Origin of the sequence: Duganella callida, from assembly GCF_004614165.1 — a bacterium.
GTDB classification, from domain to species: domain Bacteria; phylum Pseudomonadota; class Gammaproteobacteria; order Burkholderiales; family Burkholderiaceae_D; genus Rugamonas; species Rugamonas callida.
Genome location: NZ_SPVG01000279.1, coordinates 1 through 44,727, shown reverse-complemented (window position 1 = coordinate 44,727; position 44,727 = coordinate 1). Strand labels below are relative to the sequence as shown.

Annotated in this window: 42 protein-coding genes and 1 tRNA gene; 16 read left to right on the top strand and 27 right to left on the bottom strand. The window is 64.1% G+C overall.

Going from position 1 to position 44,727, the window contains the following annotated elements; translation table 11 throughout:
• Window positions 1-274: 274 nt before the first annotated feature.
• From E4L98_RS29670 to waaA, 4 genes are read left to right on the top strand one after another with little or no spacing between them, the layout of a single operon-like run.
• Window positions 275-1,369 (top strand): glycosyltransferase family 4 protein, encoded by a 1,095-nt coding sequence (locus E4L98_RS29670; RefSeq protein ID WP_135205141.1) that lies wholly within the window; start codon window positions 275-277, stop codon window positions 1,367-1,369.
• Window positions 1,370-1,403: 34 nt separating this feature from the next.
• A complete protein-coding gene (locus E4L98_RS29665) occupies window positions 1,404-2,786 on the top strand; it encodes a phosphomannomutase/phosphoglucomutase (protein ID WP_135205140.1) in 1,383 nt (460 codons plus the stop codon).
• A 3-nt stretch (window positions 2,787-2,789) separates the two neighbouring features.
• On the top strand, window positions 2,790-3,794 hold the full coding sequence (gene waaC, locus E4L98_RS29660) for a lipopolysaccharide heptosyltransferase I (RefSeq protein ID WP_135205139.1): 1,005 nt from the start codon (window positions 2,790-2,792) through the stop codon (window positions 3,792-3,794).
• 2 nt (window positions 3,795-3,796) lie between these two features.
• Window positions 3,797-5,092, top strand: a complete 1,296-nt coding sequence (gene waaA, locus E4L98_RS29655) for a lipid IV(A) 3-deoxy-D-manno-octulosonic acid transferase (RefSeq protein WP_135205138.1) — start codon at window positions 3,797-3,799, stop codon at window positions 5,090-5,092.
• Here waaA and E4L98_RS29650 read toward each other — a convergent pair.
• Window positions 5,089-5,283, bottom strand: a complete 195-nt coding sequence (locus tag E4L98_RS29650; RefSeq protein WP_135205137.1) for a hypothetical protein — start codon at window positions 5,281-5,283, stop codon at window positions 5,089-5,091. The genes waaA and E4L98_RS29650 overlap by 4 nt on opposite strands.
• 119 nt (window positions 5,284-5,402) lie before the next feature.
• On the opposite strand from E4L98_RS29650, the gene E4L98_RS29645 reads away from it, so the two are divergent.
• Window positions 5,403-6,065: an NF038120 family PEP-CTERM protein gene (locus tag E4L98_RS29645; RefSeq protein WP_135205136.1), complete on the top strand. Its 663-nt coding sequence runs from the start codon at window positions 5,403-5,405 to the stop codon at window positions 6,063-6,065.
• Here the strand turns inward: E4L98_RS29645 and E4L98_RS29640 are convergent.
• From E4L98_RS29640 to E4L98_RS29610, 7 genes are all read right to left on the bottom strand, one after another.
• Complete coding sequence (locus E4L98_RS29640) at window positions 6,054-7,010, bottom strand: M48 family metallopeptidase (RefSeq protein WP_371857313.1); 957 nt, start codon at window positions 7,008-7,010, stop codon at window positions 6,054-6,056. The genes E4L98_RS29645 and E4L98_RS29640 overlap by 12 nt on opposite strands.
• A 5-nt stretch (window positions 7,011-7,015) precedes the next feature.
• Window positions 7,016-7,708: a lysophospholipid acyltransferase family protein gene (locus E4L98_RS29635; RefSeq protein WP_371857312.1), complete on the bottom strand. Its 693-nt coding sequence runs from the start codon at window positions 7,706-7,708 to the stop codon at window positions 7,016-7,018.
• A 67-nt stretch (window positions 7,709-7,775) separates the two neighbouring features.
• Window positions 7,776-8,351 carry a D-glycero-beta-D-manno-heptose 1,7-bisphosphate 7-phosphatase gene (gmhB, locus tag E4L98_RS29630; RefSeq protein WP_135205133.1) on the bottom strand — a complete coding sequence of 192 codons (576 nt, stop codon included), beginning with the start codon at window positions 8,349-8,351 and terminating at the stop codon, window positions 7,776-7,778.
• Window positions 8,352-10,460 carry a glycine--tRNA ligase subunit beta gene (gene glyS / locus E4L98_RS29625; RefSeq protein ID WP_135205132.1) on the bottom strand — a complete coding sequence of 703 codons (2,109 nt, stop codon included), beginning with the start codon at window positions 10,458-10,460 and terminating at the stop codon, window positions 8,352-8,354.
• A 14-nt stretch (window positions 10,461-10,474) separates the two neighbouring features.
• Window positions 10,475-11,401 (bottom strand): glycine--tRNA ligase subunit alpha, encoded by a 927-nt coding sequence (gene glyQ / locus E4L98_RS29620; RefSeq protein WP_135205131.1) that lies wholly within the window; start codon window positions 11,399-11,401, stop codon window positions 10,475-10,477.
• Between the two features lie 87 nt (window positions 11,402-11,488).
• Window positions 11,489-13,060 (bottom strand): apolipoprotein N-acyltransferase, encoded by a 1,572-nt coding sequence (gene lnt / locus E4L98_RS29615; RefSeq protein WP_135205130.1) that lies wholly within the window; start codon window positions 13,058-13,060, stop codon window positions 11,489-11,491.
• Window positions 13,060-13,944, bottom strand: coding sequence for a CorC family transporter (locus E4L98_RS29610; RefSeq protein WP_135205129.1), 885 nt, complete (start codon window positions 13,942-13,944; stop codon window positions 13,060-13,062). Before E4L98_RS29610 ends, lnt begins: the two co-directional genes overlap by 1 nt.
• Window positions 13,945-14,174: 230 nt before the next feature.
• On the opposite strand from E4L98_RS29610, the gene E4L98_RS29605 reads away from it, so the two are divergent.
• Window positions 14,175-14,489: a YrhB domain-containing protein gene (locus tag E4L98_RS29605; protein WP_167761489.1), complete on the top strand. Its 315-nt coding sequence runs from the start codon at window positions 14,175-14,177 to the stop codon at window positions 14,487-14,489.
• On the opposite strand, the gene ybeY is transcribed toward E4L98_RS29605, so the two are convergent.
• The gene (ybeY, locus tag E4L98_RS29600) at window positions 14,477-14,944 is read right to left on the bottom strand and encodes an rRNA maturation RNase YbeY (protein WP_135205127.1); all 468 of its coding nucleotides are present in this window, start codon (window positions 14,942-14,944) and stop codon (window positions 14,477-14,479) included. The genes E4L98_RS29605 and ybeY overlap by 13 nt on opposite strands.
• Complete coding sequence (locus tag E4L98_RS29595; protein ID WP_135205126.1) at window positions 14,928-16,019, bottom strand: PhoH family protein; 1,092 nt, start codon at window positions 16,017-16,019, stop codon at window positions 14,928-14,930. Before E4L98_RS29595 ends, ybeY begins: the two co-directional genes overlap by 17 nt.
• 379 nt (window positions 16,020-16,398) lie before the next feature.
• Between E4L98_RS29595 and E4L98_RS29590 the strand changes: the two genes are divergently transcribed.
• Window positions 16,399-16,731, top strand: a complete 333-nt coding sequence (locus tag E4L98_RS29590) for a hypothetical protein (RefSeq protein WP_135205125.1) — start codon at window positions 16,399-16,401, stop codon at window positions 16,729-16,731.
• Between the two features lie 67 nt (window positions 16,732-16,798).
• On the opposite strand, the gene E4L98_RS29585 is transcribed toward E4L98_RS29590, so the two are convergent.
• Together E4L98_RS29585 and E4L98_RS29580 are read right to left on the bottom strand one after the other, a co-directional pair.
• On the bottom strand, window positions 16,799-17,644 hold the full coding sequence (locus tag E4L98_RS29585) for an HDOD domain-containing protein (RefSeq protein WP_135205124.1): 846 nt from the start codon (window positions 17,642-17,644) through the stop codon (window positions 16,799-16,801).
• Complete coding sequence (locus tag E4L98_RS29580; RefSeq protein ID WP_135205123.1) at window positions 17,637-17,984, bottom strand: hypothetical protein; 348 nt, start codon at window positions 17,982-17,984, stop codon at window positions 17,637-17,639. Before E4L98_RS29580 ends, E4L98_RS29585 begins: the two co-directional genes overlap by 8 nt.
• 121 nt (window positions 17,985-18,105) lie before the next feature.
• On the opposite strand from E4L98_RS29580, the gene E4L98_RS29575 reads away from it, so the two are divergent.
• Entirely contained in the window at window positions 18,106-19,686 is a 1,581-nt protein-coding gene (locus tag E4L98_RS29575; RefSeq protein WP_135205122.1) for a sensor histidine kinase, read from the top strand.
• Between the two features lie 33 nt (window positions 19,687-19,719).
• Window positions 19,720-20,115 carry a DUF3224 domain-containing protein gene (locus E4L98_RS29570; protein ID WP_135205121.1) on the top strand — a complete coding sequence of 132 codons (396 nt, stop codon included), beginning with the start codon at window positions 19,720-19,722 and terminating at the stop codon, window positions 20,113-20,115.
• Window positions 20,116-20,161: 46 nt separating this feature from the next.
• On the opposite strand, the gene E4L98_RS29565 is transcribed toward E4L98_RS29570, so the two are convergent.
• Window positions 20,162-20,512 carry a PEP-CTERM sorting domain-containing protein gene (locus tag E4L98_RS29565; RefSeq protein ID WP_135205143.1) on the bottom strand — a complete coding sequence of 117 codons (351 nt, stop codon included), beginning with the start codon at window positions 20,510-20,512 and terminating at the stop codon, window positions 20,162-20,164.
• Window positions 20,513-20,762: 250 nt separating this feature from the next.
• Here E4L98_RS29565 and E4L98_RS29560 point away from each other — a divergent pair, with 250 nt between their 5' ends.
• The 6 genes from E4L98_RS29560 (at window position 20,763) to E4L98_RS29535 (ending at window position 27,002) form a co-directional block, all read left to right on the top strand.
• Entirely contained in the window at window positions 20,763-21,620 is an 858-nt protein-coding gene (locus tag E4L98_RS29560) for a ChaN family lipoprotein (protein WP_135205120.1), read from the top strand.
• A complete protein-coding gene (locus tag E4L98_RS29555) occupies window positions 21,617-21,943 on the top strand; it encodes a thioredoxin family protein (protein WP_135205119.1) in 327 nt (108 codons plus the stop codon). Before E4L98_RS29560 ends, E4L98_RS29555 begins: the two co-directional genes overlap by 4 nt.
• A gap of 73 nt (window positions 21,944-22,016) precedes the next feature.
• On the top strand, window positions 22,017-23,291 hold the full coding sequence (locus E4L98_RS29550) for an MFS transporter (protein ID WP_135205118.1): 1,275 nt from the start codon (window positions 22,017-22,019) through the stop codon (window positions 23,289-23,291).
• Window positions 23,292-23,430: 139 nt separating this feature from the next.
• Entirely contained in the window at window positions 23,431-24,834 is a 1,404-nt protein-coding gene (locus E4L98_RS29545) for an MFS transporter (protein ID WP_135205117.1), read from the top strand.
• Window positions 24,834-25,946, top strand: a complete 1,113-nt coding sequence (locus tag E4L98_RS29540) for an aldose epimerase family protein (RefSeq protein WP_135205116.1) — start codon at window positions 24,834-24,836, stop codon at window positions 25,944-25,946. The genes E4L98_RS29545 and E4L98_RS29540 overlap by 1 nt, the downstream gene beginning before the upstream one ends.
• Before the next feature lie 66 nt (window positions 25,947-26,012).
• A complete protein-coding gene (locus tag E4L98_RS29535) occupies window positions 26,013-27,002 on the top strand; it encodes a LacI family DNA-binding transcriptional regulator (protein WP_135205115.1) in 990 nt (329 codons plus the stop codon).
• Window positions 27,003-27,094: 92 nt separating this feature from the next.
• On the opposite strand, the gene E4L98_RS29530 is transcribed toward E4L98_RS29535, so the two are convergent.
• The 5 genes from E4L98_RS29530 to E4L98_RS29510 are packed head-to-tail and all read right to left on the bottom strand — an operon-like array spanning window position 27,095 to window position 31,576.
• Window positions 27,095-28,000 carry a dihydrodipicolinate synthase family protein gene (locus E4L98_RS29530; RefSeq protein WP_135205114.1) on the bottom strand — a complete coding sequence of 302 codons (906 nt, stop codon included), beginning with the start codon at window positions 27,998-28,000 and terminating at the stop codon, window positions 27,095-27,097.
• Between the two features lie 22 nt (window positions 28,001-28,022).
• Window positions 28,023-29,285, bottom strand: a complete 1,263-nt coding sequence (locus E4L98_RS29525) for an NAD(P)/FAD-dependent oxidoreductase (RefSeq protein WP_135205113.1) — start codon at window positions 29,283-29,285, stop codon at window positions 28,023-28,025.
• Window positions 29,282-29,548: a 2Fe-2S iron-sulfur cluster-binding protein gene (locus E4L98_RS29520; RefSeq protein WP_135205112.1), complete on the bottom strand. Its 267-nt coding sequence runs from the start codon at window positions 29,546-29,548 to the stop codon at window positions 29,282-29,284. The genes E4L98_RS29525 and E4L98_RS29520 overlap by 4 nt, the downstream gene beginning before the upstream one ends.
• Complete coding sequence (locus E4L98_RS29515) at window positions 29,541-30,647, bottom strand: NAD(P)/FAD-dependent oxidoreductase (protein ID WP_135205111.1); 1,107 nt, start codon at window positions 30,645-30,647, stop codon at window positions 29,541-29,543. Before E4L98_RS29515 ends, E4L98_RS29520 begins: the two co-directional genes overlap by 8 nt.
• On the bottom strand, window positions 30,644-31,576 hold the full coding sequence (locus E4L98_RS29510; RefSeq protein ID WP_135205110.1) for a 4-hydroxyproline epimerase: 933 nt from the start codon (window positions 31,574-31,576) through the stop codon (window positions 30,644-30,646). Before E4L98_RS29510 ends, E4L98_RS29515 begins: the two co-directional genes overlap by 4 nt.
• 123 nt (window positions 31,577-31,699) lie before the next feature.
• On the opposite strand from E4L98_RS29510, the gene E4L98_RS29505 reads away from it, so the two are divergent.
• Complete coding sequence (locus E4L98_RS29505) at window positions 31,700-32,458, top strand: AraC family transcriptional regulator (RefSeq protein WP_229257635.1); 759 nt, start codon at window positions 31,700-31,702, stop codon at window positions 32,456-32,458.
• A gap of 11 nt (window positions 32,459-32,469) precedes the next feature.
• Here the strand turns inward: E4L98_RS29505 and E4L98_RS29500 are convergent, their stop codons facing one another.
• The 9 genes from E4L98_RS29500 to E4L98_RS29460 all read right to left on the bottom strand — a co-directional run bounded on the left by E4L98_RS29500 (window position 32,470) and on the right by E4L98_RS29460 (window position 44,590).
• Window positions 32,470-33,900, bottom strand: a complete 1,431-nt coding sequence (locus E4L98_RS29500; RefSeq protein ID WP_229257634.1) for a GGDEF domain-containing protein — start codon at window positions 33,898-33,900, stop codon at window positions 32,470-32,472.
• A gap of 194 nt (window positions 33,901-34,094) precedes the next feature.
• Window positions 34,095-36,425, bottom strand: a complete 2,331-nt coding sequence (locus E4L98_RS29495; protein ID WP_135205107.1) for a beta-galactosidase — start codon at window positions 36,423-36,425, stop codon at window positions 34,095-34,097.
• Between the two features lie 4 nt (window positions 36,426-36,429).
• Complete coding sequence (locus E4L98_RS29490; protein ID WP_135205106.1) at window positions 36,430-37,710, bottom strand: DUF2264 domain-containing protein; 1,281 nt, start codon at window positions 37,708-37,710, stop codon at window positions 36,430-36,432.
• A 13-nt stretch (window positions 37,711-37,723) separates the two neighbouring features.
• Window positions 37,724-38,854: a glycoside hydrolase family 88/105 protein gene (locus E4L98_RS29485; protein WP_229257633.1), complete on the bottom strand. Its 1,131-nt coding sequence runs from the start codon at window positions 38,852-38,854 to the stop codon at window positions 37,724-37,726.
• Window positions 38,855-38,857: 3 nt separating this feature from the next.
• Complete coding sequence (locus E4L98_RS29480) at window positions 38,858-41,731, bottom strand: TonB-dependent receptor (RefSeq protein ID WP_135205105.1); 2,874 nt, start codon at window positions 41,729-41,731, stop codon at window positions 38,858-38,860.
• A 434-nt stretch (window positions 41,732-42,165) separates the two neighbouring features.
• Window positions 42,166-42,789, bottom strand: a complete 624-nt coding sequence (locus tag E4L98_RS29475) for a hypothetical protein (RefSeq protein ID WP_135205104.1) — start codon at window positions 42,787-42,789, stop codon at window positions 42,166-42,168.
• Entirely contained in the window at window positions 42,786-43,838 is a 1,053-nt protein-coding gene (locus E4L98_RS29470) for a DUF2515 family protein (protein ID WP_135205103.1), read from the bottom strand. Before E4L98_RS29470 ends, E4L98_RS29475 begins: the two co-directional genes overlap by 4 nt.
• Before the next feature lie 9 nt (window positions 43,839-43,847).
• The gene (locus E4L98_RS29465; RefSeq protein ID WP_135205102.1) at window positions 43,848-44,393 is read right to left on the bottom strand and encodes a PAAR domain-containing protein; all 546 of its coding nucleotides are present in this window, start codon (window positions 44,391-44,393) and stop codon (window positions 43,848-43,850) included.
• Between the two features lie 120 nt (window positions 44,394-44,513).
• Window positions 44,514-44,590, bottom strand: a tRNA-Met gene (locus tag E4L98_RS29460).
• Window positions 44,591-44,727: the final 137 nt, after the last annotated feature.

Sequence of the window (44,727 nt, the reverse complement as noted above, 5' to 3'; positions counted from 1 at the left end):
TGTCGTCCGAGCGCCTGATGGCGCGCTTCTGCCACCTGCCCGACTGGAAAACCGCGCTGCACCTCTGCATGCGCTGAGATTCGGCGAAACTCGGGGACAGACCACGTTTTCGCAATATTGCAAAAACGTGGTCTGTCCCCGAAGTGTATCGATTGGTAAGCTTGCTCAGCCAGCCGGGGCGCGGCTGATATCATGCCGCCGATCCTGTACAATCCGCAGTTGGCGTCATGATAATGCTTCGTGTTGCGATACAACGCAGACTTCTAAAAAGAATATGTTTTCCTTCCTACTGAGCTTTATCGCTTCCGCACTGTTGACGCTGTTGGTGATCAAAGAAGCGAGATTGCACGGTCCGGCCCTGGACACCGATTTCCATGGCGTGCAAAAAGTCCACGTCCATGATGTCGCCCGCATCGGCGGGCTGCCGATTTTTGTGGCGGTCGCGCTCAGTTCGGCCATTTCCATCTGGCGCGTGCCTGTGCTGAGCCAGTTGCTGCTGTCGCTGCTGGCCTGCGCCTCGGTGGCCTTCGTCGGCGGCATCGTCGAAGACTACACCGGCCGCGTCTCCGCGCTGCGCCGGCTGCTGCTGACCATGACCGCCGCCACCCTCGGCTATTTCCTGCTCGACGCCCGCATCGACCGGCTCGACTGGATGTTCTCGGTCTGGCCGCTGCCCTACGTCTGGCTGACCCTGCCGCTGACCGTGCTGGCTGTGGCCGGCATCGCCAATGCGGTCAATATCATCGACGGCTTCAACGGCCTGGCCAGCGTGGTGGTGATTTGCATGCTGCTGTCGCTCGGTTATGTCGCGCTGCAGGTCAACGACATGTTCGTGCTGATCGCGGCGCTGATGGTGGCTGGCGCCACCGCCGGTTTCCTGATCTGGAACTATCCGGTCGGCCTGATTTTCCTCGGCGATGGCGGCGCGTATTTCATCGGCTTCATGCTCGGCGAACTGGCCCTGCTGCTGGTGATGCGCAATCCGCAGGTGTCGACCTGGTATGCCGCGTTGCTGCTGATTTATCCGGCGTTCGAGACGCTGTTCTCGGTCTACCGTCGCATGTTCGTGCGCGGCAAGTCGCCGGCCATGCCGGACGGTATCCACCTGCACAGCCTGATTTTCCGCCGCGTGGTGCAGTGGGCGGTCGGTCGCAAGGAGGCGCGCGCGCTGATCCGCCGCAATTCGCTGACCTCGCCGTATCTGTGGCTGTTCTCGCTGATGGCGGTGATCCCGGCCACGGTGTTCTGGCGCCATACCTGGGTGTTGATGCTGTCCTGCCTGCTGTTCATCGGCAGCTACATCTGGATTTACGTGCGCATCGTGCGTTTCAAGGCGCCGCGCTGGATGATCCGCCATAAAAAACATTGATACAATTGCCATTTCCACCTTCCACGCTCACATCATGGTCAATCTCTCCAAAACGATTTTCAAAGCTTACGATATCCGCGGCATCATCGATAAAACCCTGGACGCCGGCGTGGCACAGCAGATCGGCGCCGCGTTCGGCCGCGCCGCGCTGGCCAAGGGCGAAAAGAAAGTGGTGATCGGCCGTGACGGCCGCCTGTCCGGCCCGGCGCTGGCCAAGGCGCTGGCCGCGGGCCTGCAGTCGGCCCGCGTGGACGTGATCGACCTGGGCGTGGTGGCCACGCCGATGGTGTACTTCGGCACCAATGTGCTGGGCGCCGCGTCGGGCATCATGGTCACCGGCAGCCACAATCCGCCGGACTACAACGGCTTCAAGATGGTGCTGGCCGGCGAAGCGATCTACGGCGACGCCATCACCGGTCTGTACGACAGCATCCTGGCGCACGACGGCCAGCCATCGGCCACGCCGGGCGCTTACAGCACCTACGATATCCGCGCCGAGTACCTGCAGCGCATCATCGGCGACGTGAAGATCGCGCGTCCGATCAAGATCGCCGTCGATTGCGGCAACGGCGTGGCGGGCGCATTCGCCGGCGACCTGTATCGCGGCATGGGCTGCGAAGTGATCGAGCTGTTCTGCGAAGTGGACGGTAATTTCCCCAACCACCACCCGGATCCGGCGCACCCGGAAAACCTGCAGGACCTGATCCGCTGCCTGCAGGAGACCGACGCCGAAATCGGCCTGGCCTTCGACGGCGACGGCGACCGCCTGGGCATCGTCACCAAGGATGGCCAGATCATCTTCCCGGACCGCCAGATGATGCTGTTCGCGGCCGACGTCCTGTCGCGCAATCCCGGCGCCGAGATCCTGTACGACGTGAAGTGCACCCGTCACCTGGCGCCGTACATCGAGAAGGCCGGCGGCAAGGCGCTGATGTACAAGACCGGCCATTCGCTGGTCAAGGCCAAGCTGAAGGAAACCGGTTCGCCGCTGGGCGGCGAGATGAGTGGCCATATCTTCTTCAAGGACCGCTGGTACGGCTTCGACGACGGCCTGTACGCCGGCGCGCGCATGCTGGAAATCCTGACCAAGGAAAAGGATCCGTCGGCGCTGCTGAACGCCCTGCCGCAGTCGGACAGCACCCCGGAGCTGCACCTGCACCTGAAGGAAGGCGAGAACTTCGCGCTGATGGACAAGCTGCGCGCCGACGCCAGGTTCCCCGGCAATGAGCGCATCATCGATATCGACGGTCTGCGCGTCGAATATGCGGACGGCTTTGGCCTGGCGCGTTCGTCGAACACCACGCCGGTGATCGTGATGCGCTTCGAGGCCGAAACGCCGGCCGCGCTGGAACGCATCCAGGGCCAGTTCCGCGATGTGATCCTGGCCGCCAAGCCGGACGCCGAACTGCCTTTCTAAGCCATGGCGACGCAGGCGCGCGGCGGCAAGCCGTTGAACATTTTGCTGGTGCGCGTATCGTCGCTGGGCGACGTGCTGCATAACATGCCGATGGTGGCCGACATTGCCCGCCACTTCCCGGACGCGAACATCGACTGGGTGGTGGAGGAGGGCTTCGTCAGCCTGGTGCGCATGAATGCGCGCGTGCGCAATGTGATTCCGTTCGCGCTGCGTCGCTGGCGCAAGAGCCTCGGCAAGGTGGAGACGCGGGCCGAGATCAAGTCGTTCTTCCGTACCCTGCGCCAGCAGGAGTACGACTACGTGTTCGACACCCAGGGGCTGCTCAAGACCGGCATCATCATGGGCGCCGCGCGTGTGGTCAAGGGCGGCCGCAAGGTCGGCCTGGCCAACGGCAGCGAAGGTTCGGGATACGAGGGCATCTCGCGCATCTTCCATCACCTGAGCATCCCGACCGAGCCGCGCACGCACGCGGTGGCGCGCGGCCGCATCGTCGCCGGCGCGGCGCTGGGCTACGCGGTCGATACGCCGGCCGACTTCGGCTTGCCGTCGGTGCCGGACGATACGCCGCGTCCCGAGTGGATGCCGGAATCGTATGTCGTCTTCTTCCACGGCACGGCGCGCGACGCCAAGAAGTGGGCGCCTGAAAACTGGATCGCGCTGGGGCGCGAACTGGCGCCGATGACCATCCTGCTGCCATGGGGTTCGCCGAAAGAAAAGGCGGAAGCCGAGCAGTTGGCCGCCGGCCTGCCGAATGCGCGCGTGCTGCCGAAACTGTCGATGGCCGACGCCATCATGGTGGCGCGGCGCGCGACGCTGGTGGTCGGCGTGGACACGGGCCTGGTGCACATCGCCGCCGCCTTCGTGCGGCCGACGGTGGAAATCTACGCCGATTCGCCGCGCTGGAAGACCGAGGGCAACTGGTCGCCGCGCATCATCAACCTGGGCGACCAGGGCACGCCGCCATCGGTGGCGGAAGTGCTGGCTGCGTGTCGCAGTCTGTTGGGCTGATCATGCGGCTGCTCTATTCCCTGGTGTGGTGGCTGGCCTTGCCGCTGGTGCTGACCCGTTTGTGGCTGCGCGGCCGCAAGGAGCCTGGCTATCGCCAGCACTGGGGCGAGCGTCTGGGTTTCTACGGGCGCGCCAACGCGATCGCTGCCGGCGGGCCGGTGCTGTGGGTGCATGCCGTCTCGGTGGGCGAGACGCGCGCCGCCGAGCCGCTGGTCGACGCATTACTGGCCGAGTATCCGTACAGCCGCATCGTGCTGACTCACATGACGCCCACCGGCCGTGCGACGGGCAAGGCGCTGTTTGCCAAGCATGGCGAGCGGCTGGTGCAATCCTATCTGCCGTACGACACGGGCAGCATGGTGTCGCGTTTCATTCGTCACTTCCGTCCGCAGGTCTGCATCCTGATGGAAACCGAAGTCTGGCCCAATCTGATCGCCGTCTGCGGCGCCAAGGGCGTGCCGGTGGTGCTGGCCAATGCGCGTCTGTCGGAGCGTTCGCTGCGCAAGGCGCAGCGTCTGGGTTCCCTGATGCGCAATGCCGCGCGCGGCATCTCGCTGGTCGCCGCGCAGACCGAAGCCGATGCGCAGCGCGTGCGTTCGCTGGGCGTGCCCAAAGTGGAAGTCACCGGCAGCATCAAATTCGACGTGGTGGTGCCCGATGCGGCGCTGGCCATCGGCGCTGCGCTGCGCGCCGCCATCGGCGAGCGCCCGGTGCTGCTGTGCGCCTCCACCCGCGAAGGCGAGGAGGAACTGATCCTGCAAGCGTATATGGGTGCCCGCGCCGCGCTGCCGGCGGACACGCTGCTGCTGATCGTGCCGCGCCATCCGCAGCGCTTCGACGAAGTGAAAAACATGATCGCCGCGCGCGGCCTGACGGTGGAGCGCCGCAGCAATCTGGCACTGGACGGCGGCGCCATGCCGCACAGCGTGGACGTGCTGCTGGGCGACTCGATGGGCGAAATGTTCGCCTACTACGCGGCCTGCGACGTCGCCTTTGTCGGCGGCAGCCTGCTGCCACTGGGCGGTCAGAACCTGATCGAACCGGCCGCGCTGGGCAAGCCGGTGCTGATCGGCGAACATACCTTCAATTTCGCGCTGGTCACCGAAGATGCGCTGGCCGCCGGCGGCGCCGAACGCATCGCCGACGCCCCCACCCTGATGCGTGCCGCCGCCCGCCTGCTGAGCGACGCCGACGCTCGCGCCGCCATGGGCGACAACGCGCTCAGTTTCGCCAACCAGCACCGCGGCGCCACCCGCCGCACGCTGGCGTTGCTGCCGGGGCTGATGCGCGGCGTCTAACCGCCGCCCACCCCTTCGATAACCACGCCCGTGCCGCCGCAGTTGGGGCAGGGCTGGCCGCCGCCGTCATCGTCTTCATCCATCAGTGTTCCGGTGCCGTGACAGACCGGGCACACATCTTCGCCCGTGCCGGGCGTGCCGGCCGGTGCATCGTCGCCGGGGTTTAACGGCGCGTCGTGTGTAGTATTCATATCGGTTCCCGTAATCTAAATTTGCCCCCATTTTGTCACCCTGTTCATTACTTGGCCTTTCATTACCTTCTGTTAAGTTTGTGCCCGTTGTAAACTTTTTCTTTAACACAAGGTTAGTCATGAAAAAACTGCAGATGTGTGTCAACGCGGCGTTATTCGCCACGGGTGTTTATATGGTTGGCGCCGCCCACGCCGATACGGTGACGTTTGAAGATGTGCCTATCTATTCCAACGAGAAGGATTTTTCGTCCGGTGCATTTAATTTCTCGTCTCCCGAATTCATAGGCTACGTCGCCGATGGAGCCTACTGTGACCCGGCGTGCCCGTACAATGGTACAAATGTGTTTGTCGCGGGGAATTCGCCTGCTGCGTTGACTATGACCTACGCCGGCGGCGGCGCATTTGATTTCAAGAAATTTGATGGGGGTGGTGGCTTTAACTTTAATCTGTCATCGGATCCAGAATTTGCCGCTTTTATTCCGACGAAGATTGACGTGGTGGGCCGACGTGCTGATGGACAGACCGTCTATCAGTCATTTCTCATCGATCGTTCCTCAAACGCTGATGGCCGTTTGAATCTGACCAGTTTCAGCGCCGGTGGTTCCTTCACCAACCTGGTGTCAATTACTTTCAGTGCCAGCGGCAGTTCGGATGAAGCGTTTAATTCCTTCACATTGGACAATATCATCGCCGTCCCGGTTCCCGAACCATCGGAATATGCGATGTTGTTGGCCGGCGTGGCTTTCATCGCGGGCTTGCGGCGGCGTCGTTCAGGGAAATAATACAGGTAGCTCCTGCGAGCGGCGGCGCAGCAGATTTTTCGCTTCCTCATACTCGGGATAGATGCGGCCGACGTTGGCCCAGAACTGTGGGCTGTGGTTCATCTCCAGGATGTGCGCCAGTTCGTGGGCGACCACGTAGTCGATCAGCGGCAGCGAGAAATAAATCAGCTTCCAGTTCAGGCGGATCTTGCGGTCGGCCGTGCACGAGCCCCAGCGCGTGCCGGCCGAGGTCAGGCCGAAGGCGCTGTAGCGTACCCCCAGCCGCGCCGCGTACAGGTCCAGACGCTGTTCGAATAGCGCGCGCGCCTCGACCTGATACCAGGATTTCACCCGTTCCTTCAGCGCCTCCTCGCTGGCGCCGGGCAGCAGGGTGATCGCCAGTTCGCGCGTGGCCGGATTGTAGAGCGATCGGTTGCGGCCACCCACCAGCAGGCGCAGGGTGATCTCGCCGCCCAGATAGGGCAGCTGGGTGCCGTCCACCCATTCCACCGGCGGCTTTTGCAGGCGCACCGCGCGTCGTTCGCGGCGCTCTTTCAGCTTGGTCAGGATCCACTGCTGCTTGGTGCGGATGGCGTCGTCGATTTCGGCGATGGTCACGCGCTTGGGCGCGGTCACGCGCAGGCCGTCGTCGTCGATCATGAAGCCGATCGATTTGCGCGTCGAGCGGCGCAGGTCGTATTCGACGATGAAATCGCCCAGCATCAGCTGGCGCTTGGGCGGCTGGTCCGGGGGCGGCGCCACCAGCGGGCGGTTCTTGACCGGGACGGGCGTCACCTGCGGGGCGACGTAGGGAGAAACAGGAGGCGGTTGCTGCGATGAGGATGGGGAGGCCGGAACCGACCACACCGGCGTGGTGTACACGTTCCTGGGTGGCGATTGCCCCTCCCGTCCAAACAGGTCCAGCTGGCTGGTATCAGCGGTCGCCGGTTTGACCGCCGTCACCAGGTCGTCTAGCCAGCGCTGTAGGCGTGGGGCGAAATGACGCGCATTTCTGATTCTATCCAAGTTTCCACCTGTTGCATCAAGCCGTCGGGCGTCTGGCCCTCCGGCGAAATTGGCTTGCCTATCGATACTGTAACAAGGCCGGGCCGTTTGATGAAAGAGTTTTTTGGCCAGCACTCGCCCGAATTGTGGGCAATCGGCACCACCAGCGCGCCGGTGGCGATCGCCAGCCGCGTGCCGCCGCTCTTGTACTTGCCGGCCTGGCCGACCGGAATGCGCGTCCCCTCCGGGAACATGATGATCCACAGCCCTTGCGCCAGGCGGCGCTTGCCGTGGCGGACCACGTCCTTGAAGGCGTTGCTGCCGCGCTTGCGGTCGATCGGGATCATGCGCAGCAGCGCCATCGCCCAGCCGAAGAAGGGAATATACAAAATCTCCTTCTTGAACACGAACACCAATGGACGCGGCATGGACGGCAGCAGGGTGATGGTCTCCCACGCCGACTGGTGCTTGGACAGCAGGATGGCCGGTGCGTCCGGCAGGTTTTCGCGGCCGCGGATTTCATAGCGTATGCCGCAGATCACCTTGAGGCACCAGATGATGAACACGTTCCAGCGCGAGGTGATGTAGAAGCGCTGCCGGTAGGGCAAAGGCGCCGCCAGAAAGCACACGCAGGACCAGATGATGGTCGCCACCACCATGACGATGGTGAAAATCAGGGAACGGACAAACAATACTGGGTGACCCAATGCGGACTCCAAAATGGGGTTAGCTTACGATATGCAGCGCAGGCGGGGTACTGGTCTTCAGCAGGTGCGTGACCATCGCCGACAGGTCGGGGAAGATCATGGTGCCCGGCGGCAGACCGCCGGTGGCCTGGGTCTTTTCGCCTTTCCCGGTCAAGACCAGGTAAGGCACGCAACCGCTGACGTAACCGGCCTGCAGGTCGCGCAGCGAATCGCCGACCACCGGCACGCCTTTCAGGTTGATTTTATAGCGCTGCGAGATTTCTGTGAACATGCCCGGCTTGGGCTTGCGGCAGTCGCAGTTGTCGGCCGCCGCGTGCGGGCAGAAGAACACCGCGTCGATGGTGGCGCCCACCTGCTGCGCCATGTCGTGCATCTTCTTGTGGATGGCGTTCAAAATGGTCATGTCGAAGAACTCGCGGGCGATGCCCGACTGGTTCGACGCCACCACCACCCGGTAGCCCGCCTGGTTCAGGCGGGCGATCGCTTCCAGCGAACCGGGGACCGGGATCCACTCCGCCGGCGACTTGATGAAGTCCGGCGAATCATGATTAATGACGCCGTCGCGATCGAGGATGATCAGTTTCGGCGCACCCATTTACACCGCCAGTTTCGAAATGTCGGCCACGCGGTTCATCATCCCGTGCAGGGAGGACAGCAAGGCCAGACGGTTGTTGCGCAGCGCGACATCGTCCGCCATCACCATCACGTCGTTGAAGAAGGCATCGACTTCCTCCTTCAGCTGGGCCAGGGTCTTCAGCGTGCCGGCGAAGTCGCCCCGATTGAAGGCGGCGTCGATTTCCGGCAGCACGCGCACCACGGCGGCGTTCAGGTTCTTCTCGGCGGTGTCCTGCAGCAGCGCGAAGTTGACGCCATGTTCGCCGACGGCGGCCAGGGCTTCCTCGTTCTTCTTCAGGATGTTGGTGATGCGCTTGTTGGCGGCGGCCAGCGAGGCCGATTCCGGCAGCGCGGCGAAGGCTTGCACCGCTTCCAGGCGCTGCACGATGTCGTCCAGGCGGTCCGGGTTCTGCGCCACCACGGCTTCGATCTCGTTGACCGAGAAGCCGCGCTCGCGCAGGATGCCGCGCAGGCGGTCCAGCATGAATGCGCCGACGTCGGCGGTCGGGTCCTTGAAGCCGGCGACGGCGCCGAACTGTTTGGCCGCATCGGAGAGGAGACCGGAGATCGACAGCGACAGGCGCTTTTCGATCAGCATGCGCAGCACGCCCAGGGCGTGGCGGCGCAGCGCGAACGGGTCCTTGTCGCCGGTCGGCTGCAGGCCGATGGCCCAGATGCCGACCAGGGTTTCCAGTTTGTCGGCCAGCGCCACGGCGGTGCCGGTGACGGTGGACGGCAGGGCGTCGCCGGCGAAGCGCGGCTGGTAATGCTCGGAAGCGGCCAGCGCCACGTCTTCCGGTTCGCCGTCGTTGCGGGCGTAGTAGGTGCCCATGATGCCTTGCAGCTCGGGGAATTCGCCCACCATGTCGGTCAGCAGGTCGGCCTTCGACAGCTTGGCGGCGCGTTCGGTCAAAGCCACGTCGGCGCCCAGCTTGGCGGCGATGGCGCCGGCCAGCGCGGTCACGCGCTCGCTGCGTTCGGCCTGGGTGCCCAGCTTGTTGTGGTAGACCACGTTCTTGAGCAGCGGCAGGCGCGATTCCAGGGTCTTCTTCTTGTCCTGCTCGAAGAAGAATTTGGCGTCCGACAGGCGCGGACGCACCACGCGCTCATTGCCGTCGATGATGGCGGCCGGGGTGTCGGTGGCGATGTTGGAGACAATCAGGAAGCGCGAGCGCAGCTTGCCGTTGGTGTCGGTCAGCGCGAAGTATTTCTGGTTGGTCTGCATGGTCAGGATCAGGCATTCCTGCGGCACGGCCAGGAATTCGTCCTCGAACTTGCATTCGTAGACCACCGGCCACTCGACCAGCGCGGCCACTTCGTCCAGCAGCGCTTCCGGCATCAGCACCTGGTCGGCGCCGGCCTTGGCCAGCAGTTCGGCGCGGATCTGTTCCTTGCGCTGTTCGACCGAGGCCAGTACCTTGCCCTGTTCCTTCAAGGTGGCGGCGTAGGCGTCGGCGTGGGCGATGGTGACCGCGCGCTGGCCCGGCGCGGTCAGGAAACGGTGGCCTTCGGTGACGTTGGACGCCTCTAAGCCTAGAATTGCCAGCGGCACCACGCTGTCACCATGCAGTGCGATCAAAGCGTGGGCCGGGCGCACGAATTGCACGGTTTCGCCGTTCGGACGCTGATAGCTCATGACTTTGGGGATTGGCAACTTTTCGATCGAGTCTTCCAGCGCGGATTGCAAGCCGACGATCAGGTGGCTGCCGGCGGCCATAGATGTGTAGAAGAAGCTTTCTGCTTTACCGTCTTGTGCGCGCTCCATGTCGGCCACGCTGATGTGCGAAAGGCTCATGGCGGCAAGCTTCTTGAGCAGTGGCGCAGACGGAGCTCCGGCGGCGTCTAGCGCGACACTAACAGGCAGAATTTTTTCGCGAATCATTTTGTCCGGCGAGACGGCGCGCACCTTGGTAATCGAGACCGCCAGGCGGCGCGGGGTGGCGTAGGCGGTGGCGACGCTGTCGGCTTCCAGGAAGTCGCGCGATTTCAGGCCGTTGACGATGCCGTCCGCGAAAGCCTTGCCCAGTTTGGCCAGGGCCTTGGGCGGCAGTTCTTCGGTCAGCAGTTCGATGAGCAGAGTTTGAGTCATATCGTTTATATCGTTTATTTTGCAACTGCGTCAGCAACGGCGGCGGTCTTGGGGACCATGGGGAAGCCCAGGCGCTCACGCGAATCGTAGTAAGCCTGCGCGACCAGGCGCGACAGGGCGCGCACACGGCCGATATAGGCGGCGCGCTCGGTCACGGAGATGGCGCCGCGCGCGTCCAGCAGGTTGAAGCTGTGCGAAGCCTTCATGATCTGTTCATAAGCCGGCAGCGTCAGCTGCGCTTCGATCAGGCGCTTGGCTTCGGATTCGTGGTTGTTAAACTGCGAGAACAGCAGCTCGGTGTTGGAGTGCTCGAAGTTGTAGGCCGACTGTTCGACTTCGTTCTGGTGGAACACGTCGCCGTATTTCAGCACCTTGGTCTCGCCATTCTCTTCCCAGGTGGTCCACACCAGGTCATACATGTTCTCGACGCCCTGCAGGTACATGGCCAGACGCTCGACGCCATAGGTGATCTCGCCCAGCACCGGCTTGCAATCGAGGCCGCCGACCTGCTGGAAGTAGGTGAACTGGGTCACCTCCATGCCGTTCAGCCAGACTTCCCAACCCAGGCCCCAGGCGCCCAGGGTCGGCGATTCCCAGTCGTCTTCGACGAAACGCACATCGTTCTGCTTCAGGTCCAGGCCCAGCGCCTCCAGCGAACCCAGATACAGGTCGAGGATGTTTTCCGGCGCCGGTTTCATCACCACCTGGTACTGGTAGTAGTGCTGGCCGCGGTTCGGGTTCTCGCCATAGCGGCCGTCTTTCGGGCGGCGCGAAGGCTGGACGTAGGCGGCGCGCCATGGCTCGGGACCGATCGCGCGCAGGAAGGTGCCGGTGTGGAAGGTGCCGGCGCCCACTTCCATGTCGTATGGCTGGAGCAGGGCGCAGCCTTGCTTGTCCCAGTAGGTTTGCAAGGTCAGGATGATTTGTTGGAATGTCAGCATCTTGTGTCGTCGGTGGCGCGCCCGGGCGCGCGGTTGCAGTTTCGCTAAAAAGGTGATTTTAGCGGTTTTTGTCGGGACCCTGAAGGATTAAGCGGCCTGGCCGCGCTTTTTTGCGTGCCGGCCGCCGAACCAGGCGCCGCCCAGCGCCAATGCCAGCAGCGCCAGGAACAGCTTATTCCCCCACAGGATGTACGGCGTGCTGCCGGCCGTACCCTGGACGCTGGCGGCCAGCGTGCCCAGGGTGTTGGCCGGCAGCTGCTGCACCACCTTGCCTTCGCCGTTGATGATGGCGGTGGCCCCGGTGTTGGTCGCCCGCAGCATGGGACGGCCGGTTTCCAGGCTGCGCATCTGCGAGATCTGCAAATGCTGCGGAATGGCGATGGTGTCGCCGAACCAGGCCAGGTTGGAGGTGTTGAGCAGCAGCGTGGCGGGCTTCTGGCCCTGCGCCGGGTGATTCAGCTGACCGGCGATCTCCTCGCCGAACAAGTCCTCGTAGCAGATGTTGGGCAGTACGCGCTGGTCCTTGATGGCGAACGCCGGCTGGATCTCCTGGCCGCTGGTCATGTCGCCCAGCGGGATCGACATCAGGTTGACGAACCAGCGGAAGCCGTATGGAATGAACTCGCCGTACGGCACCAGGTGGTGCTTGTTGTAGCGGTAGTAGCTGGAGCCCAGTTTCGACGGGATGCCGATCACGCTGTTGAAATAGGCGGTCTGGCTGTCGGCCGTGAAGATGCCCAGGATCAGGTTGCTGCCGGTCTTGTTGAGGAACTGCGCGATGCCCGACAGGTAATCGGGCGGCAGCTGCTGCGGCAGCATGATGATGGCGGTTTCCGGCGTGGCGATCAGGTCGGCCGGCGCGGCGGTGATGGCGTCCTGGTACTGCTTCATGGTGGACAGCACCTTGGCGCCGTTGAATTTCTCGTCCTGCGGGATATTCCCCTGCAGCAGGCGCACCGAGATCGGCTTGCCCTCGGGGTAGGTCCATTGCAGGAAGCTCAGTCCCACGCCGGCGACGCAGATGGCGATGATCAAACCGCCCGCGCGCAGGCGGCTGCGGTGCAGCAGCAACAGCAGGGCGCCGGCCATCACGGCCGCCAGCCAGCCCAGGCCGTACATGCCGATCACGGGGGCGTAGCCGGACAGCGGGCTGTGGTTGTGGGCATAGCCCGACGACAGCCACGGGAAGCCGGTGAACAGCCAGCCGCGTATCCATTCGAACAGCGCCCACATGGCGGGCAGCAGCAGCAGGTTGGAGGCCGGCAGCGACAAGGCCCAACGCTGGCGCAGGCGGAACGCCAGGCCCATGGCGATGCCGCCGTAGATGCCCATGGCGGCGCCCAGCAGCACCACGGCCAGCGCGGCCAGCGGCGCCGGCATGGCGCCGTAGGTGTGCATGGAGACGTACAGCCAGTGCACGCCGGCGATGGTCCAGCCGGCGCCGAAGGCCCAGCCGGCGGCGGCGGCGGCCTTGTGGCCGGGGCTGCGCAGTACCTGGTAGAACAGCACGGCCAGGCCGAGGATTTCCAGCGGCCACCAGCCGAACGGCGCGAACGCGAACACGCACAGCGCGCCCGCGATGCCGGTGATGGTCATCCGGCTGCGGGTCGAGCGTGGCGGCGAGGGCGGGGCGTTGGGATCTTTGCGGCGAAAGCGCATTATGCGTCGTCGTCGTGGGCGGGCGCGGGCGGCAATTTCTCGACCGTCAGCACGTGGATCTGGCGCGCGTCGGCGCGCAGCACTTCGAAGCGCAGGTTGTCGAACTCGAAGGTGTCGCCCTTGTGCGGCATGCGGCCCAGGTGCTTGGCCACCAGGCCGCCGATGGTGTCGACGTCGTCGTCCGGCAGCGAGGTGTCCAGCTCTTCGTTGAACTGCTCGATCTCGGTCAGCGCCTTGACGCGCCAGCGCGGGCCGTGCTGGCCTTCGCGGATCGACAGGATGTTGTCTTCCTCTTCGTCGAAATCGTACTCGTCCTCGATGTCGCCGACGATCTGTTCCAGCACGTCCTCGATGGTGATCAGGCCGGCCACGCCGCTGTACTCGTCGACCACGATGGCCATGTGATTGTGGTTGGCGCGGAAGTCGCGCAGCAGCACATTCAAGCGCTTGGATTCGGGGATGAAGATGGCCGGGCGCAGCATGTCGCGCACGTCGAACGATTCCTCGGCGTAGTAACGCAGCAGGTCCTTGGCCAGCAGGATGCCGACCACCTTGTCGCGTTCGCCCTCGATGGCGGGGAAGCGCGAGTGGGCGGTGTGCAGCACCAGCGGCAGCCATTCCTCGATGGGCTTGGAAATATCGATCACGTCCATTTGCGAGCGCGGGATCATGATGTCGCGCGCCGACAGGTCGGACACCTGGAACACGCCCTCGATCATCGACAGGGCGTCGGCGTCGATCAGGTTGCGTTCGTGGGCGTCGTGCAGAACTTCGAGCAGCTCCGAGCGGTTCTCGGGCTCAGGGGAGATCAGGGCGGTCAGCCGTTCAAACAGCGACCTGTGGGGTTTAGCGTCAGTCTTGACGCTACTAGAGTGCTCTTGCATAGGAGGCGTGAGCCATTGTTTCGAAGGGGTATAGGATACACCAAAAGCTCAAGATAGCAGATTTTTGTCAAAAAAACAGCAACTCTGCACGGGTGCGCTGCTTGCCAGTGCGCCATGCGATACTATCAGTGTGACGCAAGCCTTGTTGGCGGCTGGCGACGGTAGTCGCGTCATCGTGTACGGTGCCAGGAAGGGAAGCGTGGCTCATGTTTTCAACGCGGGACAAAGTAATGGACACGATTAGCCGTGATGCAGCAGTGCAGATCGCAACAGCAAAGGTCCATGAACTTGCGGACGCTGCGGGCGACGATTTTGCGCTGACCCATGAAGTGCGTGAGATTGAGCAAGGCTGGGTGTTTTTCTTCAACTCAGCGGATTTTGTACGCACTGGCGACTATCTGACTGCGTTGGCAGGCAACGGTCCGCTGATGGTGCTCCGGAATGGCACTGTCATCATGCTCCCCAGCGTCGAGCCGTGGGAAGAGGTGATCGCAAAAATGCCATCTCGCCAGCAGGCGCAGGCACGACAAAATCATTCGGCGTAAGGATCGGCGTAACCTAGCTCCGCCAGGATTTCCGTTTCCAGACCCTCCATCTCGGCCGCTTCCGCGTCGTCCATGTGGTCGTAACCCTGGGCGTGCAGCACGCCGTGCACGATCAGGTGGGCGGTGTGCTCTTCCACGGTTTTTTTCTGCTCGGCCGCTTCCTTTTCCAGCACGTCGGTGCACAGGATGATGTCGGCCTGGGTGGGCGCGTCGTCCGGCAATGCTTCCTCGCCCTCGTTGTAGGCAAAGGTCAGCACATTGGTGGCGTAATCCTTGCCGCGGTATTCGCGGTTGAGTTCGCGGCCTTCTTCGGCGTCGACGAAGCGGATGGTCAGCTCGGCCGGCGCGAACAGCGCGGCCTGCACCCAGCGGCGGATTTTCGGACGGGTGATGCTTTCCTGCAGGCGCGGGTCGGCATACTGCACCGACAGCGTCAGTTTATTTTTTGCGGACATTTTTGAGGGCCGTGGCTTTGAGGAGGGGAGCGATTTCCGCTTCATGGTTGTGGGCGGTTTCGTAAGCGTCGACGATGCGCGCCACCAGCGGGTGGCGCACCACGTCCTCGCTGTTGAAATGGCTGAAGGCGATGCCGCGCACGTCCTTCAGCACCTGGATCGCGTCCACCAGGCCGCTCTTCTGGCTCTTGTGCAGGTCGACCTGGGTGACGTCGCCGGTGACCACCGCCTTGCTGCCAAAGCCGATACGGGTCAGGAACATCTTCATCTGCTCGACCGTGGTGTTTTGCGCCTCATCCAGAATCACGAAGGCGTGGTTGAGCGTGCGGCCGCGCATGTAGGCCAGCGGGGCGATCTCGATCACCTGCTTTTCGAACATCTTCTGCGTACGGTCAAAGCCGAGCAGGTCGTACAGCGCGTCGTACAGCGGGCGCAGGTAGGGATCGACCTTCTGCGACAGATCGCCGGGCAGGAAGCCCAGGCGCTCGCCGGCCTCCACCGCCGGACGGGTCAGGATGATGCGCTTGACGGCGTCGCGTTCGAGCGCATCGACCGCGCAAGCCACCGCCAGATAGGTCTTGCCGGTGCCGGCCGGGCCGACGCCGAAGCTGATGTCGTGCTCGAGGATATTGCGCAGATAGCGGATCTGGTGCGGCGTGCGGCCGCGCAGATCGCTGCGGCGGGTCTTCAGCACCGGGCTGTCGATCTCGATCACCGGCGCCGGCTCGACCTTGCGCGGCTTGGCGCCGCGGGCGGGCGGAGCGACATCGGCGGGCACGACCACGTCGCCGGGCAGGTGGTGGCTGGCGCGCTGCTCGACCAGGGCCAACTGCACCTCTTCGATCGGCACGACTTTGTTGGCCAGCGCGTAGAAATGCTCAAGGATCTCGACCGCGCGCTCGGCGTTGTGGCCGCTGACGATGAACTTCTCGCCGCGGCGGAAAATGGTGACGTCCAGCGCGGCGGAAATCTGGCGCAGGTTTTCGTCGAGGGGGCCGCACAGGTGCGCCAGGCGCGCGTTATCGAGCGGCTCCGGGACGAAGTAGTGGGGCTGGACTGGCGTTTTGGTTTTCAATCGATGCTTTGCGTGAAGAGGCCGCCAGTGGCGGCATAGACCCTAGTTTACCGTATTTGGGGGACAGACCACGATTTTGCAACATGCGACGCAGGTTGCAAAATCGTGGTCTGTCCCCAACTGTTTCCTGCAAGTTCTTGCGTGCGACACATTCCGACCCCATGTGATGAAATAGCATTGTTGCTAAGGTTTCTAGCCACTGATTGATGTCGAACAATCTTAGCTCGCTGCGTGCTGGCGGAAACGGAAGGCTTTGAGCATAGAATCAAGCTTGCATGAAAGGCAATCCGCGACCGGCAAACTTTCGTTGAATTTCTCTAAGTTTTGCTTAAGTCCAAACCAGCACTATGTGTTCACCCCAACCAAAGAGGAACTCATCATGGCACACGCTCTCTCTTCTCAGGAAAGCTACAACCCCAACCACCTGCTGGATGTCTTGCTGGGCAAGATGCAATTGAAAAACGATGCTGCGCTGTCCCGCCTGCTCGAAGTGGCGCCACCGGTGATCAGCAAGATCCGTCACCACCGCCTGCCGGTCGGCGCTTCGCTGCTGATCCGTATGCATGAAGTCACCGGCATGAGCATCCGCGATCTGCGCGATCTGATGGGCGACCGCCGTACCAAGTACCGTTTGTCCGACGCCCAGGGCCGACCAAAGCCGGAAGACCGTCCAGTCGAGAAAAAGGCCGAGCCTGGAATCGCGGCTCACTGATGCGCCCCGAGCGCCCGCTCCTGCCGCGCCGGTACTGAGTCCGGTCGGCAGGCAGCCACGCCAGGTGTCAGCTCAGCAGCACCATCGAGATTTCTTCGTATTGCAGTTCGGTTTCGCGGAACAGTTGCAGATACACTTCTTCATCGAGGCCCAGCGCGGTCCAGGCCACGGTGGATACCGGAGGGACCAGGTCGTCCTTCACTTGCGCCAGATCGAGCGCATGCACGATGGCGTCCGCCACGTGGATAATCGCGGCTAAAAAGCCGGCGCCCGGCGCTTCCGGGTCGTGGTGGCCGCCGATGGCCAGCCGCATGGTGTCGGAAAAATTCCAATGCTCCGCCAGCGCCAGTCCGGCGTCGACGTGGTCGACGCCCAGCACCGCACGCTCCGCCTCCAGCAGATAACAGTCGTGCTGCTCGCGCCAGGCGATGGTTTCCGAATACTGGTTCGGGAAGCAGGCCACCAGCACCAGCCGGCCGATGTCGTGCAGCAGCCCGGCCGTGAACGCATAATCCTGATTGAAGCGCATTTGCCGCGCCAGCACCTTGGCGCAGGCGGCGGTGGCGATCGAGTGGCGCCAGAACGCCTTGTGGTCGAAGCCGGGGCAGTGGCCTTCGGCGAAGCAGCCGGTCACGGCCGCCGCCGTGATCAGGTTGCGCGTGGTCTGGAAGCCGAGGAAGGTGATGGCCTGCTGGATGGTGGTGACCTTGACCTGCAGCCCGTACAGCGAGGAATTGGCCAGCCGCAGCGTCTTGGCGGTCAGCGCCTGGTCGTGCGACACTTTCTTGGCCAGCACCGAGATGTCGAGGTCTTCCTGGTCGATGCTGTTCAGCAGTTCCATCACCACCGCCGGCAGCGACGGCAGGTCGTCGAGGTTGCGCACGACGTCGTCGTAGCTCAGCACGTTACTCATCTTGCGCGGACTCCTGCATGCCCAGGCGGTAGTCGGTGACAAAGCGGCGCAGCGTCGCCGTGGCCCAGTCGCTGCCGCTGTCGGGATCGTTCTTGCGGAACAGCTGGGCGATGCGCGCCGCGTGGTGCTGCTGGCTGGCGGCCACCATCTCCGGCGTCACTTCGTCGCGCAGGATGGGCAGCACGGCGATGCCGTGGCGCGGCATCAACGCCAGCATGGCGGCGGTCAGCACCGTGCCCTGCGGCAGCAGCACGTGGCCCTGCACGTCGAGCAGCTCGTCGGACAGCACCATGCCCGGCTGCACCTCGGCCAGCGCCAGTTGTTGATAATTGCCTGTCATGCCTGCCCCTCCCGATTGCTTCCCAACTATATTTTCCGATCTTACCATTGTCTTGCCAAGATGCAGTCCTTCCCGTACATTGGGACGTTGCCGTCAAATCCATGTCGTCGGGAGATCGTTGATGTTTGGTATTCAAGGCCGTTTGACGCTGCTGTTTGTGGTCATCGTCACGCTGGTATTGGGCATTTCCGGGACGTACGCCCAGTACAGCCTCGGCCACGAACTCGAAGTCAGCAGCCAGCGCCTGCGCCAGGGCGTGCTGACGCGTCTGCAGACCAGTCTGCCGTCGGCGTTGTGGGATTTGGACAAGGCCAAGGTCGACAACATCGTCGCCGCCGAGATGATGCCGCCCGAGCTGGTATCGATCCGCGTCTACGATACCTCGGTGGGGCTGTTTTCCGGCAAGCTGCGCAATGACAACGGCACCATCAGCTCGATCGAGAACGACGCCGCCGTGGGCGGCACGCCGGTGGTGGCCGACCTGGCCTACCGCGATTCCGGCGCCGCCGGCGCGGCGCTGAAGCCGGTGATCGTCGGCCGCGTGGTGGTCAATTTCAGCCGCGCCCAGATCGACGCCACCCTGGCCGCCGAGGTGCGCCGCAAGGTTACCGAGGTGCTGCTGCTGGACCTGATCCTGGTGGCGGCGTTGGCGCTGTCGCTGCGCATCGTGTTCGACCCGCTCAAGCAGCTGCGCGACGGTCTGTTCGACCTGGCCACGCGCGGCAGCGACGAGGTGGAGGAACTGCCCGACAACCGCCACGACGAGCTGGGCGAGGTGATCCGCGGCTTCAACGCCATCCAGCGCAAGGTGAAATCGAACATCCAGCGCATCCGCGAGGCCGAGGACGAGGCGCGCAAGTCGGCCCAGGCCACGGCCAAGGCCATGGACGATTTGCGCCGCACGCAGGAATCGCTGCTGCAGGCCGAGCGGCTGGCCTCGCTGGGCGGGCTGGTGGCCGGCGTCGCGCACGAGATCAACACGCCGGTCGGCATCGCCCTGACCAGCGCCTCGGTGCTGATGGAGGCGACCGAGAAGGTGCAGGCCTCGGTCGAGGGCGGCAACATCAAGAAATCCGACATCACGCGTTACCTGGAGACGGCGTCCGAAAGCACGCGCCTGATCATGAACAACGCCTACCGCGCGGCGCACCTGATCCACAGCTTCAAGCAGATCGCGGTCGACCAGGTCAGCGAGGCGCGCCGCCGCTTCGAGCTGCGCGATTACATCAACGAGGTGGTATCCAGCCTGCAGCCCAAGCTGAAGAAGACCCGCCTCGCGGTCAGCATCGTCTGCCCGCCCGACATCATGATGGACAGCTACCCCGGCGCGCTGGCCCAGGTGATCACCAACCTGACGCTGAACTGCGTCGAGCACGCCTTCGATCCCGAGGACGAGGGCCGCATCGAGATCGGCGTGGCGCAGCAGGGCGACTGGATCGAGATGCGCGTGACCGACAACGGCAAGGGCATCGCGCCCGACATGCTGGACAAGGTGTTCGATCCCTTCGTCACCACCCGTCGCGGCCAGGGCGGCACCGGCCTGGGCCTGAATATCGTGTTCAACCTGATCGCCAAGCAGTTCGGCGGCAGCATCACCGTCTCGAGCGTACTCGGCCAGGGCGCCAGTTTCGTGCTGCGCATGCCCTGCGTCACCCCCGCCGACGACAGTGCGCTGCACGCGGACGCCCGCCTGCACGCTTAGCGCCTATCCCTATCCCTCACTCCAGGAGATCCCATGCCCATCGTCAGCGGAGAATTTGACGTCACCATGCAACCCCAAGCCATGTCCGAGGTCGCGGCCGACAGCGGCATCGGCCGCATGTCGCTGGACAAGCGCTATCACGGCGCGCTGTCCGCCAGCGGCAGGGGCGAGATGCTGGCCTTCATGGACCGCGCGCTGATGTCGGGCGCCTACCTGGCGATGGAAAAAGTCGAAGGCACGCTGGAGGGGCGCAGCGGCAGCTTCCTGCTGCACCACACCGGCACCATGGCGCGCGGCGCGACCGGCCTGAGCGTGGCGGTGGTGCCCGACTCCGGCCGCGATCAGCTCAGTGGCCTGAGCGGCACGCTGAATATCCGCATCGAAGCCGGCAAGCATTATTACGACTTCGACTATTCCCTGCCGGCCTAGACAAAAAAATCCCGCCGGCGGCGGGATCGTGTCGTAGCGACGGGGCTCAGTCGCTGAACTTTTCCGTGCTGGAGCTGCGGCGCGAGGCAAAGCCCAGCACCACCAGGCCCAGCATCAGCATGATGAAGGTTTGCGGTTCCGGCACCGGCGTGGCCGGCTCGGTGTTGGCCTGTTGCTTCGGATCGGCCGCGGGCGCCAGGGTGTTCGGATCGGACTCGGCGGTGCGGGCCGGCGCGCCGTTGATGCCGCACGGCGTCGGGTCGTTGGCCTCGCAATGGGCAAGTACAATTGTTGCAGGCGCAGCATGCGCAACTGGCGGTTTTTCCGGCGCGGCCGGCGTGGCCTGGACGGCGCCGGCAAAGCCCAAGGCAATTAAAGCAGTCGAGATCAGGGACATAACTTTCACGATTTTTATACTCCCGGCAGAACGACGTTGGACAGGAAGTTAAGGTCGGGTAAATACATGAATTTCAGGCTGGCAGCAAGGCATAATGTGGCGCTCGCTGGCATAACGGTATTAGAACATAATCCATAACATATTGCCATGTCTTTTTCTTTTGGAACAAGCAATTTTTGCGTCGCAGCAACACCCTTTGGCGTTGCCGTGCAGTGCAGATGATTTACACTTACTCAACTATAAGATGTTTATGATTTGGAACTATCAAAAGCGTGCCGGTGCGGCCCTGCTGCTGTCCGCAGTGCTGGCAATGAGCGGTTGTGCCGGCTGGGGCGGCGCCAAACCGGCGGCGACCCGGCCGGCGCCGGGGCTGCTGGGCGCGGACACGCCGCAGGTGTTATTGCTGGGCGAGGTCCACGACAATGCGCAAGGTCATAAGCTGCGCTATGAGCTGCTGCGCCAGCGGGTCGAGGCCGGCTGGCGGCCGGCCATCGTCATGGAACAGTTCGACCGCGAAAACCAGGATCTGCTCGACAAGGCGCAGAAAGGCTGTGTCGACGCCCAGTGCCTCATCCAGGTGGCGGCCGGTGCGCGCTGGGATTGGCAATTGTATTATCCTGTGATCCAGCTGGCGCTGACCTATCAGCTGCCGCTGGTGGCCGGCAATCTGTCGCGCGCCGATGCCTCGCGCGTGGTGCGCGACGGCGTCAAATCCAGTTTCGATCCGCAAAGTATCAAGGATTACAAGCTGGAGCAGCCGCTGCCGGCGGCGGTGCGCGAGGTGCAGCAGCGGGAAATCGTGGCCGGCCACTGCAATATGCTGCCGGAGATGATGATAGGCGGCATGGTCGACGCCCAGGTGGCGCGCGATATCTGGATGGCCAAAATCATCCGCGACCAGCGGCCGCGCGACGTGGTGCTGATCGCCGGCAACGGCCACGTGCGCAAGGACGTCGGCGTCGCTTATTGGCTGCGGCAGGTGCAGCCGGCGCTGACAGTGCGCAGTGTCGGCTTTACCGAAGACCGCGAGAACGAGGGCCGCTACGACGCGATGCAAACGCTGGCGCCGCAGGAACGCGACTATCCATGCAGGCAGGTTAGAAAATGAAGACACGTTATACCCCCGAGGCGCCGCAGCGCGCCGAAGTCGACGCCCTGCGGGGCGCCGCCATGCTGGAATTCGGCGCCAATTGGTGCGGCCACTGCATGGCCGCGCAGGCGCCGCTGGAGCAGGCATATGCCGGCCATGACAGCGTCGCCCATTACAAGGTCGAGGATGGGCCCGGGCGGCCATTGGGCCGCTCGTTCCGCGTCAAGCTGTGGCCGACCATGATCTTCCTGCGCGACGGGCAGGAGGTGGCGCGGCTGGTGCGGCCGTTGAAGGCAAGCGACATCGCCGCGGCGTTTGCGCAAATAGATCCGCCGGCGTAGCGCCAGTTGCTTGGCAATCCGGCAAGGTGGTGTGTATGATCACCCGCACACCATCGTCGCAGGAGCGTCAAGCATGAGCCAGTCTCACCCGGGAGCGTCCAGGACCAATTCGGCGGCCACCGTGCTGTTTGCCAGTCTGATCGGCACCACCATCGAGTTTTTCGATTTCTACATTTACGCCACTGCCGCCGTGCTGGTGTTCCCCAAGCTGTTCTTCCCGGCCGGCGACCCGGCTGCCGCCACCCTGCAATCGCTGGCCACCTTTGCCATCGCGTTTTTCGCCCGGCCGGTGGGCTCGGCCGTGTTCGGCCACTTCGGCGACCGCATCGGGCGCAAGGCCACGCTGGTGGCGGCACTGCTGACCATGGGCATCTCGACCGTAGTGATCGGCCTGCTGCCGACCTATGCCAGCATCGGCACGCTGGCGCCGGCGCTGCTGGCGCTGTGCCGCTTCGGCCAGGGGCTGGGCCTGGGCGGCGAGTGGGGCGGCGCGGTGCTGCTGGCCACCGAAAACGCGCCGCCGGGCAAGCGCGCTTGGTACGGCATGTTCCCGCAGCTGGGCGCGCCGATCGGCTTCTTCCTGTCGGGCGGCATCTTCCTGCTGCTGAGCCGCACGCTCAGCGACGCCGAATTCTTCGCCTACGGCTGGCGCATTCCCTTCCTGGCCAGCTCGCTGCTGGTGATCGTCGGCCTGTACATCCGGCTGAAGATCCACGAGACGCCGGATTTCCAGAAGGTGCTGGACAAGAACGGGCGCGTCAAGGTGCCGGTGCTGACGGTGTGGCATCAGCACCGCCTGCCGCTGGTGCTGGGCACGCTGATCGCGCTGGCCACGTTCGTGCTGTTCTATCTGATGACGGTGTTCGCGCTGAGCTGGGGCACCACCGCGCTGAAGTTTTCGCGCCAGAACTTCCTGGTGCTGCAGCTGTTCGCGGTGCTGTTCTTCGCGCTGACGATTCCGTTTTCGGCGGTGTGGGCTGACCGCGCCGGCCGCCGCAGCACGCTGATCTGGGTGTCGGCCGCGATCGCCGTGTTCGGTCTGGCGCTGGCGCCGATGTTCGGCTCCGGCGACCCGCTGCAGGTCACCGTGTTCCTGTGCGTCGGTCTGGGCCTGATGGGGCTGACCTACGGCCCGCTGGGCACCATCCTGTCGGAACTGTTCCCGGCCGAGGTGCGCTACACCGGCGCCTCGCTGACCTTCAACCTGGCAGGCATCCTGGGCGCCTCGCTGGCGCCGTACGCGGCCACCTGGCTGGCGACCAACCACGGACTGCAATATGTGGGCTACTATCTGTCGGCCGCGGCAGTGATCAGTTTGCTGGCATTGCTGCCGGCCAAAGTCAAGTAAGTCGTCGTACAACATCGGCGGGCAGACGTATCATTCTGCTTGCTTCCAAGCTTTTATGGTTGTACGATGACATACGACTTAAAGCATGATCTCGTGGAGACCGAGAGATCATCAAGATAACCACACAATAAGTGATCACATGAACCTGAGCGAGCCTGTCAACGCGCAAGCCGTGGCCCAGTCTGTCGGTAAATACCGCTGGACCATCTGCGGGCTGTTGTTTTTTGCCACCACCGTCAATTACCTGGACCGCCAGGTGCTGAGCCTGCTGGCGCCGGCCCTGTCGGCCGAATTCGGCTGGAGCAATACCGACTACGCCAACATCGCCGCCGCCTTCCAGTTCGTGTACGCGCTGGCGATGCTGTTTGCCGGCCGCGTGGTCGACAAGATCGGCACCAAGGCCGCCTACGTGGTGGCGATCACCGTCTGGTCGCTGGGCGCGCTGCTGCACGCCGCCTCGGTGCCCATGGGCGAACTGCTGGTGCCGGTGCTGGGCGCGTTCGGCATCGTGGCCGGTCCGTCGATCATCGGCTTCATGGTGTCGCGCGCGGTGCTGGCGGTGGGCGAGGCCGGCAACTTCCCGGCCGCGATCAAGGCCACCGCCGAATACTTCCCGAAAAAGGAACGCGCGTTTGCCACCGGCATCTTCAACTCGGGCGCCAACGTCGGCGCGATCCTGGCGCCGATCGCGGTGCCGATCCTGGCCGCGATCTGGGGCTGGCAGGCCGCCTTCATCATGATCGGCATGCTGGGCTTCATCTGGATGAGCGTCTGGCTGTGGCTGTATGACAAGCCGGAACAGCAGAAGCGCCTGTCGGCCGGTGAGCTGGCCTACATCCGCAGCGATTCGGCCGCGCCGGTGGAAAAGAGCGAGCAAGCGTCGATTGCCGCCGCCAAGAAAGTCTCGTGGATGCAGTTGCTGAAATATCCGCAGACCTGGGCCTTCGCCTTCGGCAAATTCATGACCGACGGCGTGTGGTGGTTCTTCCTGTTCTGGCTGCCGACCTACCTGGCCGCGCAGTACAACATGAAGGGCGAAGCCATCGTGATCCCGCTGGCGGTGCTGTACAGCATGACCATGGTCGGCTCGATCGGCGGCGGCTGGTTCCCCAGCTACTTCATGGCGCGCGGCTATGCGCCGTACGACGGCCGCATGAAAGCCATGCTGGTGATCGCCTTCTTCCCGCTGGTGGTGCTGCTGGCGCAGCCGCTGGGTTCGGTGAGCTACTGGATTCCGGTGCTGCTGATCGGCGTCGGCGCCTCGGCGCACCAGGCCTGGTCGGCGAATATCTTCACCACCGTGTCCGACATGTTCCCGCAAAAGTCGGTGGCCTCGGTGATCGGCATCGGCGGCATGGCCGGCGGCATCGGCGGCGTCGCCCTGACCAAGCTGGGCGGCTGGGTGTTCGACTACTACAAGGCCGCGCACGACATCGGCACCGGCTACATGATCATGTTCGCCATCTGCGCCACCGCCTACCTGATCGCCTGGGGCGTGATGAAAGCCCTGGTGCCGCGCCACAAGGAAATCACCGACCTGTGATGCGTCTCGCGCTGCTGGCCGCGCTGGGCGCGGCGTCCGCCTCCGCCCTGGCCGCCGCCGGCATCCAGGTGCAGCCGTATGGCGTCACCGCCGCCGGCCAGCCGGTGCAGAAGGTGGTGCTGGAAAACGCGCGCGGCATGCGGCTGGCGTACATCGACTACGGCGCCACGCTGGTGCAGGCCGACGTCGCCGACAATCAGGGTCGGCGCCGCAACGTCATCCTCAGCCTGCCCGACCTGGCGGCGTTCGAACAGACGCGCGGCCGCTACGGCGCCATCATCGGCCGCTACGCCGGCCGCATCGCCAATGCCCGCTACACGCTGGACGGGCAGACCGTGCAGCTGGTCGCCAACGGCAAGGGCATGGCCATCCACGGCGATCCCGACCCTTACGACAAGCGCGTCTGGCAGCGCAAGGACTTCGAGGACGCCGACTCGCTGGGTTCGGTCTATACCCTGCACAGCCCGGACGGCGACCAGCACTTTCCGGGCGCGCTGGAAGTCAGCGTCACCTACCGCCTGCTGCGCCAGAGCGACGAATTCCGCATCGAATACCAGGCCAGCACCAGCAAGCCGACGGTGCTGAACTTGACCAACCACGTGTATTTCAACCTGGCCGGCGCCGCCGCCAACACGCTGGCCGGCCACCGCTTCCAGATCGCCGCCGACCGCTACCTCGAGACCGACAACCTGCGCATCCCGACCGGCGCCATGCCGCCGGTGGACGGCACGCCGTTCGATTTCCGCCGCGCCGCCAGCGTCAGCGAACGGCTGGCGTCGGTACCGGGCGGCTACGACCACAGCCTGCTGTTCAGCAAGCCACTGGGCCAGTATGCGACCGTGGCGACCATCACCGACCAGGCCAGCGGCCGGCGCATGGAAGTCGGCACCAGCGAACCGTCGGCGCAGCTGTACACGGTCAACGGCTTCGACGGCAAGGAGGTCGGCAGCGAAGGCGTCGGCTACCAGCGTCACGGCGCGTTCGCCTTCGAGACCCAGCACCTGCCGGACAGCCCCAACCACGCCAATTTCCCCAGTACGGCGTTGTATCCGGGTCAGCTATTCCGTTCGCAGACCAGTTTCCGCTTCACCCAGGCGCCGCCGGGCGGCTAGGCGCTCATACCTTCATGATAAGATTGGCGCCTGGACGCAGCAGCCGCCGCGCATTACAGTCTGACCATGAAAAAAAACGTAGCAACCATCCGTGATGTGGCCGCCGCCGCCGGCGTCTCGACTGCCACCGTTTCCAAGTTCGTCAATGGCGCCCAGCGGTTCTCGCCGCAGGTCGAAGCGACCATCACCGAAGTGATTGCACGGCTGGGCTACCGCTCCAACCCGCTGGCCGCGTCCATGATCACCGGCCGCACCAAGAGCATCGGCCTGTCGGTGCTGGACGTCAGCAATCCGCACTTCACCAGCATCGTCAAGGGCGCCAACCGCGTCGCGCTGGCGCACGGCTACACCCTGCTGCTGGTCGACACCGAGGAAAACCCGGGCCGCGAGCGGCCGCTGCTGGAAGCGCTGAGCCGCCGGGTGGACGGCATGATCGTGTTCTCGCGCATGCTGGAAAAGGAAATGGACTGGATGACCGAGCTGGGCAAGCCGCTGGTCTTCTTCGGTCGTCTGACGCGGCTGGAAATCCCCTGGGTGATCAGCGACGACCACCGCGGCGCCTACATGCTGACGCGGCACCTGGTTTCGCTGGGCCACAAGCGCATCGCCTACCTGAGCTTCCCGCGCTCGCGGCGCGACGAGGAGCGCCTGGGCGGCATCCGCGAATGCATGGCCGCGCACGGGCTGGAGCTGACCATCCACGAAGCCAGCGGCCCGACCGCGGCCGAGGGCGAGCGCGTCTGCTCAGCGATCATGCTGGGCTCCGAGCATCCCGACGCGCTGATCTGCTACAACGACCTGATGGCGCTGGGCTTCATGAAGGCCGCGCAATCGCTGGGCTTCAAGCTGCCGGAAGACATCTCCGTGGGCGGCTTCGACAACATCCAATACGGCTTATACACCTCGCCGCCGCTGACCACTGTGGACCTGCAGAGCGAGCGCATGGGCTCGGCGGCGATGGAAAAACTGATCGCCACCATCGACGGCAAGGAATCGCCGACCACCACCACCATCGAGCCGCAGCTGATCCTGCGCGGCTCGACCCACAAACGCTAATCCGGGGTCAGGTCTTTCATTGCGTCACGGGCTCTGCCTTAGCGACCGCTAAGGCAGAGCCCGTGACGCAATGAAAGACCTGACCCCGGAGTTTAGACGCTGACGTCGGGGCGGGTGGCCAGGGCGTTTTCGACGATGGCCACCACGCGCGCGCGGTCGGCGCCTTGCAGCGGCTGGCGTGGACGGCGCACGTTTTCGTTGCCGACGCCGCACAGCGCTTCCACCAGCTTGAGGTTCTGCACCAGCTTGGTCGAGACGTCCAGGTGCAGCAGCGGCATGAACCATTGGTACAGCTTGAGCGCTTCGTCATAGCGCTTGGCTTTCATCAGCTTGTACAGCGCCACGGTTTCTTTCGGGAACGCCACCACCAGGCCGGCCAGCAGGCCGTCGGCGCCGGCGGCCAGGCCCTCGAACGACAGGTCGTCCACGCCCATGAACAGCTGGTAACGGTCGCCCACGGCGTTGCGCAGGTCGGTGATGCGGCGCACGTTGTCGGTCGATTCCTTGATGGCGACGATCCATTCGCAGTCGGCCAGTTGCTTGAAGTCTTCCGGCGTCAGGTCGACCTTGTACGAAACCGGGTTGTTGTACACCATGATCGGCAGTTGCGCCGCCTTGGCGATCACCCGCAGGTTGTCCATGGCTTCGCGCGCGTCGGCCGCGTACAGCACCGACGGCATCACCATCAGGCCCTGCACGCCCAGCTCGTGCGCCTTTTCGACAAAGCGGCAGGCGGTGGCGGTGCGGGTTTCGCTGACGTTCAGCAGCACCGGCACACGGCCGTCGGCCACGGTCAGCGCGGTCTTGGCCACGTCCAGTTTTTCGTCGAAGGACAGGGTGCTGGCTTCGCCCAGCGATCCGCAGGTCAGCAGGGCATCCACGCCGCTGTCGATCTGGAAGTTGAAGTGCTGCTCCATCGCGGCGTGGTCGAGGTCTTCGTTCTCTTTGAATTTGGTGGTTACTGCGGGGAAGACGCCTTCCCATTTTGCTGCGGCCATGCTGTTCTCCTTGGTGAAATGGTTAATCGATGATGCTGGCGATGCGGGTCGGGGATATCGGCAGGCGCACCGCGTCGGGCCGCCAGCCGTACAGGATTTCGGTGGCGCCGCCGCAGATGCGGCCCTGGCACGGACCCATGCCGCAGCGGGTCTGCAGCTTGGCGCTGCGCCAGGTGGTGTGGCTGCGCAGTTCGCTGTGGCAGACGTCCTCGCAGCGGCAGACGATGGTGTCGTCGCCAGCCAGGGTGCGCACTTCGGGACGCAGCGCGAAGGCGCGCTGCAGCCGGCCGGCGAACTGGCGCCAGCGCGCGCGCTCGGCCAGCGCCTGCCGCATCTGTTCCGTGCGCCCCAGCGCGGCCAGGGCGGCGATGCGGCCTTCCGCCAGCGCCAGGTCGACGCCGCCCACGCCCGTGCCTTCGCCGGCGCAGTACACGCCGGCCACGGAGGTCTGCTGCCACTGGTCGACGCTGACCACGGTCTGGCCGTCGCGCGTGACGGTGGCGCAGTCCAGCGCCTGCGCCAGTTCCACGTTCGGCAGCAGGCCGTAGCCGCAGGCCAGATAGTCGCACTGCAGGTTTTCCATGTCGGGCACGCCGCCGCGTTGCACCTGCACCGATTGCAGCATGCCGTCGCCGTGCGCCGATTGCACGTAGCTGTCGCGCAGATACGGCACGCCGCGCAGTTGTCCCTTCAGTTGCAATGCCTGCGCCAGCCTGGACGGCGTCGCCAGCAGGCCGACGGCAAAGCCCAGCAGCGCCGCCGTCGATGCCTGTTCGACGATGGCGACGATGTGGGCGCCACGCGCCCGCAGCGTGGCGGCGCTGGCCAGCAGCAGCGGGCCGCTGCCGGCCACCACCACCCGTTTGCCCTCCAGCGGATAGCCGCCCTTGGCCAAGGCCTGCAGGCCGCCGGCGCCGGTGACGCCGGGCAGGGTCCAGCCGGGGAAGGGCAGCAGGCGTTCGCGCGCGCCGGTGGCCAGTATCAGTTTTTCATAGTGCAGGGTGTCGGATGCGTGCGGCGTCTGCACTTTCAGTTCACCCGGCGCCGGCGAGTACAGCACGCGCGTCTGCGGCAGGAACACCATGCGGCCGGACTGTCGCAAGGCCTGCCACAGCTGCTGCGCGCGCGCATCCGCCTGCAGTTCGGGGCCGCCGCGCCAGATCTGGCCACCGGCCTGCGGGTTGTCGTCGACGATGACCACGCGCGCGCCGTGTTCCGCCGCCGCATGCGCGGCCGACAGGCCCGCCGGACCGGCGCCCACCACCAGCACGTCGTAGTGTTTCATGACAGGCCCTCGCTGGCGGTAACCACGTGCATGCCTTCCGCGCACAGGGTCTGGCAAGATAGCTGGTGGGGGCGGCCGTCGATGGTGACGCGGCATTCCTGGCACACGCCCATGCCGCACAAGGGCGCTCGCGCGGCGCCACTGACGGAACGGCGGGTGACGCCGCTGCCGGCCAGGGCGACCGCCGCTGCGACGCTGACGCCGGGCGCCACGCTGATCGTTTGCGCGTCGATGGTCAGGCTGATCATGGCGCCGTCAGGCATGGAAGCGCTCCGGCAGGTAGGGCGCGTAAGGGATGCGCGGAATGCTTTTCTGTATCTGCCCGGCCAGCAGCTGCGCCGTGGCCAGCGAGGTGGTAATGCCGAGGCCTTCGTGGCCGGTGGCCAGCCACAGGCCGCGCCGCAGGCCGCTCGGGCCGATCAGCGGCAGGCCGTCCGGCGTGGCGGCGCGAAAGCCGGTCCAGCAGCGCACCACATTCAGTTCGCGCAGCTGCGGGGTGAACGTGCTGGCGTGGCGCAGCATGCGTTGCAGCATGGGCGGCTCGACGGCGGGATCGGTGGTGTCGAACTGGCGCGAGGAGCCGATCAGGATTTGTCCGGTGGGGCGCGGTTGCAGGTTGAACGCCACCGAGTCGCCGCTGCTGGCGTGGGCGCTCTTGATGTAGCCCAGTTCCACCAGCTGGTGGCGCACGAAGCCGGGGTAGCGGTCGGTGATGGCCAGATGGCCCTTCTTCGGTTCGATCGGCAGTTCCGGCAGCAGTGCCGCCGAACGCGTGCCGGCCGCCAGCACGATGTGCTGCGCCACGTGGCGCGAGCCGTCGTCCAGTACCACGCCGTGGTCTTCGATGGCGGTGACAGTGGCGCGCTTGGTGGTGGCGCCGCGCCGCATGGCCCGGTCCAGCAGCAGGCGCGCGGTCTTGGGCGGATACACCAGACCGTCGCCCTTGACCAGCAGGCCGCCGGCCAGGCCGGCGCGCAGCTGCGGTTCGCGCGCATACAGCGCGGCCGGCGTCAGCACTTCGCACACCAGGCCGTAGCCGTGCAGGGTCTGCGCCTTGCCCAGCGCCGCCTGCATTTCCTCTTCATCGGCGGCGACCCAGATGGTGCCGCAAGGGCTGTATTCGTGGCGTTGCGGGCGGTCGCCCACCAGGTCGCGCCACAGCGACAGCGAATAGGCCGACAGCGCCAGTTCGGCCGGATTGTCGTCCATGACCACCAGGTGGCCCATGCCGGCCGCGGTGGCGCCGCCGCCGGCGATGTCCCGCTCGACGACCGCCACCCGCAGTCCGCGCTCGCTGAGCGCATCCGCACAGGCTGCGCCGATGATGCCGGCGCCGATGACGATCACGTCGACATTGTTCACCGTATGCCCCAGACGAAAGGATCGCTCGGGTCGAGGATCAGCTGCGCCTGCGCGTTGACCCAGGCCTTGCCGCGTATGCTGGGCAGCAGCTGGCCGTCGCGGATACGGTAGGAGGCTTCGAACACGCTGCCGATCACGCTTTCCTGCTTCCACAATTCTCCCTCGGCCAGCTTGCCGTCGGCCGCCAGGCAGGCCAGCTTGGCGCTGGTGCCGGTGCCGCAGGGCGAACGATCATAAGCCTTGCCGGGGCAGAGCACGAAGCTCTGGCTGTCGGCGCCGGTGCGCGAATCGGCGAACAGTTCGATGTGGTCGATCACCGCGCCGTTGTCGCCGGTGATGCCCTGGTCGGCCAGCGCCTGCGCCACCGCCATGGTGTAGGCGGTCAACGCCTCCACGTTGCGCACGCCCAGTTCCAGGCCGTGGCCGGCGATCAGGAAGAACCAGTTGCCGCCGTAGGCGATGTCGCCGGTGACCGGCCCGTAACCCGGCACCTCCAGCGTGACGGCCGCGCGGCTGCGGTAGGAGGCCACATTGTCCACGGTGACGCTGCCGTCGGCGTGCAGTTCCGCCTCCACCACGCCGACCGGCGTGTCGATGCGGTGGCGGCCCGGCGCGATGCGTCCCATGAACGCCAGCGAGGCTACCAGGCCGATGGTGCCGTGGCCGCACATGCCGAGATAGCCGACGTTGTTGAAGAAGATGACGCCGGCCACGCAATCTGCTTCATGCGGGTCGCACAGCAGGGCGCCGACCAGCACGTCGGAACCGCGCGGTTCGCACACCACGGCGGAGCGGAAGTTGTCGTGTGCGGCGCGCAGCCGTCCCACGCGCTCGCTGAGCGGTCCGTGGCCCAGATCCGGGCCGCCGTCGGTCACCAGGCGGGTCGGCTCGCCGCCGGTGTGGGAATCGATGATGGAGATGGTTTTCATGCTTTCATCTTAGGCCGGCGGCGTGGCGCTGTCTTGCAAGGTCTGCGCACGATGGATGACGAAATCTGCATAATCGCCAAAAAACAGCAGACGTGGCCGGGCACTGCTGGCAGAATAAAAACCATGCAGACTACTTCGCTCAACAATGAGGCGGTACGCCGCGCAATGGCAGCAAATATCGTTGATCCCTTCTTTGCCGAGGGGCTGTTCGACGCGTTGCCGGACGTGGTTTTCTTCGTCAAGGACGTAGAAGGCCGTTACGTGGTGGTGAACCAGACGCTGGTGCAGCGTTGCGGCCAGCGGCACAAGTCGGCGCTGATCGGGCGCACCCCGGCCGAGGTGTTCGCGCATCCCTTCGGCCAGACCTATCTGGCGCAGGACATGGCGGTGCTGGCCGGCGACGCCGATATCGAAGACCAGCTGGAGCTGCATCTGTATCCCAACCGCGACCCCGGCTGGTGCCTGACCCGCAAGACGGCGCTGCGCGACGCGCAGGGGCGCATCGTCGGCCTGACCGGCATCTCGCGCGACCTAGCGATGGCGGACAAGAAGAATCCGGCCTACCGCAAGGTGGCGGCGGCGGTGAACGTGATCCATGAACAGTACGGGCAGCCCTTGCAGCTGCCGGAGCTGGCGCGCATCGCCAACATGTCGGTGGCGCAGATTGAGCGCTACTTCCTGCGCATCTTCCACCTGACGCCGCGCCAGATGATCATCCAGACCCGCGTCGATGCGGCATCGCGGCTGCTGGCCGGCGACGCCAGCGTGGCGGAGATCGCGCAAGCCTGCGGCTACGGCGACCACTCGGCGTTCACCCGTCAGTTCAAGGCCACCACCGGTCTGACGCCCAGCCAGTACCGCCAGCTGGCGGCCGGCGCCTGAGTCAACCTTCTTCAGACCTTCTCGCGCACCGAGGCCAGTTCGACGCGGTTGCGGCCCAGCTGCTTGGCGCGGTAAAGCGCGACGTCGGCGGCTTTCAGCAGGTCGGCGATGTCGTCCTGCTCCTCCGGCGTGATGACCGCCACGCCGATGCTGACGGTCAGTACCCGGCTGGGCGAATGCGCATGAGGGATGCGCAGGGCCGCGAGGGCGGCGCAGATCTGGTCGGCCATGGCCAGCGCCTGGTCTTCATCGGCGGCTTCGGCGATCAGGGCGAATTCCTCGCCGCCGTAGCGCGCCGCGAAGTCGCCGCTGCGGCGGCAGTGGTGGCTCAGTTCCTCGGCGACGGCGCGCAGCGCGTCGTCGCCGGCCTGGTGGCCGTAGCAGTCGTTATACTGCTTGAACAGGTCGACGTCGAGCAAGGCCAGCATCAACGGCTGGCGATGGCGCCGCGCGCGGCCCCATTCGGCGGCCAGGGTTTCATCGAAACGGCGGCGGTTGGGGATGCCGGTCAGGCCGTCGGTGGCGCTGATCGCGGCCAGCCGCGCGTTCGACTGTTCCAGCTCGCGCGTGCGCGTGCGCACCCGGCTTTCCAGTTCCCGCTCGCGTGTACGTAGTTCGTTCAGCAGCACCGCGAAGCCGATGCCGATGATGCACAGGGTGAGAATGAATTCCTGCGCGCGCACCACTTCCAGGTGGATGGGCACCTCGCCGAACGGTTTCAGGCCGGTGGTCATCAGCATGGCGGTGGTCAGCGAGATCAGTGCCACCAGCAGCGTGGTGAGACGGGTGCCGAAGCGGAAGGCGATCACCGCCACAGCCGGCAGCAGCAGCGTCGGCGTGACGGAGACGCCATCGATCTCGCCGCCGTGCGCCAGCATCACCACCGCCGACAGCAGCAGCGTCAGCGCCAGCGCCGCGTCGTCCCAGCGCGTCAGGCGCAGGCGTTCGTTACGCGGCTGGCTGAAGGCCAGCAGCAGCGGCGTGTAGATCAGCAGGCCGAGGCCATCGCCGAACCACCACAGACGCGCCAGCGTCAGATAGGCGGTGGTGGCGCCGCCCACCTGCTGCAGCACCAGCGCCGCCAGCAGGCCGGCCAGCAGCGCGCCGAACAGCGGTCCGGCCATCACGAACCGCACCAGGTCGCGCAGCCGCCGCAGCGCCGGCGATACCCGACCGCGGCGCATCAGTAGGTAGGTGATCGCCACCTCCATCAGGTTGACGAGGCTGAGCAGCACCGCCTCGTACCACGGAAAGGCGTCGAGGTTGGCCAGCACGTCGGAGGTGAAGGTGAGGCTGGCCAGCAGCGGCGCGCGCTGGCCGCGGAAGCGCAGCAGGGCGGCCAGCAGCACGGCGTTGGGCAGCCACACCACCACCACGTTTTCCGGGGTGACGGCGCAGAAGAAGGTCAGCTTGACGCTGGCAAAGTGGAACAGGGGCAGCAACAGGCAAAACAGCCAACCAGGGCGTCGCCAGAATTTTTCGGATTTGAACATCGCCAGTTTTGTTGTGGACAACACGCCGGATGATTGCCCGGTGGTCGCCTGCTGTCAATGCAATTTGGGGACAGACCACGTTTTTGAAACAAAAGACAGACCGCGGTCTGTCTTTTGTTTCAAAAACGTGGTCTGTCCCCAAGTCAGTTCACCAGCGTGCCGACATAGGCACGGTAGCGGCGTATGCGGCCGGTGACGCTGTCCGGCCCCTGGCGCGGCGTGTAGCGCAGACCGGCCACCTCGGCGTCCGCGCCCAGGTCGATGATCAGGCGGTGCGGCGGTTTGGGCAGCGGGCCTTTGCTGTAAGCCGTGTGCCAATAGTCGGTGGCCTGGCCGTTGATGGCGTTGAGAGCGCCGCCGTCTTCCTTGCTGGCTTCCTCGCTGCTGACGTAGACGATGGTCCAGTTGGATTGGTTGAGGGTCTTGCCGTCCACGCCGAGCAGCGCCAGTTCCGCCACGGCGGCATGCGACTTGCCGTCGAAGGCGTCCAGCGCCTCCAGGCAGAACTGGCGTCCCCGTACCGGCTGCGCGAACTTCACGTCCTGGACAGCGGAGCCGCGTGCGAACTCGCCTTCGTGCGCCGGCTTGACGCCGTCCAGCGCCGGTTTGACTTTGCTCGGCGGACGCGCCAGGTCCAGTTCCGGATGCAGCTGGTCGAGGATGGGCGTCTTCAGGCCCGCCATGCGTGCGCTGCGCGGGCCGGTCAGGTCCAGCACCACCACTTCATTGTGCCCGGCCTTGATCCACGGGCCGGGCAGGTACATGGTCTGGGTCGGGCCGATGCTCCAGTAGCGGCCCAGGCAGCGGCCGTTGACCCAGACGATACCCTGACCCCAGCCGGACAGGTCGAGGAAGCTGTCGCCCGTCCGCGCGGCGTCGAAGCTGCCGCGCCAGAAGGCCGCGCCCGCGCTGCGTCCCTTCTTCCAGGTCAGCGGCGGCAGCACGGCGTCGGCGTCGAAGTCGATGGCGCGGATGTCCCAGTTCTCCAGCGGCTGGCCATTGAAACGCACCGGCCCGTGCAGGCCCTTGCGGTCGTGGATTTCGACGCCGAAGTTGACCCGCGCGATGGTGTACAGCAGGATCTCCAGCGTCACCGGCTTGCTGCGCGCCGGCAGCTCGACGCTGTAGCGGCGGTAGCGCGTGTCGAAGGTGCCGACCTGCCTGCCGTCGATGCTGACCCAGGCCAGGTCGCGCACCTTGGCCGCTTCCAGCGTGCCGGCCGGCCCGGCGGGCAGGGTGACGCGATAGGAAACCACGCCGCGGCTGATGTCGTACTGCTCCAGCGGCAGTGGCGAGGCGGCCTTGATCGCCTGCGCCGGCAGCGCCGCCTGTACGGGGCACGACTCCTTGAACCCGAACGGCGCGATGGCGATCACGGGATTTTGCGGTGGTGGCGGCGGCAGCGTTTCGCCCGGCTGCAGATAGGGCTTGATGCCCTCGCGGTAGGCCTGGAATTTTTCGCCCATCCAGCCGGCTTCGCTGATCGGCGCGTCGTAGTCGTAGCTGCTGGTGTCGGGACGGAACGGACGGTCGCAGCCGCCCCACAGGCCGAAGCTGGTGCCGCCGTGCGCCATGTACAGGCTGAAGGAACCGTTCATCTTCAGCATGGCCTGGATGTCGGCCACGGCGCCGGCGGCCGAGCCACGGCGGTGCGGCGCACCCCAGGTATCGAACCAGCCGGAATAGTATTCGCCGCACATGCGCGGCCCTTTCTGCACCTGGTCCAGCGCCTTGAAACCGGTGGCCGGATCGCTGCCGAAATTGGCGACGTTGAACAGGCCATCAATGTGCGACTTGACCACGGCGTTGGTCGGATTGCACTGGAACAGCGGCACGTCGAAGCCGGCTTCCTGCAGCATGGCCTTCATCTCGCGCATGTAGGCCAGGTCTTCGCCGAAGAAGCCGTACTCGTTCTCGACCTGCACCATCAGTATCGGACCGCCATGGGTGATCTGCTGTGGGCCGAGTACGCGGCCGACTTCCTTCATGTAGCGGCGCGCCGGCTGCACGAAATTGGCATCGCGCGTGCGCAGGAAGGCATCGCCTGGCTTTTTCAGCAGCCACCACGGCAGGCCGCCCATTTCCCACTCGGCGCATGCATAGGGACCGGGACGCAGGATCACCCACAGGCCCTCCTGCTGCGCCAGCCGGCAGAATTCGGCGGCATCGCGCTGGCCTTGCCAGTCGTAGCGGCCTTCGCGCCATTCGTGGTAGTTCCAGAACAGGTAGGCGCAGACGGTGTTCAGTCCCATGGCCTTGATGGCTTTCAGCCGGTGCGACCAGTATTCGCGCGGCACGCGGGCGAAGTGCATTTCGCCGCAGCGGATCTGCAGGCGCTGGCCGTCCAGCAGGAAGTCGGTGTCGCCGATGGTGAAGCGCGCGGCGGCTTGCGCGGACAATGGCAGCAGCAGGCTGCCGACTGCGGCGCCGGCGCCTTGCAGCAGGCGGCGCCGCGATGCGGATTCGATCGTCATGGTTTCAGTAGTTTACAGGGTAGTCTTTGGGGAAGCGGGCGCCGGCAAAGGCTTTTTTCTGCGTCCAGTCCTGCGCCGGCGCGGTCCAGTAGCTGTCGGTCGGCGCCAGGCCGAGCGGCATCAGCGTGGTGGAGGCGATGTACATGCTGCCGTTGTTGGAGTACCAGTCGCCCAGCTCCGGCTGGTGGCCGACGAAGCCGATGGTCAGGTAGCCTTCCTTGTTGAAGTTGGAAGGCGCCGACCACACGGCCTTGTGCACCGCCTGCAGCGCGGCGCGGATCTGGCCTTCTGGCAGGGTTGGCGGCAGCTGCTTGCGCCAGGCCAGCAGCGCCAGTGGCTGGAAAGCGGCGGTGCGGTAGGTCAGCGAGCGGCCGATCGGCGGGTAGCTGCCGTCCGTGCCGATGAAGCGTTCCAGGTGTTCGCTGTAGCGCTGCATGCGCTTCAGGGCCTGGGCGCGCAGTTCTTCCGGTTTGCCGTTCCAGTAGCCGCCTTTTTTCTCGTCCAGCACGTCCAAGATTTCGACCATCATCGGGTGCATGACGTAGCCGTTGTAGTAGTCGAAGTGGAAGGCTTCGCCATCCTTGATCCAGCCGTCGCCGGCGTACCATTCGAGGATTTTGCGGATCGGGACGTTCATGCGCATTGGATCGAATTCTTCGCCGATCGACATCAGCCAGGCTTCGTTCATGGCGGCGAACAGCATCCAGTTGATGTAGGGCGGCTCGATGCGGCGCAGCGATTTGATTTCGGCGATGATGCGCTGTCTGGTCCTGGCGTCCAGCGGTTCCCACAGCGCTTTCGGCGCGCGCATCAGGGCATTGGTGTAGTAGGCCGAATCGACCAGGGTCTGGCCGGGGCCTTTCCACAGCAGGTAGTCCGGGCTGGAGGGATCGACCGAGTTGGTGTAGCTTTGCAGGGCCAGTTGGTGCAGGCGCTTGCGGGTCTTGCCTTCGGGTGTACCGTCGCCGGGCAGGGCCAGCCAGGGAGCGATGCCGGCGATCAGGCGGCCGTAGCATTCCAGGTAGGCCACGCCCTTGTCGCGGCCATCCCAGGTCGGGCTGACTTCCAGTGCGAAGTTTTTCTTCAGCGTGCCGGCCGCCATATTGGTCAGTACCGGTTCGGCCAATTTCTGCGCCAGCGCGGCCAGTTGGGCGCGCGCGGCGACGCCGCTGTTGTCGCTGGTGCTCGCCGCCGCAGTGGCAGCCGTCGCCGCGCCTTGCGCCGCCATCACGCCGCCGGCGGCGGAGCCGGCCGCCAGCGCGCGGATAAAGTGTCGTCGTTCCATTCAATCTCCGTGATTAATGACGCAGCAGGCGTACCAGCTCCGAGGACGCCAACAGGTAAGCACCCACGCCGAACGCCGTGGTCGAATTCTGGTCCACCACCTGGCCCGGAATGGCGCGTTCGCCGATGGGCTGCACATAGCCTACCTTGCCGTCCGGCTGCAGCGCGGTCTGGCTCAGATAGCGCCAGCCCTTGCGCACCACGGGCAGATACTCGTCGCGTTCCAGCAGGCCGTTATTGATGCCCCACAGGTAGCCGTAGACGAAGAAAGCGGTGCCGCTGGTTTCCGGTCCCGGCGCGTGGGCGGGATCGAGCAGGCTGCGGGTCCAGTAGCCGTCTTCGCTCTGCGCGGCCTTGAGCGACTTCGCCATCTCGGTGAACTTGACCACGAAGTCGGTGCGGTGCGGATCGTCGTAGGGCAGGTCTTGCAGCACCTTGGCCAGGCCGGCGAACACCCAGCCGTCACCGCGCGCCCAGAAGTCCTTCTTGCCGTTCACGCTCTGGTGCTTCGGATAGACGTAGCGCGCGTCGCGGTAATACAGCTTGGCGTCGTTGTCCCACATGATGCTGTTGGCGTAGTCGAAGTATTCGTACAGCTTTTCCAGGTATTGCTTGTTGCGGGTGATGGTGTACATCTTGGTCATCACCGGCATCACCATGTACAGGCCGTCCGACCACCACCAGTAATCCTTGTTGGGGGTACTCATCTCGTATTCCATCACTTCGCGCGCGCGGGCGATCTTGTGTGGATCGGGATCGAGGCGGTAAAGATCAGCGTAGGTCTGGAAGCAGATCTGCCAGTCGCCGAACAGCACATGCTCGTCGGTCTCGCCGTACTGGTACTTCCATTGAGATTTGTCGTTGGATTTGGCGCCTTGCCACTGGTTGTGGGCGGCCCAGTCCTGCGAATATTTGAGCCACGCCTTGTTGTGGGTGATCTGGTAGGCCTCCATGTTGCCTGTGTGGTAGGCGGCGATGTCCCAGAAGGCCCACTTCTGCGCCGGCTCGCGTTGCTGCCAGTAGTTGTTGACCTTGCCGATAATGGCGACCACCTCCTGTTCGGAGGTATCGACCGCCGGCGGCGCCGAAGCGCAGCCGGCCAGACCCGCCACCACAAAGGCGGCGGCATACAGTCGTTTCATCATGGATTACAGTTTCCCCCGGATGCCGATCTTGATGGTGCGGCCATCATACTTCGCGTAGTCCATGCGCGTCTTCTTGCCGCTGCCGTACTGGCCGCTGGCGTCTTCGAAGTAATCGTACGCCAGCGTGTTGCTCAGGTTGAGCGCATCCAGACGCAGCTCCAGCTTGTCGCTGATCTTGTAGCTGATGTTGGCGTCCAGGTAGCCGCGGCCGGCGTGCCAGCGTATCAGGTCGTCGCCGAGGTTGCGCGGGCTGTCCTGGTGCAGCGACTTGTCCTTGTAGTTCCAGGACATGCGCATCGCCCATGGCCCCTGTTCGTAGTACACCGTGGTGCTGTAGGCGTACTTCGGCACCGAGTTGACGTTGATGACCTTGCCCGCATTGGTCACCCACGGCACGCTGTTGAACGGGTTGATGTGGGTGTAGCTGGCCAGCGCGCCCAGGCCGTTCCATGGCGCCGGCAGGAAGCTGAACGCCTGCTGGTAAGCCAGCTCGTAGCCTTTCAGCGTCTGCTCGCCGGCGTTGGTGTAGGTGCGCAGCGTCATCGCCAGGTTCGGGTCGACGTGGCCGTTGGCGTCCTGGAACAGCGGGCCGAGCGCCGTGTCGGGCAGACCGAGCGAGGAGAACGGCACGATCCGGGTATTGGCGACGGTGGCGTCGGTCAGCTTCTTCTGGAACACGGCGGCGGACAGCATGCTGCCCGGCTTGAAGTACCATTCCAGGCTGGTGTCCAGATTCTTCGACTGTTGCGGACGCAGGCCCGGATTGCCCGAGGTGGCCGAGTTGTCAAACTGGTTCGGGATCACCGTCTGCGCGGCGATGATGGACAGCGAGGCGCGGGTGATGGTCTTGCCCCAGGATGCGCGCCAGATCAGGTCATCGGCCACGTCGAAGGCGGCGCTGACCGCCGGCAGCACGTTGCTGTACTCGCCATCCTCATGGTTGGGCGAGTAAATCAGGCTGGTGCCCTGCTGCTTGAAGTTGTCGATCTTGGTCTCGGTGCGCGAGTAGCGCACGCCGGCGTTCAGGCGCAGTTCGCGGCCCAGCACTTCGCCCTTGAAGTCGGACTGCACGAAGGCGGTCTTCACATCCTCTTCCGCCGCGAAGCTTTGCGACGGCGTGAACGTGGACTCGGGGTTGTACGCGTTCGGATCGAACTGCGAATAGAAGTAGCTGCTGTTCCAGGTGGCCCAGCTGTGCGGCCAGCCGGCGCCGAAGTCCAGATGATCGATCGGCAGCTGGCTGGTCATGGCGCTGCGCAGGCCGGCCGCGCCGATGCTGTTCAGCTTGGCCGTGGCCAGCGCGGTGCCGTTGCGCTTGTTGACGCCCTTGATGGTGGCCACGTAGGACAGGCCGGTTTTCAGGTGGCCGGTCCAGCCGGCGGGCAGGTCGTAGTCCAGATCGGCGGTCGCGCGCGCCTGCTTGCCCTTGTCGGTCTCCTTGGTCCAGCCGGTGCCGATGGTGAAGCCGCTCCAGTTGTTCGGATCGGTGTAGCTGGTCGGCGACGAGATCGATGGGTAGACGTGATCGCTGCCGTAATCGATGGTCGAGGTGGCGCCGTAGATGTAGCCGGACAACTGGCCGGTGGCGCTGGTGGCGGTGCTCTGGTTCAGGCTGACCTGGCTGCTCAGCGTCAGTTTCGGGCTGGCCTTCCAGCTGGCGTTCAGGGCGCCGTAGCCGAACTTGGTCTCGTCCTCGGTGTAGGCGGCGCCGCCATTGTAGGTGGTGTTGCCGAAGGTGCCCGTCAGCAGATTGGTCGAAGGATCGATGCTGACATTCAGCGGGATCAGGCCGTTGTTGCCGGTGGCGCCGGCCGGCAGGTTGCGGTTGGTGGTGGCGGTGCTGCGGATCAGGATGCCGAACAGCTGTTCCGCGCGGGTGTTCTCCAGCTTGGAATACATGGTGTCCAGGCTGACGTTCAAGGTCGGCGTCTTCCACTGCACCGACGACACCAGGCCGTCGCGCGTGCGCTCGTTCTGCGAACCGTAGAAGCGGTAGATACGCGGCAGGAAGGCTTTGGCCACCTGGTCGCGCGTATAGCCGCCGAGGTTGGCCAGCGGGCTGTTGAAGTCCAGCGCCAGCGCGAAGTTGCCCTTGACCGGATTCTGGCTGCCGTTGAAGGAGCTGTTGTAGCCGCCGGTGGCTTCGAAGCCGGAGCGGGTGTTGATGCTGCCCGAGTGCGACACGCCGATCAGGAAGCCGAGCTGGTCCCAGGTGTTCGAATACAGCGCGAAGCCGTTCGGGTCATTGTGCTTGGAGGTGGTGTTATAGGTATCGGTGATGCCGTAGCGGATGGTGCGCTTGGGGTTATCGAATGGGCGCGGCGTCTGCAGATCGACGATACCGCCCAGGCCGCCTTCAGTCAGCTCGGCCAGCGGCGATTTGTAGAAGTCGACGCGGCCGAACAGCTCGGAGGCGAACACGTCGTAGTTGAAGCCGCGCGCGGCGGAGCCGATGGTGGCGGTCGAGGTGGTGTTGACCGGCGCGCCGTTCAGCGTGGTCACCGAGTATTCGGTCGGCAGGCCGCGGATCGAGATGCGCTGGCCTTCGCCCGAGGATTCGTCGCGGTTCAGGATCACGCCCGGCACGCGTTGCAGCGACTCGGCCACGTTCGCTTCGGGGAATTTGCCGATGTCCTCGGCGACAATGGAGTCGCGCACGCCGATGGCTTGCTGTTTCAGATTCAGCGCCTTTTGCAGGCTGGAGCGGAAGCCGGTCACCACCACGGTGGTGCCGGGATCGTCATTGGGCGACGGCAGCGGCGGTTCGCTGGCGGCGGCGGTGGTCGGCGCCGGCTGTGCATCCTGCGCCAGGGCGGCGGGGGCGTACATGGCCGCCAGTGCTAGCGGTACCATGGTCTCCAGTATTTTCTTTTTCATTGTTGTCCTCAGTGGTTTGTTCTGGGATGTGCAGGTTGTCTGTTGACCTGTCAGAAACAAGACTAAACACTTCCGAAAAGGGGAGCAACACTGTATGAAAAAGTCTGTTCTGCGATGCTGCGCCGCAAAACAGCCAGGTGCCAAGCCAGCAAAAATGCGGGTTTAGCTATGAAAACAGGTGAACGGCCCCACGCGTGCTGAAGTGGATAAATTGGAAACAATCAACTTGATGATTATTTGGCAGGCTTGGTATTCCGACTTCGTATAGACCAGCGCAAATTTTCTATATGACGCTGTGGGGAAAAACAGACGTGCAAGTTGGCAGTCAGTGCGGCAGCGGCGGGCGGCCGTTGATCACGCGGGTAGTGGTTTCCAGTTCATGGGGCCACCGGAACCGTGTGGACTTTGCGATTCCGGGACGGTCTACGTTCTATTTAGTCATCAGTGTCGTGATCCTTACCAATGCTGATATCGATCAGATAGCGATCCAAGCCGATCCCGCTGTCGCAATCGCTGGCACAATGCAGTCCAAAATACATGGAATATTTGGAGGGAACGCCTATTGATATCCACCTTCCCCCTTCTGACTTAAGATGAGCACGCAGCCTAGTTGCTCCATCAGCACTGACATCAAACCATGCAGAGTTATTCTCCAGTCGCCATCCTTTGGTTTGAAAAATATGCTGTAAACGTGTTAATTCCGAAAATGCCTGCTTAAACGGTAGTTTGGTTAGCATTGGCGACGTGGTAATATCATCTACCTTGTTATCCATATACCCGATTGCTGCAAAGGTGGTAGCAGGCAGTGTAAACCCATATTTCGGGTCGTCGAAACGAATAATGACTGCTGGTTTTGTCACCCAGGTTGCTCCAAATCCGTACTTGGACTCCGACGGCAGATTGGACGAGGAGGCGACTGGAAAACTGGAATTCCGTGCCACCTGTTCGAATGAGTGGCCAATGGCCACGGAAACTTCGGTCACAGCGGGAGGTCTGAAATAAGCCCATGCTGCGCCAGCCAATAGCACCCCTCCGCCAATCCGGACTATTTTTCTCATCGTTTCCCACCAATTGTAGCGATGTCTGCAATCGACGCTGTGAGTACGTCTCGACTGGTGCCTCCTAAAAGGACATCGAATCGATCAGCTGCCTCATAGACAAATCGCATGCGCTGATCTGCGTTGTAGAGCTTGGCAGATTTGTTTTTCGGGAACCAAATATTTAAGGATTTTGACTGCGAGCTACATTCTGCGGAAAGAGTTAATTTGATTTCAGCAGCCACTCCGCTTGGAAAATCGGTCACCCAGGAAAATTGATTGGCTTGCAGCGCACCCTGCATTGCTAAGTCGTTGTATATCGCTGGCTGTAAAATGTTAATTTGCTCGTGATAGGCCAGCTTCTGAACGCTTGCTGAGATTTTTCCTTGGGTGATCAGTTTGAATGCATCGAAGATCGCTTGATGTGCCTTACCGAATTCAAGTTTGGATTTTTTAATCGGCCATATAATTTGGTCCGCGATACTGGAGCGTTGTTCAAGGCAGCTATTTAAGCCTTCAACTCCTCTTAGCATGAAGAAACGGTGCAGCGGATAGATGTCGAGGAAGAGGGTGGTGTTGCCGAGTGCGAGTTGCTGGTACATGTAGGCCGAACTGCCGCCAATCGCTGCGGGCATGGCGTCGGCGGCGGCCATGTCGGCGCTGCTCATCATGTCGGGCCGGCCGGCGTTGGCCATGATTTCTTCCTGCGATTTGCGGATGTTGTCTGCCGCGTGCAGCAAGCCGCAGCCGACTTGCTTGGAGGCGAAGGCGGCCAGCCCGGCCCATTGGAACCGGTGATCCGCCATCCAGAGTTGGGCATAGGCTTGATTGATGCGCCGGTTGCGTGCCACCGGATCGGCAATCAGTTTGCCGCCGGGCGCGATCCAGGCTTCTGCTTCTCTTTGCACGCGCAGCCAGATGCTGGCGTAGCTGAGGATAGGTACGTCGATGGCCTTGCATGGCTTGCCGGCCACAGTGGCGTCATGCACATCGCACTCGGTGACCGGCAGGGTATTGCGGTGTAATGGCGTGTTGTCCTGCTGATGCTTGGCGAGGATGGTCTCGGACATGGCGCGATCCTAGTCGAGTATCTGCCAGGCGATCAGCTGGGCGCGATCATCGGCATCGATGGGTTGGGTATAGCCATCGGCATCGGTCTGGCCCTCGAGCGTTTTGTCCGCCAGCGTCAGCCGGTAGCGCTTGCCGCTCAGCGGTGCCTGTGTGAGGTCGTCGATCAGGCGCAGGGCGATTTGCTCCGTCTCCTCGGTCAGTGCTGCGGCCTGAGCTTGTTCGCGTGCGGACGAGGCGACGCTCTCCGCGGAGTCAGTGGAACCTCCGCCGCCAACGTGCTGACATTTCAGGCTTTGGTTGGCAATCAGCCGCGGCGGCGAGATGCATTTGCAGATGCACAGATCGTCTTGCAAGGCGACTTGTTTGCCGTTCCAGCTTTCCGGAATGCGCGGCCCGAAGTTACGGATCTTGCCTTGTGACTTGCAGGCGGGGCAGAAGATGGCGTCGCCTTCCAGCGCGACTTTGACGCCGTTGATGCTGCAATTGCTGCTGGCGCTGATGACTTTGCCGCCTGCGCTGGTGCTGGCCCCCAGGGTGATGTGGTAGCGTTGCATGCGCTTTCCTCGCTTCGACAGGAAAGCTCCAATGTTGCCGGCATGGCGCCAAAGGATTTTGCGGCGGGACAAGAAACGCAAAAAGCCGTAAATCACGGCGTGATTTACGGCTTCTTTATTTGGTGGTGATAGGTGGACTTGAACCACCGACCCTAGCATTATGAATGCTATGCTCTAACCAACTGAGCTATATCACCGAAACTGAGCGGCGGTAAGCAAACCGCCTTGAAACAAAATGGCCTGTTCCGTTGCCGGTCAGGCCATTCGTCGGGAATTCTGTGGTGGTGATAGGTGGACTTGAACCACCGACCCTAGCATTATGAATGCTATGCTC

Coding starts and splice junctions, on each gene's coding strand:
- E4L98_RS29610 (WP_135205129.1), bottom strand. CDS start 13,944: ATGCAAGAGCACTCTAGTAGCGTCAAGACTGACGCTAAACCCCACAGG.
- E4L98_RS29560 (WP_135205120.1), top strand. CDS start 20,763: ATGATTTGGAACTATCAAAAGCGTGCCGGTGCGGCCCTGCTGCTGTCC.
- E4L98_RS29570 (WP_135205121.1), top strand. CDS start 19,720: ATGCCCATCGTCAGCGGAGAATTTGACGTCACCATGCAACCCCAAGCC.
- E4L98_RS29670 (WP_135205141.1), top strand. CDS start 275: ATGTTTTCCTTCCTACTGAGCTTTATCGCTTCCGCACTGTTGACGCTG.
- E4L98_RS29535 (WP_135205115.1), top strand. CDS start 26,013: ATGAAAAAAAACGTAGCAACCATCCGTGATGTGGCCGCCGCCGCCGGC.
- lnt (WP_135205130.1), bottom strand. CDS start 13,060: ATGCGCTTTCGCCGCAAAGATCCCAACGCCCCGCCCTCGCCGCCACGC.
- E4L98_RS29470 (WP_135205103.1), bottom strand. CDS start 43,838: ATGTCCGAGACCATCCTCGCCAAGCATCAGCAGGACAACACGCCATTA.
- E4L98_RS29505 (WP_229257635.1), top strand. CDS start 31,700: ATGCAGACTACTTCGCTCAACAATGAGGCGGTACGCCGCGCAATGGCA.
- E4L98_RS29555 (WP_135205119.1), top strand. CDS start 21,617: ATGAAGACACGTTATACCCCCGAGGCGCCGCAGCGCGCCGAAGTCGAC.
- E4L98_RS29590 (WP_135205125.1), top strand. CDS start 16,399: ATGGCACACGCTCTCTCTTCTCAGGAAAGCTACAACCCCAACCACCTG.
- E4L98_RS29545 (WP_135205117.1), top strand. CDS start 23,431: ATGAACCTGAGCGAGCCTGTCAACGCGCAAGCCGTGGCCCAGTCTGTC.
- E4L98_RS29575 (WP_135205122.1), top strand. CDS start 18,106: ATGTTTGGTATTCAAGGCCGTTTGACGCTGCTGTTTGTGGTCATCGTC.
- E4L98_RS29530 (WP_135205114.1), bottom strand. CDS start 28,000: ATGGCCGCAGCAAAATGGGAAGGCGTCTTCCCCGCAGTAACCACCAAA.
- E4L98_RS29510 (WP_135205110.1), bottom strand. CDS start 31,576: ATGAAAACCATCTCCATCATCGATTCCCACACCGGCGGCGAGCCGACC.
- E4L98_RS29665 (WP_135205140.1), top strand. CDS start 1,404: ATGGTCAATCTCTCCAAAACGATTTTCAAAGCTTACGATATCCGCGGC.
- E4L98_RS29475 (WP_135205104.1), bottom strand. CDS start 42,789: ATGAGAAAAATAGTCCGGATTGGCGGAGGGGTGCTATTGGCTGGCGCA.
- waaA (WP_135205138.1), top strand. CDS start 3,797: ATGCGGCTGCTCTATTCCCTGGTGTGGTGGCTGGCCTTGCCGCTGGTG.
- ybeY (WP_135205127.1), bottom strand. CDS start 14,944: ATGTCCGCAAAAAATAAACTGACGCTGTCGGTGCAGTATGCCGACCCG.
- E4L98_RS29540 (WP_135205116.1), top strand. CDS start 24,834: ATGCGTCTCGCGCTGCTGGCCGCGCTGGGCGCGGCGTCCGCCTCCGCC.
- glyS (WP_135205132.1), bottom strand. CDS start 10,460: ATGACTCAAACTCTGCTCATCGAACTGCTGACCGAAGAACTGCCGCCC.
- E4L98_RS29650 (WP_135205137.1), bottom strand. CDS start 5,283: ATGAATACTACACACGACGCGCCGTTAAACCCCGGCGACGATGCACCG.
- E4L98_RS29480 (WP_135205105.1), bottom strand. CDS start 41,731: ATGAAAAAGAAAATACTGGAGACCATGGTACCGCTAGCACTGGCGGCC.
- E4L98_RS29550 (WP_135205118.1), top strand. CDS start 22,017: ATGAGCCAGTCTCACCCGGGAGCGTCCAGGACCAATTCGGCGGCCACC.
- E4L98_RS29495 (WP_135205107.1), bottom strand. CDS start 36,425: ATGACGATCGAATCCGCATCGCGGCGCCGCCTGCTGCAAGGCGCCGGC.
- E4L98_RS29580 (WP_135205123.1), bottom strand. CDS start 17,984: ATGACAGGCAATTATCAACAACTGGCGCTGGCCGAGGTGCAGCCGGGC.
- waaC (WP_135205139.1), top strand. CDS start 2,790: ATGGCGACGCAGGCGCGCGGCGGCAAGCCGTTGAACATTTTGCTGGTG.
- E4L98_RS29565 (WP_135205143.1), bottom strand. CDS start 20,512: ATGTCCCTGATCTCGACTGCTTTAATTGCCTTGGGCTTTGCCGGCGCC.
- gmhB (WP_135205133.1), bottom strand. CDS start 8,351: ATGGGTGCGCCGAAACTGATCATCCTCGATCGCGACGGCGTCATTAAT.
- E4L98_RS29645 (WP_135205136.1), top strand. CDS start 5,403: ATGAAAAAACTGCAGATGTGTGTCAACGCGGCGTTATTCGCCACGGGT.
- E4L98_RS29585 (WP_135205124.1), bottom strand. CDS start 17,644: ATGAGTAACGTGCTGAGCTACGACGACGTCGTGCGCAACCTCGACGAC.
- E4L98_RS29635 (WP_371857312.1), bottom strand. CDS start 7,708: ATGGTGGTGGCGACCATCATCTGGTCCTGCGTGTGCTTTCTGGCGGCG.
- E4L98_RS29465 (WP_135205102.1), bottom strand. CDS start 44,393: ATGCAACGCTACCACATCACCCTGGGGGCCAGCACCAGCGCAGGCGGC.
- E4L98_RS29525 (WP_135205113.1), bottom strand. CDS start 29,285: ATGAAACACTACGACGTGCTGGTGGTGGGCGCCGGTCCGGCGGGCCTG.
- E4L98_RS29490 (WP_135205106.1), bottom strand. CDS start 37,710: ATGGAACGACGACACTTTATCCGCGCGCTGGCGGCCGGCTCCGCCGCC.
- glyQ (WP_135205131.1), bottom strand. CDS start 11,401: ATGCTGACATTCCAACAAATCATCCTGACCTTGCAAACCTACTGGGAC.
- E4L98_RS29520 (WP_135205112.1), bottom strand. CDS start 29,548: ATGCCTGACGGCGCCATGATCAGCCTGACCATCGACGCGCAAACGATC.
- E4L98_RS29485 (WP_229257633.1), bottom strand. CDS start 38,854: ATGATGAAACGACTGTATGCCGCCGCCTTTGTGGTGGCGGGTCTGGCC.
- E4L98_RS29605 (WP_167761489.1), top strand. CDS start 14,175: ATGGACACGATTAGCCGTGATGCAGCAGTGCAGATCGCAACAGCAAAG.